The organism is Streptomyces sp. NPDC003393, assembly GCF_053589015.1.
The window spans coordinates 56,914-113,857 of the sequence record NZ_JBSFRB010000024.1; the positions used below are offsets into that span (position 1 = coordinate 56,914).

Genomic DNA, 56,944 nt, shown 5'->3' on the forward strand with positions numbered 1-56,944 from the left:
GGACTGGGCGTCCCAGCGCTTGGCGTTGTAGCGGTAGGGGTTGTACGCCTCCTTGGTCGGGTCGGTGGCGTCGGGCTTGTCGATGCCGGTGAACTCGGACTCGTCGTCGTTGCCGTAGGCCGTGTAGCCGTAGGTGGCCTCGGTGTCGCCGTTGTCGTCCGTCAGGGTCTCGACGTCGGTGTGACTGTTGTAGCCGTAGTAGCCGTCCTCCGTCGTGCCGTCGCTGTTGTGCGTGATCTGCGAAAGGCGCTCGCCCCACGGGCTGTACTGGTACGACTTGGTCAGCTCACCCGCGACCTTCTCGTCCAGGACCTGGCCGGACAGGCCCAGGTAGCTGTACTCGGTGGTCTCACCGTCTGCGCTCTTGGACGCGGTGCGGTCCATCGGGTCGAAGGTGTAGGTCGTCGACTTCAGCGTGCCCGTCGAGTCTTCCTTCTGGGACTCCACGACGTGGTCGAAGCCGTCGTACACCTTGCGGGAAACGATCTTTCCGTCCGCCGTCACCGATTCCTGGCGGCCGAACGGGTCGTAGTTGTAGTTCGCCGTCGACGTGCCGGTCGTGGCGGTCAGCAGACGGTTGCGGTCGTAGTTGTAGGTGGTCGTGGTGCCCTTGACCGTCTGGCTGATGACATTGGCGTTGTTGTCGTGGACGTACGTCTCGGTGTCCGCGCCGTTGCCGGTCTTCACCGACCGTTTCAGCCGGTCGGCCGGGTCGTACGTGTAGTCCGTGGTGGACGACAGGTACGCCGTGTGGTCATCGGCGTTCATCTTCTTCGCCACGTCCTGCGCCTTGTTGCCGTTGGGGTCGTAGGCGTAGGTGTGCGAGGAGACGAGGGTGCCGTTGGGCTTCTTTTCGGTGGTCGACCTGACCACCGCGTCCAGGTAGTAGGTGTAGTCGACGGTGTTGCCGTTGGCTTTCGTCTCCTTGAGCTTCTGGCCGCGGTCGGTGTACGTGTACGACGTGACCTTGGGCGAGGCGTCCGTGGCGGACTTGCCGACCGAGACCGTCTTGACCAGGTTGCGCAGGTCGTACGTGTACTTGGCGAACTGGTCCGGGTGCGTGACCGAGTCGAGTTGACCGTCCGGGTCGTAGGTGTACGAGGTGGCCTTCTTCTCAGCCCCGGACAGCTGCTCGCTCACCTTCTGGACCTGGTTGAGGCCGTTGTAGGTGATCAGGTAGGAGTCGATCTTCGCCGTCGACGACGCGTCGCCGATCTGCGTCAGATTGCCGTTGAGGTCGTACAAGTAGGAGAAGTTCTTCTTCTCGCTGTCCGCCGGGTCGCCGCTGGTGTCCCGGACGAGCTTGACGCCGTCGGCGACGACCGTACCCCCGCTGTTCTGGAACAGCCGCAGCTCGGCGTCGTTGCCCTGCTTGAAGGAGTAGGAGCCGAGCGACACCCAGGTGCCCTGGTTCGCGGTGGCGTTCTGGTCGATCGTCTTGTCGACCGTGCCGCCGTCGTACGTCAGCGTGTACTTGGCGGTCGCGGCGGCGCCCGTCACCTTCGGGAACTTCACGTACGCGGTGTACGTGCCGTCCTCCGGGATGTTGAGCGTCCAGGCGAAGGCGTCCGTACCCGTGCCCGCGGCGCGTGTCTCATGGTTGTAGCCCTGTTGGCCGGAGATGTCCCCCTTCGCCCAGGTGCCGTCCTCGGAGGTGTTCTGGGTGTCGGAGTTGTCCACCAGGACCACCGACCTGCCCACCGGGACGCCGTCGTCCGACCGCGACTTCAGCGAGCCGTCAGGGTAGTACGACCAGGACATCGTGCGGTCGGAGGAGCCGCCCGCCGAATTGATGGTCCGTGTCGTCTGCTTGCCCAGCTCGTCGTAGTCGTAGGTCGTGACGATGTCCCACGGGTCCGTGGACGACTTCACCCAGCCGTTGTCGTAGTAGCTGTAGGTGGTGTCGTTGCGGACCGTCTCACCGTCCGACGGCGGCAGCGAGGTCCTCGCCACCCGGCCCACCTTGTCGTAGGTGGTCTGGGTGTAGACGTCGGGGTCGTTGTAGCGGGAGTCCGCCGGATCGTAGGGCTGGTACCGCTTGACCGGGCGGTTCAGCTCGTCGTACTCCGTGCGCTGGGTGAAGGCGTCGGTGGAACCGGCCGCGGTGGCCCGCGGGGTGAGCACCTTGGTGACGTTGCCGACCTGGTCGTACTCGTACTTGGTGGTGCGGTACGAGATGGTCGTGGTGCCGTCGTGCGGGACCTTGACCTCGGTCTGCTTGCCTCGCTCGTCGTAGGTGATGAGCGTGGTGTTGTTCTCGGCGTCCGTGGCCGAGACGACCAGCCCGTCCTTGTCGTATCCCTTCTTGTTGGTCATGCCGGCCGCGTCCGTGACCACCGCGACGCGGTGATCCAGGTCGTAGGCGGTCTTCGTGGCGTAGTCAGTCGTGTCGGTGGTGGCGTTCTTCTTCGGGTCGATGACCTTGGTGACGTTGCCGACGTTGTCGTACTCGTACGAGAGCTTGTCTCCGGTCGCGTTGACCACGGAGGTGAGCTGGTAGATCTCGTCGTAGTAGTTCGTCGTGACGTAGTCGGTGCTGTCCGAGGCCGTGGCCGTGCCCTTGGGCGCGGTCGTCGTCCTCAGGTTGCCGACCTTGTCGTAGGTGTACGTCGTGGTGCGCGGGTCGGTCTGGTTGTTCGCCGGGGCCGTCGCCGAAGAGACCTGGTCCGCGTTGTCGTACACCGCCGTGGAGACCGCACCGTTGGGTGCCGTCGCCTTGGTGACGTTGTCGTTGGCGTCGTACACCGGCGCCGGTGTGGTGATCGCGACGCCTGCTGCCTTGGGCACGGTGTTGACCAGCGGACGCCCGAAGGTGTCGTAGGTCTGGGTGACGACCTTCTGGTCGGGGTCGGTGACCTGGGTGACCTGACCGCGCTCGTCGTAGACGAACGTCGTCGAGAAGGTCTTCGCGTCGGTGATCGTCGTCGGGTAGCCGGTGGGCCCGAAGCCGCTGTAGGTGGTGGCGTGGCTGTTGGCGTCGGTGGCCTTGGTCAGCCGGCCGTAGGAGTCGTAGTCGTAGGAGGTGGTGTAGTCGCCGGCGGTTGCGGTGGCGACGCCTTTGGGGTCGGTGACCGTCTTGAGGTTGCCGAAGCTGTCGTACCCGAACTGCCAGGCCCGGCCCTCCGGGGAGGTCTTGCGGAACAGGTCGGCCGAGTAGCCGTCAGCCCGCGTCTGGTACTCGTACTTCGCCGCGTTCGCCGGCCACTCGGACGAATCCGTCACACAGGTGGTCGTCTGGTCCGGGACGCCCGACTTGTTGTTCTCCGCGTCACGCTGCCAGAGCGGGTACCCCGTCTTCTGGTCGTAGCAGTACGCGGTCCTGGCGCCGTTGTCCTCCTCGACGTAGGTGACGTTGTTGTCCGCGTCCCAGCTCATCCTCGTGTGCTGGGACTTGGCGTTCGTCGTCTGCACCGGGCGGCCGAAGTCGTCCGTGACGTATTTGGCGGCGTGCGACTCGGCGTCTGTCACCGTGGCGTCGGTGAACTTCGTGTTCGCGGTGTCCGGCGTGTACACGAAGCCCGTGTCGTACCCGAGACGGTCCGTGATCGTCTTCGTCCACCAGTGGTACTTCGGGTCGTCACCGGTCTGCGGGGCGTAGTACGCCAGCTGGGTGCCGTGGCCGCGCGGGTCGGTGGCCGTGACCAGCTTGACGTTCTTGGTGCCCTGGGTGGCGTCGTAGGTGAACTTGAAGACCTTCGGCTGGGGCGAGCCGTCGCCGTCGGTGAACCGACCGAGCAGTCCCTTCGTCGTGTAGAAGAAGGAGATCTTGCGGCCCGAGATGTCCGTGATCGACTTGACGTGGTCGTAGATCTTGGAGTTGGTCAGGTTGCTGCCGGTGACCTTGGCGCCGGTGTCGTCGATGTACTCGTACGACGCGTCGCCCTTCTTGTAGTAGTCGACGGTCAGCGACTGCCGTCCGGCCGGGTCGGTGATGTACGTGAGGAACTTTGTCGGCTTGTTGTTGGACTTGCGCTCCTCGTACGTGTACGTCTGCGTGTTGCCGTTCTTGTCGACGATGGACGTCAGGTAGCCGTCGCAGCCGAAGAGGAAACGGGTTCCGTCCGGGCGCAGCAGCGTCCAGGCGTCCGGGACCGGGTCCTTGTCCGGCGTGCAGTCCAGGCCGGCCTTCATGGTGATGCGGTAATGGACGCCGGCGGGGGCCTTCCAGGCGCCGTCCGCCTGCTGGGTGAAGACGTGGGTGGTGCCGTCACCGTCCGGCAGGCGTATCTCGGTGGGGTGCGGGTTGGGGTGGAAGTCCAGCGGCGCGCCCAGCCGGACGGGTCCGGCCAGCTGCGTCGACCAGCCCGCGCCCGAGACCGTGTCCGAGGTGTCGAGCGAGTTGTACGCGAAGCGGGCGAACGTCGTCAGGCCCCGGCCGGGGTTGGAGAACGCGTTGTACGACCAGACGCTGTTGCCGGAGGCCAGGTTGTTCATCACCGTCGAGCCCGCACCGGTGTTCTTGCCGGTGTAGGAGTAGAACTTCTCCAGGCCGAGGGTGTTGGAAGTGGGGTCCTCCACGGCCACGTTCTGCTTCAGCGGCTGGATCGACGTCGTGGCCGCCGAGAGCCAGGTGCCGTCGGAGACCTTGCGGACGTCCCAGCCGAGCACGTAGTCGGTGCGCTTGTTGCCGGAGTCGGAGTTGATCGGCGTCTTCACCGTGGCCTTGACCGTCGACGACTGGCCCGGTGACAGGGCCGGGATCGCCGTCGAGGCCTGGTTGCCGCCGGTGGTCACGTCCGTGCCGTCCGGGAGCTGCCAGGTGTACGACAATTCCCGCTCACCGGCCGCCCACGCGCTGGAGGTGGTATTCGTGACCGTGAAGTCCACCGTGTAGGTGGAGTTCGGTGTCATCCGCGACGGCGTCTGCGGCGCGTAGTACGTGTCCGCGGTCGTCGAGTCGACGTAGATCACCCGCAGCAGCGGGCCGAGCTGCGGGTCGGCCGTCTCCGAGGCCAGGAAGAGCGTGCGCTCCTGCGAGCCCGTGGAGGACTCGTCCTTCAGCTTGATCAGGGCGCCCTTGTTGCTGGTCGGCGTCTTGATCCAGCCCTGGGTCAGGGACGTGGCGTCCCACCAGTGCCGGCCGACCTCGGAGACCTGGGCGACCGTGTCGGAGACGGTGCCCGAGAAGTCACCGCCCGCGGTCGTCCACGCGGTGGTGGAGGTGGCGTTGTTCCAGGTGGCCTGTGTCTCGTTGAAGTCCTTGGTCAGGCCGTGGAGCTCGTAGATCGCGCCGTCGGTGCCGGTGGTGGTCTCGGCGCCCCACATGAAGAGCCGGGACTCCAGCACGGTGGCCGTCGTCGGGATCGCGCTGGTGGTGAACTTCAGCGCGGCCCGGGTCTTGCCGTAGGTAGTGGAGTTGTTGCCGACCTCCAGCCACTTCTGGCCGACGCCGAACGAGGCGATGGTGTCCTCGTTGGTCCCCGGCTGGCCGGAGGCCAGGGTGGTGTCCGCTACGCCGGTGGTGCCCTGGATCAGCCGCATGGTGCGGCCGGCCTTCGGCACGCCGACGATCCGGGTCGGGGAGCCCAGCAGCCGGCCGTTCTTCGTCTTCACCGCGAGCTGGTAGTAGTACGACCGGCCGATCTCCTGGGCGGCGGAGTCCGGAGTCGGCGTCGCGGTGGTGTCCGTGTACGCGGTCAGCGACTTGTCGATCGGCGCGACCAGGGTCGCCGCGGACGGCGCGAACGCCTGCTGCGTGGAGCGGTGGAGCTGGTACTCGGCGATGTCGTAGCCGGGGTCGCCGGTGGTGTTGGTGTACGCCTTCCAGCTCAGCTCCGGACCAGTGGAGTGGATCACCGTCGGCGAGTTCAGCGCGGTGCCGACTTTGCCGTACGTGACCGTCAGCCGCGGGATGGTCGCCGTCTCGCCGCCGTAGTCGCCGTCACCGGACTCGTACCGCGGACCGCCCAGCGGGGCCGTGGACGACTCGTCCGTCGCCTTCAGCACGAAGCCGTAGTTCGTCGCGGACCCGTCGATCCACCTCTGGACGGTGTCGGTCACCGGGAACTTGTGCCACTGGTTGTACTCACCGGTGTTCTTCACGATGGTCGCCGGGTTCACCCAGCGCACCGCGTCCGCCAGGACCGCCGTCGACGTGGAGGCCGGGCCGTCGCCCAGGACTACCTTGCCCGCCGTGCCGGCCGCGAAGTCGATCTGCGAGCCGCCCTTCAGGGACGACCACACGCCATTGGTACCGGACTGCTGGTTCACCGTGTAGGTGGCCGTGCCGTCCTTGGAGGTGACCGTGTACGGCGCGTTCGTGGCCCGGTCGGTGGCGGCCACGTAGTGGACGTCCACCCGGTACGAAGCCGTCTCGGGAATCCTCGGCTGCCAGGTGTAGGTGTCCCCGGCCACCGCGTCCTTGTTGTAGTGGTAGTCCTGCCCGATGGCGTACTGGGTCAGCGTGGAGCCGGACGCCGGCCAGCTTCCGGTGGCCGCCGTGGTGCCCGCGTCCCCGTCGTCCGTCTGCACGCTGGTGCCGGACAGCTCGCCCACCAGTGAACTGGTGTTGGACCAGGTCGCCGTCGACTCGTCCCACGCGCCGGTCGCCCGGTAGGCGCCGATGGTGACGTCGTTGGCGTTGGTGGTGTGCGCCTGGTCGAAATACATCTCCAGGCGAGCGGAGTCGATCTTCGTGCCCGACGGAATCTCGCCGAGCGGGAACTTGATCAGCGACCGGGCGGTGCCCGTGTCCGTCCTGCCCGCCGCGAGCTTCCAGCCGGTGTTGAAGTTCACCGACGCCTGGTCCGACAGGACCATCGTGTCCTGCGAGTCGGACGGGGAGGGCGCGATCGTGATCGTCGGGTCGATGACGACCGGGTACTGCCGCTCCTTGGCCGCCAGCCACTTCGTATCCGGTGTGACCGTCAGCTTCCAGCGATCCCCGTCGCGGGTCAGCCTCTGCGTGACCTTGGTGCTGTAGGTCTTGCCGAAGACGGAGGTGTCCGCCTTCTTGGCGTCCGTCATGTACGGCGCCGGGATCACCATCACGGGCGTGTTCGGCAGTTCGCCGTACAGCGCGATCGAGCCGTCCTCGCGGGCCTTCGGGGTCAGCCCGTCGGTGTCCAGGGTGAACGTGAACCGCACTGGTCCGACGGGGCGTTCGGTGAGGGTGATGTTCTCCTTCACCCGGCCCGGGCCGACGCCGTACTCCAGATCGGCACCGTCGACCGCGTCCGCGTACGTGACCTTGGAACCCTTGGCCGTGGGCTCGAGCTTCCGGCCCGCGCCCTCAAGACCCAGGGTGACCGAACGGCCGTCCGGTGCCTGGAAGCGGACCAGCTTGCCGGGGTCGTCGCTGAACCAGCTGCGGCCCTCATTGGTGGTGTTGGCGAAGTCGAAGCCCCGCGCGTCCGACGTGTGGACCGTGGTGTCGATCTTCTTCCAGAACTTCGACTTCGCGTCCCGGTAGGAGGTCGGCACCGCCGACAGCTCCGCCTCGACCCGGCCGTCCGACAGCTGCCAGAACCGCGCACTCGACGTGCGCCTGCCCGTCAGCTCCCTGACCCGCTTGGCCTTCGGCGCGTTCGTGCCCTTGGGCAGCTTCTGCCGGTCGGCCATGTCCAGTTCGTCGTGGGACGGCGGTTTTTCGAGCGTGGGCTTGTCATCGCTCGTGAACCATCCCTTGACGGCGTCGACAATTCCCTTGCCGTCACCGTCATCGTGTGCGGGCGCGGCATATGCGATCTGGGGTAGCGCGCTGCTTGTCAGCGCGGCCACGACCAGGCACGCGATAAGCCTGCCCCGTGTGGGTCTCACTGCCGCCCATTCCTTTTGTCAGACGTCATAGTGGGTGCCGAAACTGTCCGGCATGCCCTATGAGCAGGCCAGACGTAGCGGCGCGGCGGTTCTAGTCACCTGGCTGACGGCATGTCAAGTGACTTCGCAAGCCCGACAGTTCCCCCATCACGCAATATCGCCGCCCGGTTTGTCCCCTCGCTTGCGAACGCCACTCGCCATCGCGTATAAGGAGCCGGTTCCGGAGCGGAAAGGAAATGCGCATGGGCGATGAAAAATCCTCGGTGGAGAATGCAGAGAAATCACCGGACGCGGCGGAGGAAGCATCGGAATCTCCGGACGCGCCGGAAAGCACTGAGTCCGCGCCCGGTGCCGCCGCCCGCCGCCGGTCCGGTCGCACCGGCCTGCTCGCGGCCGCCGCCGTGCTGGCCGCGTGCGGTGGCCTGGTGCTGTACGGGGTCCTCGGCGGCGGTGACGGCCAGAAGGAGTCCGTACGCCCTCGGACCCCGACCGCCTCCGTCACCTACGAGGTGACCGGCAGCGGCACCGCCGACCTCACCTTCCAGGCCGACAGCGAGTCCGGGAAGGCGACCGTGGTCCGGGGAGCCCGTCTGCCCTGGCACACCACCGTCGACGTGCCGGTCGGCCACGACCCGCTCATCAGCATCGTTCTCGGAAAGGACGGCGGCACCGCGCGCTGCGCTCTCGCCGTCCGCGGCAGCCACGTCCAGAGCGCGACTGCCACGGGTTCCTTCGGCCGCGCCACCTGCTCCGGCGCGCTGCCCACGGTGGAAGCCGAAACGCGGGGCTGAGCCCGGCCCGCCTCCCCCTGTTCGCCCCCTACTTCACGGAGAATTCACTCGTGCTGCCTGAAATGTCCCCGATGACCGGCTCCGAGCCCTCCGGCCTCCGGGCTCGCAGGCTGCTCGCCACGGCCGCTGCCGGTGGTGCGCTGCTCCTCGCGAGCGGCTGCGGAAGCGACGCTGCGGACGCGCCGTCCGCCGATCAGGTGGCGGCGGACGTGACCGACTCCGCGGCCACGGCGACGGGCTCGGCGAGCACGTCCGCTTCGGCGTCCTCGTCGGCCTCGGCCTCCGCGTCCGCATCGGCCTCCGCGGCGTCGTCGGCATCCGCGTCCGCGTCCGCCGAGCCCAGCGCCGGCGCGTCGTCGAAGCAGACCGCGTCCGTGGCCCGGTCCGGGTCCGGAAGCGGTTCCGGGTCCGGAAGCGGCGATGTGCAGGGCTCCGCCGCCGACAGCGCACCCGACTTCCCTGTCCCTGTCCAGGTGGGCGACGCCACGCAGATCATCACCGTCGACGCGCGTGGTTCCTACGCTACCGTCACGGCCTGGTCCAAGGGCTCCTCCGGCTGGAAGGCGCAGTTCGGCACGAGTGCCGGGCGGGTCGGCTCGAACGGCGTGACGGCCGGATCGACGCGCCGCCAGGGGACGTACACGACGCCCTCCGGGACATACACCATCACGGAAGGGTTCGGCGTCTCGTCGAGCGGCACGAGCATGCCGTACCACGTGGTCGACTCCGACGACTGGTGGGTGGAGGACCCCGAGTCGAAGTACTACAACTCCATGCACGGCGAGGCCGGGGCCGACTTCCCGCTCACCGAGTCCGGCGACCGGGGCAGCGAGCACCTGATCAACTACCCCACCCAGTACGCCAAGGCCCTTGTCATCAACTTCAACCGGTGGCCCGCCACGCCCGGTCGCGGTGCCGGGATCTTCCTGCACGTCAACGGGTCCGGCGCGACCGCCGGGTGCGTGTCGGTGCCGCGGGCCGCCATGGACCAGATCATGGGCTGGATCCGGCCCGGCGCCCATCCGCGCATCGCCATCGGCTGACGGGTGCGTACGGCCGGGGCCGACTACTCCGGCCGCGCGGCCAATTCCAGGAACGCCGTCCAGGCGGCGGGCGCGACGGTGAGGTGGGGACCCTCCGGGGTCTTGGAGTCCCGGAGGTGGATGGCGGTGGGCCGCCCGGCCGTGGCTTTCTGCTGCGGCTGCTGCCGTACGACGGCGGCGGCCTGAGGGTGGAGGTCCACGACAGCGGGACGGTGTGCCGGCCGTCCCGCGGCCGGACGCCGGAGAGCCGGGCGAGGGCGGACGCGGGCTGCTGCTGGTGGCGGAGACGGCGGACAAGTGGGGGGTGGACGGGCGCAGCCCCGGCAAGGTGGTGTGGTGCGAGTTCGCGGGGCCGTGAGCCGGGCCACGAGTCCACCGTGACCGTGGGCACACCGGCGTGCCGCGCGGCCGGGGCGTAACTACGCTGGTCGCATGGTCAATCTGACGCGCATCTACACCAGGACCGGCGACCAGGGCACCACCGCCCTCGGTGACATGAGCCGGGTCGCCAAGACGGATCTGCGCATCGCCGCGTACGCCGACGCCAACGAGGCGAACGCGGTGATCGGCACGGCGATCGCGCTGGGCGGGCTCGACCAGGAGATCGTCAAGGTCCTCACCCGCGTCCAGAACGACCTGTTCGACGTCGGTGCGGACCTGTCGACCCCGGTCGTGGAGGACCCGAAGTTCCCGCCCCTGCGGGTCGAGCAGTTCTACGTCGACCGGCTGGAGGCGGACTGCGACCGGTTCAACGCCGAGCTGGAGAAGCTGCGCTCCTTCATCCTCCCCGGCGGCACGCCCGGCGCGGCACTGCTGCACCAGGCCTGCACGGTCGTACGGCGGGCCGAGCGCTCGACGTGGGCGGCGCTGGAGGCGCACGGCGAGATCATGAACCCGCTCACCGCGACCTACCTCAACCGCCTGTCCGACCTGCTGTTCATCCTGGCCCGGACGGCGAACAAGGAGACCGGGGACGTGCTGTGGGTGCCGGGCGGGGAGCGCTAGGCGCGTTTCGGAAAGCGCGTCGCCCGCCCGGCCGTCCGCCTCAGCGGTCGTCGTCGCTCGCCGCGTCCCGGTCGGCGGCGGCCCCCGCGGGCTCGGCGGCGTCCACCTTCTTCTTCATGTCCGCGTAGCCGGAGGGCGGGCGGGCCCGAGGGCGCGGCGGACGAGGCGGATCCGGACGGCCTCGCCTTCGGGGCCGTACCGACGTGGCCGGCGCACCCTGTGGTGAGCCCTACCAGCAGGGCCGCCGCCACGACGGCCGTCCGCCGGGCGAGTCCGTGACGGTGACGCTCCCCCGCTGCAGCGCCGCCTGCCGGGCGACGAGGGTGAGCCCGAGTCTGGAGCCGGTGCTGTCCGGGCCCAGCTGGAACCGCTCGAAGATCCGTTCCCGCGCCTCGGGCGGTACCCCGGGCCCTGGTCGTCCACGGTGATCACCACCTGGCGCCCGGTGCCGCGCACCCCGACCTTCACCCGGAGCCGTCCGTGCGCGTCCCGGCCATGGGCCAGGGCGTTGCCGAGCACCCTCCTCATCGCCCGGTCAGCGTACGACCGTCCGTCGAGCGGGCGGCCCGGGCCGGGGGGTCTTCCTCCGAGGTCCGGCCGGACATGCGGAGACGACGGCTGAGGCGACGGTGGCGGCGCACGTCAGCGACCTGCCCGGCGAGCCGGAACTGCGCCACCGGGAGCAAGCGGCCGTGCCGGCCCAGGAGTTGGCGACCCGAAGCCCACTCTTCACTCAGTGGTCCAGACCTATTGACCTATGGTCCAGACCTTTCTACTCTCACAGCACCGCGGGGCGTGATGGCTCAGTCATGCCCCTGACAACAACCGGATAATCCCCCGACAAGGGAGGCGCAGCATGCGCTTCAAACACAGAGCCGCGGCGGGGTTCGCGACCCTGTTGCTCCCCCTGGCCGGACTGGTCGGGCTCTCGGGCCACGCCCAGGCCGCCGCCGACGCGACCTCGGCCACCGCCACCTACACCAAGACCCAGGACTGGGGCACCGGCTTCGAGGGCAAGTGGACCATCAAGAACACCGGTACCGCCTCGATCAGCTCCTGGACCCTGGAGTGGGACTTCCCCTCCGACACCCGTGTCACCTCCGCCTGGGACGCCTCGGTCACCAACTCCGGCAACCACTGGACCGCCAAGAACACCTGGAACGGAACCATCGCACCCGGCGCCACCGTGTCCTTCGGCTTCAACGGCGCCGGCCCCGGCGCCCCCAGCAACTGCTCCGTCAACGGCGGCAGTTGCGACGGTGGCCCGACCGTGCCCGGTGACAACCCGCCCTCCGCGCCGGGCACTCCGACCGCCTCCTCGGTCACCGACACCTCGGTGAAGCTCAGCTGGGGCGCCGCCACCGACGACAAGGGCGTCAAGAACTACGACGTCCTGCGTGACGGCAGGACGGTGGCCACCGTGACGACGACCTCGTACACGGACAGCGGTCTGACCGCCGGCACCGACTACTCCTACACCGTCCAGGCCCGTGACACCGCCGGCCAGACCGGCCCGGTCAGCGGCTCGGTCGCCGTGCACACCACCGGCGGCGGCACCACCCCGCCCCCGACCGGCGGCAAGGTCAAGCTCGGCTACTTCACCGAGTGGGGCATCTACGGCCGCAACTACAACGTGAAGAACCTGGTGACGTCCGGCTCCGCGTCGAAGATCACGCACATCAACTACGCCTTCGGCAACGTGACCAACGGCCAGTGCGCGATCGGCGACTCCTACGCCGACTACGACAAGGCGTTCACCGCCGACCAGTCCGTCAGCGGCGTCGCCGACACCTGGGACCAGCCGCTGCGCGGCAACTTCAACCAGTTGCGCGAGCTGAAGGCCAAGTACCCGAACATCAAGGTGATCTGGTCCTTCGGCGGCTGGACCTGGTCCGGCGGCTTCGCCCAGGCGGCCAAGAACCCGGCGGCCTTCGCCCAGTCGTGCTACAACCTGGTGCACGACCCGCGCTGGTCGGACGTCTTCGACGGCATCGACATCGACTGGGAGTACCCGAACGCCTGTGGTCTGACCTGTGACTCCAGCGGCCCGGCCGCCTTCAAGAACCTGATGGCCGCGCTGCGCGCGAAGTTCGGCAACGAGCTGGTCACCGCCGCGGTCACCGCGGACGGCTCCGCCGGCGGCAAGATCGAGGCGACCGACTACGCCGGCGCCTCGAGTTACGTCGACTGGTACAACGTGATGACGTACGACTTCTTCGGCGCCTGGGACGCGCAGGGCCCCACCGCCCCGCACTCCCCGCTCACCTCCTACAGCGGCATCCCGAAGGCCGGCTTCACCACGGCAGACGCGATGGCCAAGTTCAAGGCCCAGGGCGTGCCCGCGAACAAGCTGCTCATCGGCATCGGCTTCTACGGGCGCGGCTGGACCGGCGTCACCCAGGACGCCCCGGGCGGCACCGCCACGGGCCCGGCCGCCGGCACCTACGAGCAGGGCATCGAGGACTACAAGGTGCTCAAGTCGTCCTGCCCGGCCACCGGCACCGTCGCCGGCACCGCCTACGCCCACTGCGGCAGCAACTGGTGGTCCTACGACACCCCGGCCACCATCGCCGGCAAGATGTCGTGGGCCAAGTCCCAGGGGCTGGGCGGCGCCTTCTTCTGGGAGTTCAGTGGTGACACCAGCAACGGTGAACTGGTGAGCGCCATCAACAGCGGCCTGTCGTAAGGACACCGCGCCCCGAAACACCGAAGCTCCCCCGGACCTGGTCCGGGGGAGCTTCGTCATGACCGCGGATGACCTACGCGACGTTCACCCTCTGTCCCGGAGGGGCCGCCTCCAGCCAGGCCAGGAAGCCGGTCAGGGCGTCCTCGCTCATGGCCAGTTCCAGCCGCGTGCCCCGGTGCAGGCAGACGAGGATCACCGCGTCGGACAGCAGGGCGAGTTCCTCCTCGCCCTCGGGCAGCCGGCGGCCGGCCACCTCGATCGACGCGCGTTCCAGCGTGCGGCGCGGACGGGGTGCGTAGGAGAAGACCCGGAACCACTCCACGCGGTCACCGTTGTAGCGGGCGACGCCGTAGCTCCAGCCCTTGCCGCTGGTGTCGGGCTTCTCCGCCACGTCCCAGCGCAGACTGCAGTCGAACGTGCCGCCGGAACGCTGGATGAGCCTGCGCCGCAGCCCGAAGACGAACAGTCCCACCACCACGAGCGCGACCACGACCCCGCACACGCTCAGAGCGAGGACCATCGATACCGACCTCCTCGTCTCCTAGGTAATGGAACGTAAAAACCACCCACATCCACCTCAGCCGCGGCCGGTACCGGATTGCTCCGGTACCGGCCGCGGCTGAGTGGTGTCATCAATGGCGCTCGGTTCAGCGCGCCGCCGCAGCCGCCCGCAGACGGACGTCGGCTCGCCGTTGGGCGTCCTCGTCCTCGTCCGCCTTCGCGCGCTCCAGCTCCTGCTCCGTGCGCTGGACGTCGATCTCCTCGGCGAGCTCGGCGATCTCGGCCAGCAGCGACAGCTTGTTGTCCGCGAACGAGATGAAACCGCCGTGCACCGCGGCGACGACTGTTCCACCTTCACTCGTACGGATGGTCACCGGGCCCGACTCCAGCACACCGAGCAGCGGCTGGTGACCGGGCATGACGCCGATGTCGCCGGACGTGGTGCGCGCGACGACCAGGGTGGCCTCGCCGGACCAGACCTGGCGGTCGGCGGCGACCAGCTCGACGTGCAGCTCAGCAGCCAAGGGTGGCTCCTCGGGTCACCACCCGGCGGTAGTGCCGGGTGTTGGGGTCAATTCTAAGGGGCGTGAGGAAGGGGGCGGGACGCGCCCGCCCCCTTCCGGGTGTGAGCCGTGAGACTCACCTGGTGTGAGCCGCGAGGCTCACCGGGAACTCCGGGCTCAGGAGACGCCCAGCTCCTTCGCGTTCTTCTTCAGGTCCTCGAGACCACCGCACATGAAGAACGCCTGCTCGGGGAAGTGGTCGTACTCGCCGTCGCAGATCGCGTTGAACGCGGCGATCGACTCGTCCAGCGGCACGTCCGAACCGTCCACGCCGGTGAACTGCTTGGCGACGTGGGTGTTCTGGGACAGGAAGCGCTCCACGCGACGGGCCCGGTGGACGACGAGCTTGTCCTCCTCGCCGAGCTCGTCGATACCGAGGATCGCGATGATGTCCTGCAGGTCCTTGTACTTCTGCAGGATGTTCTTCACGCGCATGGCCGCGTTGTAGTGGTCCGCGGAGATGTACCGCGGGTCCAGGATCCGGGACGTCGAGTCCAGCGGGTCCACGGCCGGGTAGATGCCCTTCTCGGAGATCGGACGGGACAGAACCGTCGTCGCGTCGAGGTGGGCGAAGGTGGTCGCCGGGGCCGGGTCGGTCAGGTCGTCGGCGGGGACGTAGATCGCCTGCATCGAGGTGATCGAGTGACCGCGGGTCGAGGTGATGCGCTCCTGGAGGAGGCCCATCTCGTCGGCCAGGTTCGGCTGGTAACCCACCGCGGACGGCATACGGCCGAGCAGCGTGGAGACCTCGGAACCGGCCTGCGTGAAGCGGAAGATGTTGTCGATGAAGAACAGCACGTCCTGCTTCTGCACATCGCGGAAGTACTCCGCCATGGTCAGACCGGCCAGGGCCACGCGCAGACGGGTGCCCGGGGGCTCGTCCATCTGGCCGAAGACCAGCGCGGTCTTGTCGATGACGCCGGAGTCCGACATCTCCTCGATGAGGTCGTTGCCCTCACGGGTGCGCTCGCCGACACCGGCGAACACCGAGACACCGTCGTGGTTGTTGGCGACGCGGTAGATCATCTCCTGGATGAGCACCGTCTTGCCGACGCCGGCACCGCCGAACAGACCGATCTTGCCGCCCTTGACGTACGGGGTCAGCAGGTCGATGACCTTGACGCCGGTCTCGAACATCTCGGTCTTCGACTCGAGCTCGTCGAAGTTGGGCGCCTTGCGGTGGATCGGCCAGCGCTCGCCGTCGTAGGTCTCGTCGACGTTCAGCACCTCACCGAGGGTGTTGAACACCTTGCCCTTGGTGAAGTCGCCGACCGGGACGGAGATGGCCGCGCCGGTGTCCGTCACCGGGGCCTGGCGGACCAGACCGTCGGTGGGCTGCATGGAGATGGTGCGGACCAGGCCGTCACCCAGGTGCTGGGCGACCTCCAGGGTCAGCGTCTTCTTCTCGCCCTCGTTCGCCGGGTCGGAGACCTCGACGTGCAGGGCGTTGTAGATGTCCGGAATCGCGTCGACGGGGAACTCCACGTCGACGACCGGGCCGATGACCCGGGCGACGCGGCCCGTAGCCGTCGCGGTCTCAACAGTGGTGGTCATTTATCGGTCACTCCCCGCGGTCGCGTCGGCCAGGGCGCTCGCGCCACCGACGATCTCGCTGATTTCCTGGGTGATTTCGGCCTGGCGGGCCGCGTTGGCAAGACGGGAGAGCGTGTCGATCAGCTCACCCGCGTTGTCGGTGGCCGACTTCATCGCGCGCCGCGTGGCGGCGTGCTTCGAAGCGGCCGACTGGAGCAGCGCGTTGTAGATGCGGCTCTCCACGTAGCGCGGCAGCAGGGCGTCGAGGACGTCCTCCGCGGAGGGCTCGAAGTCGTACAGCGGAAGGATCTCGTCCTTCTGCCGCGTCTGCTCCGCCACCTCCTCGAGGCGCAGCGGCAGCAGCCGGGCGTCGACCGCCGTCTGCGTCATCATCGAGACGAACTCGGTGTAGACGATGTGGAGTTCGTCCACGCCGCCGTTCGCCGTCTCCTGCTCGATGGCCTCGATCAGAGGCGCCGCCACCTTCTTGGCGTCCGCGTACGTGGGCTCGTCGGTGAAGCCCGTCCACGACTCCGCGATCTTGCGCTCACGGAAGTTGTAGTGGGCGATACCACGCCGGCCGACGATGTAGGCGTCGACCCGCTTGCCCTCGCGCTCCAGGCGCTCGGTCAACTGCTCCGCGGCCTTGATGGCGTTGGCGTTGAAGGCGCCGGCCAGACCGCGGTCGCTCGTGAGGAGCAGGACCGCGGCACGGGTCGGGTTCTCCGCCTCCGTGGTCAGCGGGTGCTTGGTGTTCGAACCGGTGCCGACCGCCGTGACCGCGCGGGTCAGTTCCTGCGCGTACGGCGTGGAGGCCGCCACCTTGCGCTGCGCCTTGACGACGCGCGAGGCGGCGATCATCTCCATCGCCTTGGTGATCTTCTTGGTCGCGGTGACGGATCGGATGCGACGCTTGTAGACCCGGAGCTGGGCTCCCATGAGTCAGGTCCTTCCTTACGTCACTTGGCGGCAGCGGCCGGGGTGTCCTCGCCGAGCAGCTTGCCGTCGCTCGTCTCGAACTGCTTCTTGAACGCCGCGACCGCGTCCGCGATGGCCTGGATCGTGTCGTCGGACATCTTGGCGCCCTCCTTGATGGAGGTCATGAGGCCCTGCTCCTTGCGGTGCAGGTACTCCAGCAGCTCCTTCTCGAAGCGGCGGACGTCGGCGACCGGAACGTCGTCCATGCGGCCGGTGGTGCCGGCCCAGATCGAGACGACCTGGTCCTCGGTGGCCATCGGCTCGTACTGGTTCTGCTTCAGCAGCTCGACCATGCGCTGACCGCGCTCCAGCTGGGCCTTGGAGGCCGCGTCCAGGTCGGAACCGAAGGCGGCGAACGCCTCCAGCTCACGGAACTGGGCGAGGTCCACACGCAGGCGGCCGGAGACCTGGCGCATCGCCTTGTGCTGGGCGGAACCACCGACTCGGGAGACGGAGATACCGACGTTCAGCGCGGGACGCTGACCGGCGTTGAACAGGTCCGACTCCAGGAAGCACTGGCCGTCGGTGATGGAGATGACGTTGGTCGGGATGAACGCCGAGACGTCGTTGGCCTTGGTCTCGACGATCGGCAGACCGGTCATCGAACCGGCACCCATGTCGTCGGAGAGCTTGGCGCAGCGCTCCAGCAGCCGGGAGTGCAGGTAGAAGACGTCACCCGGGTAGGCCTCGCGGCCCGGCGGGCGGCGCAGCAGCAGGGAGACGGCACGGTAGGCGTCGGCCTGCTTCGACAGGTCGTCGAAGATGATCAGGACGTGCTTGCCCTGGTACATCCAGTGCTGGCCGATCGCGGAACCGGTGTACGGCGCCAGGTACTTGAAGCCGGCCGGGTCGGACGCCGGGGCGGCGACGATGGTCGTGTACTCCAGGGCGCCGTTCTCCTCCAGCGCGCGGCGCACCGACGCGATGGTGGAGCCCTTCTGGCCGATGGCGACGTAGATGCAGCGGACCTGCTTGCTCGGGTCGCCGGTGCGCCAGTTGTCGCGCTGGTTGATGATCGTGTCGACGGCCAGGGCGGTCTTGCCGGTCTGACGGTCGCCGATGATCAGCTGGCGCTGGCCGCGGCCGATCGGGGTCATGGCGTCGACGGCCTTGTAGCCGGTCTCCATCGGCTCGTGCACCGACTTGCGCTGCATGACCGTGGGGGCCTGCAGCTCGAGGGCGCGGCGGCCCTCGGTCTCGATCTCGCCGAGGCCGTCGATCGGGTTGCCGAGCGGGTCCACCACGCGGCCGAGGTAGCCCTCGCCGACGGCGACGGACAGGACCTCACCGGTACGGGTGACCGGCTGGCCCTCCTCGATGCCGCTGAACTCACCGAGGACGATGGCACCGATCTCGCGCTCCTCGAGGTTGAGGGCGAGGCCGAGGGTGCCGTCCTCGAACTTCAGCAGCTCGTTGGCCATGGCCGAGGGCAGGCCCTCGACCTTCGCGATGCCGTCGCCGGCAAGGGTGACCGTTCCGACCTCCTCGCGCGAGGCCGCGTCCGGCTTGTACGACTGGACGAAGTTCTCCAGCGCGTCCCGGATCTCCTCCGGCCGGATCGTGAGCTCCGCCATCTGGGTTCCCTGCTCTCCTTGTTGGGCCCGAAGTTTCACTTGGGGGGTGTTCCACGAGTTCGGGACTCCCCCCAATAAGAGGTGAATCCTCTGCACGGCCCAACCAGGGCCGTCGTGTACGTCTTGCGTGTTGAGTTGCTGCTAGCTCGCCAGGCGGCGGGCGGCGTCGTCGAGCCGGTCCGCGAGGGAGCCGTTGATCGTCTCGTCGCCGACCTGCACCCGGATCCCGCCGATCAGCTCGGGGTCCACGTCGATGTTGAGGTGCATCTGACGGCCGTAGAGCTTGGCGAGGGCGGCGCCGAGGCGCTGCTTCTGCCGGTCGCTCAGCGGGACCGCCGTGGTGACGACGGCGACCAGGCGGTTGCGACGGTCGGCGGCGAGCTTGGACAGGGACTCCAGTCCCGTCTCCAGGCTACGTCCCCGCGGCGCGGTCACGAGGCGCGTCACCAGACGCTCGGTGGCCGGCTTCGCCCGGCCGCCGAGCAGCCGGTGCAGCAGCTCGACCTTGGCCGAGGTGCCCGCGGCCCGGTCGGTCAGCGCCGAGCGCAGCTCGGTGCTGGAGGAGATGATCCGGCCGAAGCGGAACAGCTCGTCCTCGACGTCGTCGAGCGTGCCGGTCCGCTGGGCGGCGGTGAGGTCGGCGAGGTTCGCCAGCTCCTCCAGCGCGTCCACCAGGTCGCGCGACTGCGACCAGCGCGAGCGCACGATGCCGGCCACCAGGTCCGCGGCCTCGCCGCCGACCTGGCCGCCGAGCAGCCGCTGGACCAGCGTGGCCTTGGCGTCGCCGGGCTGCGCCGGGTCGGTGAGGACCCGGCGCAGGCCGGCCTCGCGGTCGAGCAGCGCGGTGACGGCCGCCAGCTCGTCGGCGAGCTTCGCGGCGTCGACGGACGTGGAGTCCGTCAGCGCGTCCAGGCGCTCACGTGCGGCGGTCAGAGCTTCGCGGCTCGCTCCGGTCATCGCGCGGCCTCGGCCTTCTCCTCGAGCTCGTCGAGGAAGCGGTCGATCACGCGGCTCTGCCGGGCGTGGTCCTCGAGGGACTCACCGACGAGCTTGCCGGCCAGCTCGGTGGCGAGCTTGCCGACGTCCTGGCGGAGCACGGACGCGGCGGCCTTGCGGTCGGCGTCGATCTGGGCGTGGCCGGCGGCGACGATCTCCTCGCGCTGACGCTGGCCCTCGGCCCGCATCTCGGCGATGAGCGTGGCGCCCTGCTCCTGCGCCTCCTGGCGCAGGCGCGCGGCCTCGTGCCGGGCTTCGGCGAGCTGGGCCTTGTACTGCTCGAGGACGCTCTGGGCCTCGACCTTCATGGCCTCGGCCTCTTCGATACCGCCTTCGATCGCCGCGCGGCGCTCCTCCAGAACCTTGTTGATGTTCGGCAGGAGCTTCTTCCCGAGGAAGAAGAAGACGATGGCGAAGGTGACGAGGCCGACGACCAGCTCGGGGCCGGGCGGGATCAGAGGATTCTGCTGCTCCTCCGCCGCCAGCTGCACCAGCTGCTGTGTCAGCTGCATGTCATCAGTGCCTTTCCCTGAATGGGTGGGGTCGTCCGCCGCGGTTTACTTGTAGGTGTAAACGAACGGCATGACGATGCCGATGAGGGCGAGCGCCTCACAGAAGGCGAAGCCCAGGATCTGGTTGGCACGGATCAGACCGGCGGCCTCGGGCTGGCGGGCGAGCGCCTGGGTGCCGTTGCCGAAGATGATGCCGATGCCGATGCCGGGACCGATGGCGGCGAGGCCGTAGCCGACGGAGGCGATGGAGCCGGTGACGGCGGCAAGGGTCTCAGTGGCAGCCATGCTGATTCTTCCTTCTCTTTCAAGGACCGGTGGGGGTTGGCCACCGGACGTCTGTGACGGGGCGGTGCGGGACGGTGGCTCAGTGGTGCTCGGCGAGAGCGCCCTGAACGTAGGAGCAGGCCAGGAGGACGAAGACGTACGCCTGGACGGCCTGGACGAAGAGCTCGAACAGGATCATGACCATCGCCATGACGAACGAGACGGCGCCGGCCGCGATCAGCCAGCTGTTCATCAGGTACCAGCTGGCGACGGTGAACATCACGAGCAGCAGGTGGCCGGCGAACATGTTGGCGAACAGTCGCACCGCGTGCGTGAACGGGCGGACCAGGACGTTCGAGAAGAACTCGATGACCACCACGAGCGGCAGCACCGCGCCGAGCGACTTGTCGTAGCCGGTGAGGTTCTTGAAGCCGCCGGCGAAACCGTGCTTCTTGAACGTCAGGACCATCCAGGTCACGTAGACGATCGCGGCCATGGCGGCCGGGTAGGCGATGATCGACGTCACCGGGAACTGGGCGACCGGGATGATCGACCAGAGGTTCATGATCCAGACGAAGAAGAAGATCGAGACCATGAGCGGGACGTACTTCTCGCCCTCGCGCTTGCCGAGCGTCTCGTAGACGATGCCGCGGCGGACGAAGTCGTAGCCCGCCTCGCCGACCATCTGCAGCTTGCCGGGAACCACCTTGGCCTTGCTGAAGGCGGCCCAGAAGAAGCCGACCACGACCAGCGAGGTGACGATGGCGAGCAGCATCGGCTTGTCGAAGTCGTAGCCGCCGACCGTGAACATCGGCTTGAAGATGAAGGAGTGGAGGCCCGGCGACGGGAAGCCGCAGCCGTTTTCGGCGAAGACGCGGCAACTCCAGTCAAAGGCGAGCGTGGTCTGGTCAGCACTCACCGCGGGCTCCTTCGGCGTGGCGCATGGATACGGCAACCTCGTTGTGTCGGCGCGGCGGGCAGCCGCGGGTCGGCACCGGACTGGTGTTACGGATGTGGGGGCGGCCGGCGGGCATCGAGCCTCGCGATCGAGCAGGCGTCAGCTCAGATGCCCGCGCCCGCGATGCCGCAGTTGGCACCGGACGATAGCAGGCGATCACACACGTCTTTATCGCGGCCCTACCCCTCACGACGAGGACCCTGACTTCTCGGACTTGTCGCGCTTGTCGGAGTCCGGTTCGACGTAGAAGATCTTGGACTTCATGTGCGCACGCGCCTGCGCCGCCATCCATACGACGGTCGCGGCGACGAGCGAGAACGCGAAGGCCCTGGCACTGAAGAGCGTCGTGCCCTTGAAGACGGCCAAGAAGATCATGAGCAGCAGGAGTTGGGCGACGTAGAGCATGAGGCCCATGGCCTGGAAGAGCTGCGGCAGCGACTTCGCCGTCCACTGCAGCACGTAGAGGCCGATCCCCATGTACAGGATGGCCAGGGCTACGCCGACGACGGCCCCGACCGCGCCCTTCCCGCCCGCGACCGCGCCACTGACCGCCACCGCGACCACACCGGCAGCTGCGGTGGGTACTGCGGTGTGCAGTAGGTTCCGGACGTCATTGGACGGCATGGCGGCAACTCCGCTTTTCACAGGGGGCAGGGGTGTCGTCATGGACGAGCGTAGTCCCCGGTTCGGACGAGGATCCTCCACACCAAGGGCCCCTCGCACTCGGGTCCTTCGGCTGTATCCGGGGTTCTCGTGAACGGTATCACAAACTATTTGATGAGGTCTTTACCTGCTGGGTGTGCTGGCTGTCACACATGAGAGTTAAAGCGCCCGTCTGTGCAAAAAGCGGGTCAAGTTGTCTGGTATTGCGGGCTTTTGCACTCCCACGAGATGGCAACGCTTTAGTCAGATTCTTACCTTGGGCGTCAGCGTGACGTTCCCGCTCCGCGTCCGTCGAGTACGCGCGAACGGGCGCTCACAGCGGTCGCTCCGTTGACCCCCGCCACTCCGGCAACGACCGGCGCGGAGTGCCCGCGAGCCGCCTGGGCCCCGTGTGCCTCGGCAGCCTCGCAGGCCTCGGCGGACTCCTGCGCCTCCCGGACCGGCGCCCCGACCGTCGCCGGCGTCCCGGCGTCCGGGGCCATGCCCGCGCGACGGCGGTCCCGCCGGTAGCGCGGCGGCACGAACGCCTCCGCCCAGTGCGGGGCGCGCGGCGTGAACCGCGGCAGCAGGAGCAGCACCAGCCCGATGAAGCTGAGGACGACGACGCCCAGCACGATCCACATCGACGCCGAGTTCACCGAGTAGGCCAGCGCCCCGAAGCCGATCAGGGCCGCCCAGAAATACATGATCAGCACGGCCCGGCTGTGCGAGTGGCCGATCTGGAGCAGCCGGTGGTGCAGATGCCCCCGGTCCGCCGCGAACGGCGACTGGCCGCGCCAGGTGCGCCGCACCACCGCGAAGACGAAGTCGGAGGCCGGGATGGCGATGATCGTCAGCGGCAGCAGCAGCGGGATGTAGACCGGCACCATCTGGTGCACCGCGTTGCGCTCGGAACCGGCGAACAGGTTCATCACGTCCGGATCCACCTGCCCGGTCACCGAGATGGCGCCCGCCGCCAGCACCAGGCCGATCAGCATCGACCCGGAGTCCCCCATGAAGATCCGCGCGGGATGCATGTTGTGCGGCAGGAAACCCAGGCACATGCCCATCAGCACGGCCGCGAAGAGCGTCGCGGGGGCGGCGGCCTCGATGCCGTACGAGTACCAGATCCGGTAGGCGTACATGAAGAACGCGGCGGCGGCGATGCACACCATGCCGGCGGCCAGCCCGTCCAGGCCGTCGACGAAGTTGACCGCGTTGATCGTGATGACCACCAGGGCCACCGTCAGCAGGGTGCCCTGCCACTGGGTGAGCGCCACCGTGCCGACACCGGGCACCGGCAGCCACAGGATCGTCAGACCCTGCATGACCATCACACCGGCGGCGATCATCTGGCCGCCCAGCTTGATCAGGGCGTCGATCTCGAACTTGTCGTCCAGGACACCGATCAGCCAGATCAGCGCGGCCCCGGAGAGCAGCGCGCGCGGCTCGTTCGACTTCTCGAAGACCTCGTTGAGGTTGGTGAGGTGGTCGGCGACCAGCAGACCCGCGCACATGCCGAAGAACATCGCGATCCCGCCGAGCCGGGGGGTGGGTTCCCGGTGCACGTCGCGGGCCCGGATCTCCGGCATCGCCCCCGCCACGATCGCGAACTTCCGCACCGGCCCGGTCAGCAGGTACGTCACGGCGGCCGTGATGCAGAGCGTCAGCAGGTATTCACGCACGGGCTTCCCCACAGGTCTCGCTGGCCATCTCAGCCCCACACCCTAGCGACGCGGGCATATGTATGGGGACTGCCGGGTAGCGACGATGGTTGCACGTGTGGCTGTGCACGGCTCCGGCGGGCCGTGCACGTCCGTGCGCCTACCCCGTCCCGGGCGTCTCAGGCCCCGTCCCGCCCGTCCCCGGCCCTGGCCGCGCACGGGCGGACGTCTCAGACGGGATATGGCGGGAACCGTACGGTGAGTTCGCGCACGTCCTCACGGGCGCGCGCCGCGTCGAGCTCCCCGCGCAGCACCTTGCCGAAGAGCACGGCGATCCGCTGCATCTCCTCCTCTCCCATGCCCTGCGTGGTCACCGCGGCGGTGCCCAGGCGCAGCCCGCGCGCATCGGCGTGGGGCAGCGGGCAGCAGTCCAGCACCATCCCGGCGGCGGCCAGCCGCCCGCGCGCGGCGCGCCCGTCGATGCCGAGGGGCGCCGGGTCGGCGGTGATCAGGTGGGTGTCGGTACCGCCGGTGGTGATGCTCAGCCCCTCCACGGCCAGGTGCGCCGCCAGCACATGCGCGTTGGCGACCACCTGGTGGGCGTAGGCGGCGAAGGCGGGGGTGCCCGCCTCGGCGAACGCCACGGCCTTCGCGGCGATGGTGTGCATCTGGGCGCCGCCCTGGGTGAAGGGGAACACCGCCCGGTCGACGCGCTCGGCCAGCTCGCTCCCGCACAGGATCATCCCGCCGCGCGGCCCGCGCAGCACCTTGTGGGTGGTGGCGCACACCACGTCGGCGTAGGGGACGGGACTGGGCGCCGCTTTCCCGGCGACCAGCCCTATCGGGTGTGCGGCGTCGGCGATCAGATAGGCGCCCACCTCGTCGGCGACCGACCGGAAGAAGGCGTAGTCGATGTGGCGCGGGTAGGCGATCGACCCGCACACGATCGCCTTGGGCCGGTGCGTACGGGCCAGGGTGCGCACCTGGTCGTGGTCGATGAGGCCGGTCTCGGCGTCGACGCCGTAGCCGACGAAGTCGAACCAGCGCCCCGAGAAGTTGGCGGGCGAGCCGTGGGTGAGGTGACCGCCGTAGGGCAGCCCGAGCGCGAGCACGGTGTCCCCGGGGCGCAGCAGCGCCGCGTAGGCGGCGAGCACCGCGGACGACCCGGAGTGCGACTGCACGTTGGCGTGGTCGGCGCCGAACAGCGTCCTGGCCCGCTCCACGGCGAGCCGTTCGGCCATGTCGACGATCTCGCAGCCGCCGTGGTGCCGGGCGGCCGGGTACCCCTCGGCGTACTTGTTCGCCAGCGGCGAGCCGAGCGCGGCCAGCACCGCGGGCGAGTTGAAGTTCTCCGCGGCGATCAGTTGCAGGGTGGTCGTCTGCCGCTCCAGCTCCGCCAGCAGGATGTCGGCCACTGCGGGGTCCTGCCGCCGCAGGAGATCGGCCTCGAGGGCAGGGATGACCGACATGGTGGTCTCCGGACGGTCGACGGTGACGTACGTCCAATGTAGGTCCGCCCAGGACCCCGCGCGCGGCCGTTACCCCTCACGGCCCCCCGGTCACCCCGGAGACCCTCCCTACGGCCCACAGGGGCACCCTCGGACGGCTCCACGGACCCGGCTCGCCCCGCGGCAGGCCGGGGCCGGGCGCGTACCCGGCGCCCGCCCGGCCTCAGGTCCGCGCGGGTACCCCCGTCAAGGCCGTGACGACCGGGTCCAGGGCCTCGTGTATCTCGTCGCCGATGGAGCGGAAGAACGGCAGGGGGGCGCCGTAGGGGTCGTAGACCTCGTCGGCCTCGACGCTGGGGGCCAGAAGCCACCCGCGTAGAGCGGCGGCGGCGCGGACCAGGGCCCGTGCGCGTTCCACCACGCCGTCCTCCAGGGGAGGCAGCGTGGCCAGATCTATCGACTTCACCAGGCGGGTGAACTCTTTCAGCGTGAAGGTGCGCAGGCCGGCCGAGTGCCCCATGGAGATGACCTGGGCACGGTGGTCGCGGGTCGCGGTCAGCACCAGGTCGGCCCGGATCACGTGTTCGTCCAGCAGTTCGCGGCCCACGAAGCCGGAGGCGTCCGCGCCGAAGTCCGCGAGGACCGTCTCGGCGTTGGCCTCCATGGGCGCGCCCTCGTGCCCCCAGGTCCCCGCGCTCTCCACGATGAGGCCGCCGCCGGCCGGGTCGCCGAGCCGGACCGCCAGGAAATGGCGGGTCAGCCGCTCGGTGATGGGCGAGCGGCACACGTTGCCGGTGCTGACGTGGAGGATGCGGAAGGTGTCGCCGGGCGGGCCGGACTGCGCCGGGATCCCCGTCTCGTGCTCCTCGCCTATACCACGCCCCGCTTCAGGGGCCGTCAATTCGCCACCTCGAGGTCGGGTACGACCTTCCGCAGCTCCTCCGGCGACAGCGCGCCCTCACGGAGCAGCACGGGCACCTCGCGGGTGACGTCGACGATGGAGGACGGAACGTTGCCGGGGGTGGGGCCGCCGTCGAGGTAGACGGAGACGGAGTCGCCGAGCATCTCCTGCGCGGCGTCGCAGTTCTCCGGCGCGGGGTGGCCGGTGAGGTTGGCCGAGGACACGGCCATCGGGCCGACCTCGGTGAGCAGTTCGATCGCGACGGGGTGCAGGGGCATCCGGACGGCCACCGTGCCGCGGGTGTCGCCCAGATCCCACTGGAGCGACGGCTGGTGCTTCGCGATCAGCGTCAGCGCGCCCGGCCAGAACGCGTCGACCAGCTCCCAGGCCATCTCGGAGAAGCTCGTGACCAGCCCGTGCAGCGTGTTCGGGGAGCCGATGAGGACGGGCGTGGGCATGGTGCGGCCTCGGCCCTTGGCGGCGAGCAGGTCGGCCACGGCCTCGGAGGAGAACGCGTCGGCACCGATGCCGTACACGGTGTCGGTCGGCAGCACCACGAGTTCGCCCCGGCGGACGGCGGACGCGGCTTCGCGCAGACCCGTCACGCGGTCGGTCGCGTCGTTGGTGTCGTATCGCCGTGCCATTGTCAGCGGGCCTCCTCGTACACGTACTGCTGGCTTGAAGTCCTGGTGGGCGCGGTCACGGCAGCGCCTTGCGGGCAGTGGCGAACCGCGGCCGGTTGTTGAGGTCGGGTCGGTCGGCCGCGTCCGCCCAGCCCCGCTCCTCGGTGAAGATCCACGGCACCTGGCCGCCCTGGGTGTCGGCGTGCTCGATCACCACGACCCCGCCGGGCCGCAGCAGCCGGTGCGCGGTGCGCTCGATGCCGCGGATCAGCTCCAGGCCGTCCTCACCCGAGAACAGCGCCATCTCCGGGTCGTAGTCGCGTGCCTCCGGCGCCACGTACTCCCATTCGGTGAGCGGGATGTACGGCGGGTTGGAGATGACGAGGTCGACCTGGCCGTCGAGGTCCGGGAAGGCGGTCAGGGCGTCGCCCTGGCGCAGGTCGACCCGGGACCCCTCCATGTTCTTGCGGGTCCACGTCAGCGCCTCCTCGCTCAGCTCCACGGCGTGCACGCGCGAGCGGGGCACCTCCTGGGCCAGGGCGAGGGCGATCGCGCCCGAGCCGGTGCACAGGTCGACGATGCACGGCTCCACCACGTCCATGGCGCGCACGGCGTCTATGGCCCAGCCCACCACCGACTCGGTCTCGGGGCGCGGCACGAACACGCCCGGCCCGACCTGGAGCTCCAGGTAGCGGAAGTAGGCCCGCCCGGTGATGTGCTGGAGCGGCTCGCGCTGCTCGCGCCGGGCGACGACCTCCCAGTACCGGGCGTCGAAGTCGGCGTCCGGCACGGAGTGCAACTGGCTCCGCTTGACGCCGTGCACGAACGCGGCGAGTTCCTCGGCGTCGTTGCGCGGCGAGGGCACGCCGGCGTCGGCCAGCCGCTGGGTGGCCTGCGCCACCTCAGCGAGCAGCACGCTGCGGGGGCCTGGGGGTCGCCCCCCAAATTCTTGCTGCACGCTGGTCCTCCGTGCTCGGTACTCGTCCGTACGTTCCCTGCGTTCGGTCCGTACGTGCCTTGCGGGCCTCGCCGGTGCTCAGGCCGCCGCGAGCTTGGCGGCCGAGTCCGCGTCGACGCAGGCCTGGATCACCGCGTCGAGCTCGCCGTCCAGGACCTGGTCCAGGTTGTACGCCTTGAAGCCGACCCGGTGGTCCGAGATGCGGTTCTCCGGGAAGTTGTAGGTACGGATCTTCTCGGAGCGGTCGACGGTGCGGACCTGGCTGCGGCGGGCGTCGGCGGCCTCCTTCTCCGCCTCCTCCTGCGCCATGGCGAGGAGCCTGGAGCGCAGGATACGCATCGCCTGCTCCTTGTTCTGCAGCTGGCTCTTCTCGTTCTGGCAGGAGGCCACGACCCCGGTGGGCAGGTGCGTGATGCGCACCGCGGAGTCGGTGGTGTTCACGGACTGCCCACCCGGCCCGGAGGACCGGTAGACGTCGATGCGCAGGTCGTTGGGGTTGATCTCGACGTCGACCTCCTCGGCCTCCGGCGTGACCAGCACACCGGCCGCGGAGGTGTGGATACGGCCCTGGGACTCGGTGGCCGGCACGCGCTGCACGCGGTGCACGCCGCCCTCGTACTTCAGCCGCGCCCACACGCCCTGGCCGGGCTCGGACTGCCCGCGGGCCTTCACCGCGACCTGGACGTCCTTGTAGCCGCCCAGCTCGGACTCGGTGGCGTCGATGATCTCGGTCTTCCAGCCGACGCGCTCGGCGTAGCGCAGGTACATCCGCAGCAGGTCGCCGGCGAACAGCGCGGACTCGTCGCCGCCGGCACCGGCCTTGATCTCCAGGATGACGTCCTTGTCGTCGCTGGGGTCGCGCGGGATGAGCAGGAAGCGCAGCTTCTCGGTCAGTTCCTCGCGGTGCTGGTCCAGCTCCTTGACCTCGGCGGCGAAGTCGGGGTCGTCGGCGGCCAGTTCGCGCGCGGTCTCGATGTCGTCGCCCGTCTGCTTCCAGGAGCGGTACGTGGCGACGATCGGGGTGAGCTCGGCGTACCGCTTGTTCAGCCTGCGCGCGTTGGCCTGGTCGGCGTGGACCGACGGGTCGGCGAGCTTCTTCTCCAGGTCGGCGTGCTCGGCGACGAGCTCCTCGACGGCCTCGAACATCTTTCGGCTCCTGATACTGCGGGGGGTGGGGAAGGGCGGGCGACCAAAAACGCCGGTCCCGGCATACCCCGGCAAAGGGGTACGGCCGTGGACCGGCGAAAAGGGGCTCGCTACTTCTTGGAGCCGGCGGCAGCCTTGCCGAAGCGGGCCTCGAAGCGGGCCACACGGCCACCGGTGTCGAGGATCTTCTGCTTGCCCGTGTAGAACGGGTGGCACTCGGAGCAGACCTCGGCCCGGATGGTGCCGGACTCGATGGTGCTGCGGGTGGTGAACGACGCGCCGCAGGTGCAGCTGACCTGCGTCTCGACGTACGCGGGGTGGATGTCGCGCTTCAAGGTGTCTCCTAGGTTTCGGGAGGGCGCCGGGTCGCCGCCGCGGGATGCGGGGACGTGAACCGGAGCCGACGTACCAGTCTGCCAGGACTGGCGCCTTCTTCCCAAACCGGGGGGCGGGCTCGTTTGTTCCCGGCGGGGACGCCCGGCGGGGTGCCCCGTGGCCCCTCGGTTTTCAGCCCGTCACGACGCCCTTCGCCTTGCCGGTCGCCGTGCCCTCCGTGGCCGCCGCGGGGATCGGCCGGTCGTTCTTCAGGGCGTCCCAGACCAGCTGGGCCTTGGACTTCTCGATGACCACGCGGTTGGGGTTCGCGGGGTCGTACTGGACCGGCATGGTGACCATGTTCATGCCAGAGGCGCTGATGCCCTTCAGGCCGTCGGCGAAGGAGATCAGGGAGTTCACCGAGCCGAGGTCGGAGTCGGTGGTGACGGCACTGGTCGCGGTGTCGGCGAGGTCGTAGAGCTTCTTGGGGCTGGTGAACAGGCCGACGTGCTTGACCTGGTCGACCAGGGCCTTGACGAAGGCCTGCTGGAGCTGGATGCGGCCCAGGTCGGAGCCGTCGCCCACCCCGTGCCGGGTGCGCACCAGGCCGAGGGCCTGCTGCCCGCTGAGCGTGTGCGTGCCCGCGTCGAGGTGCAGGTGGCTGTCGGGGTCGTGGATGGTCCGCGTCGTGGTGACCTGGACGCCGCCGAGCTCGTCGACGAGCTTCTGGAAGCCTCGGAAGTCGACCTCCAGGTAGTGGTCCATCCGCATCCCGGTGAGCGATTCCACGGTCTTGACGGCGCAGGTGGCGCCGCCGGTGGAGTACGCCTCGTTGAACATCACGCCGTGTGCGGCCGGGTGCGTGCCGCCCTTGGCGTCGGTGCACTCGGGGCGGTCCACGAGGGTGTCCCGCGGCACGGAGACCACGGCGGCCTTCTTGTGGCCCGCGTACACGTGCACGATCATCGCCGTGTCGGAGCGGGCGCTGCCGTCGTCGGTGCCGCCGCCCAGCTTCCTGTTGCCGCCGCTACGCGTGTCGGAGCCCAGGACCAGGATGTTCTCGGAGCCGTTGTCGGCCTTGCCGGGGCGATCGGTGCCGAGGGCCTGGTTGATGTCGACCGTCTTGAGGTTGTCGTTGAGCTTGAAGTAGAGGTAGCCGGCACCGGTGCCGCCGAGCACGACGATCCCCGCGGCGGCCCAGACCGTGGCCGTCAGCGCCCGGCGCCGCGTGGTGGGCGGCCTGCGGCGGCGGCCCTTGGCGGCCCGGCGGCGGGGGGTGGTGCTGTTCTTCCCGGGTATTCCCGGGCCCGGCGTGCTCTCGGCGGACATGCGCTCCTCGGTTCTCGTATCCGGTCGGTTACCCCCTGTTTTCAGGGTCAGGCCCCGATCTGTCCCGGTCGTGCCGTCCTCGGTGAGAAGGACCGTACGCACCATCGTCGCTCGTACGGTCAGACGGGGGAACTCGGGCAAGGGTTGCACAGCACCCTGTGCGGATCGTGCCCGGCTCCCGTGGCGGACCTCTCGCCTGCCGTCCCCGGTGTGCCAGCGGCCGTGCGCACACCGAAGGGCCGCCCCCGTGACGGGAGCGGCCCTCAGGACGGACGCGGCGGTGCCGGCGGACGGCATCAGCCGAAGAGGTTGAAGACTCCCCAGCCGCCGCCGACCTTCACCCGGCTCTTGAACGTCGACGTGCCGGACAGACCCGTGCCCTTGTAGATCCACATCACACCGGACCCGTCCCGCGCCAGCAGGTCGGGCTTGCCGTCGCCGGTGTAGTCGCCGGCGGTGGCGAAGGCGTTGTAGACGCTCCAGCCGCCCCCGACCCTGACCCGGGTGCCCAGGGCCGGCGAGGCCTTCCCGGTGCCCGGGTACAGCCACAGCACGCCGGAGCCGTCCCGCGCCAGCAGGTCGGGCTTGCCGTCGTTGTTGTAGTCGCCCTTGCCGGTGATGGTGTACGAGGACCAGCCGCCGCCGATCCTCACCCGGGTGCCGAACACCCCGTTGCCCTTGCCCGGGTAGAGCCACAGGACGCCGTACTTGTCCTTGGCGACCAGGTCGGGCAGGGCGTCGCCGGAGAGGTCACCGGGAACCCGGATGTCCTTCATGACGTTCCAGCCCCCGCCGACGCGGATCGACTCGTAACTGTCGGTCCCGTTGAACGCGAAGTCGTACAGGGTGCCGTCCGGGGTGCGGTACAGGTAGTCCTGGTAGAAGTCGCGGTTCAGGTCGGCCTGGCGCACCAGGCTCAGCCCGCTCCAGTTCCCGAGCGAGACGCGGTTGCCCAGGTAGGGCCACTTGTCCCCGAGTGAGTAGTACTCGTAGGCCGTGCCGTCGGACGCGCGGCGGGCGAACAGGTCCGCCAGACCGTCGAAGTCCAGGTCGGTGTCGTCGATGCGCGCGTTGACCGGGCCGGCGTAGGAGCGGGTCTTGGCGAAGACGCTGTAGGCGCCCGTCTCGACGCAGTCCTCGACGCCCCACGACACGACACCGGCGATCCTGCCGTTGACCACGAGCGGGCCGCCCGAGTCGCCGTTGCACGGGGAGACGGTACCGGCGTCCTGGCCGGTGGCCGGGTTGCCGGCGCAGACCATCTGGCCGGGCACGAAGTCGGATCCGTAGTACCCGGTGCAGGCGGAGTCCGACCGCACCGGCACGGTCGCCTTCTTCAGCGTCAGCGACAGGTCGTTGCTGGTGGAGCTGGTGCGTCCCCAGCCGTACACCGTCGCCGGGGTGCCGTTGGCGTACGAGGCCGTGTCCGAGCTCGACGTCAGCTGGAGCGTCTTGTACGGCAGCGCCTCGGTCAGGGTCAGCACCGCGAGGTCACCGCCCGCGGTGGTGGCCGGCTTGTAGGTGGGGTTCACCCACTGGCGCCACACGCCGGCGACCCGGCCGCCGTGCAGGTCGCTGCCGTCCGGCAGCTGGCTGGTGCCGGCCAGGACGGCGCCGTTCTCCGCCCAGTCCAGGCCGTACACGCAGTGCGCGGCGGTCAGGACCTTCGTCGGCGCCACCAGGGTGCCGCCGCAGAAGTAGCCCTCGTCGTCGGAGGTGTCCGCGGTGCCCTTGTCGTCGTAGTAGTGCAGCTGCACCATCCACGGCGCCTCGCTGAGGGACGCGGCCGTACCGCCGATGATCTTCGGGTCGACGGTGCCGGACGACGCCGTCGGACTCGCGCCGTCCGTCGGCTCCGTGGTGGGAGCGGCGGCCGTGTCGTCCTTCAGCGCGGTCTCGGAGCCGTGGATCCGTGCCAGCAGTTCGGCCTGAGAGGCGCTGGGCCTCTCGGTGACCTTCTGGGACGGGACGGGAGTCCCGCCGGATGCCTGGGCGGGAGCGGCCGCGAGGACCGCGCCTCCCAGGGCGAGCGCGGCAGCGGCCGCGGGGAGACCCAGATGGGGTCTTCGGGAAAGAGATGCCACTCAGTTCTCCTGTCGGCATGATCTGCTCGCGTGGAGGAGAACCCAGCGACGCGGAGCGGTCGAAGGCAGCACCGACCAGCCCCGCATGGGCGTATCCGAAAATACGTTCCCCCCCACTTCGGTGCGCCGATCCTACAAGCACGAAGTCCCGCCCCATCACACAGGTATGGGGCGGGACTTCTTCGGGCAGCGTCGCGGACGACGGGCCTCGGACCGGTGGCTCAGTCGCCGTTGCCGGGGGCCGGGGTCGTCTTCTGGATCTGCATCAGGAACTCGACGTTCGACTTGGTCTGCTTCATCTTGTCGAGCAGCAGCTCGATCGCCTGCTGCTGGTCGAGCGCGTGCAGCACCCGGCGCAGCTTCCAGACGATGGACAGCTCCTCGTTGCCGAGCAGGATCTCTTCCTTGCGGGTACCGGACGCGTCCACGTCCACCGCCGGGAAGATGCGCTTGTCGGCGAGCTTCCGGTCGAGCTTGAGCTCCATGTTGCCGGTGCCCTTGAACTCCTCGAAGATCACCTCGTCCATGCGGGACCCGGTGTCCACCAGCGCGGTGGCGAGGATGGTCAGCGAACCGCCGTCCTCGATGTTGCGGGCCGCACCGAAGAAGCGCTTCGGCGGGTACAGGGCGGTGGAGTCGACACCACCGGACAGGATGCGGCCGGAGGCCGGGGCGGCCAGGTTGTAGGCGCGGCCCAGTCGGGTGATCGAGTCCAGCAGGACGACCACGTCGTGACCCAGCTCCACCAGGCGCTTGGCACGCTCGATGGCGAGCTCGGCGACGGTGGTGTGGTCCTCGGCCGGCCGGTCGAAGGTCGAGGAGATGACCTCGCCCTTGACCGACCGCTGCATGTCGGTGACCTCTTCCGGACGCTCGTCGACGAGGACGACCATCAGGTGGCACTCGGGGTTGTTGTGGGTGATCGCGTTGGCGATCGCCTGCATGATCATGGTCTTGCCGGTCTTCGGCGGGGCCACGATCAGACCGCGCTGACCCTTGCCGATCGGCGACACCAGGTCGATGATCCGGGTGGTCAGCACGCCCGGGTCGGTCTCCAGACGGAGCCGGTCCTGCGGGTAGAGCGGGGTCAGCTTGTTGAACTCCGGGCGGCCGCGGCCGTGTTCGGGCGCCATGCCGTTGACGGAGTCCAGGCGGACCAGCGCGTTGAACTTCTCGCGGCGCTCGCCCTCCTTGGGCTGGCGCACGGCACCGGTGATGTGGTCGCCCTTGCGCAGGCCGTTCTTGCGGACCTGGGCGAGGGAGACGTACACGTCGTTCGGGCCGGGCAGGTAGCCGGAGGTCCGGATGAACGCGTAGTTGTCGAGGATGTCCAGGATGCCCGCGACCGGGATCAGGACGTCGTCCTCGGCGATCTGCGGCTCGGAGACCTCGTCGCGGCCACGGCGGCCACGGCGGTCGCGGTAGCGGCCGCGACGGCCCCGGCGGCCGCCCTCGAAGTCGTCGTCGTCCTGCTGGCGGTCCTGGCGTCCGCCGCCCTGCTGCTGGCCCTGCTGCTGACCACGCTGGCCGCCCTGCTGGTCGTCACCCTTGCGGCGGTCGCGGTCACGGCCGCGCTCGCGGCGGTCCCGGCGGCGGCCCTCGCCCTCGCCGGCGTCGCCCTTGACCTCGCCCTGCTGAGCCTGCTGCTGCGACTGCGCCGGCGTCTCGGCCTTCGGCTCGCTCTTGGCCTCGGCGGCGACGGTCTCGGCGCCGCCCGACGGGCTGCCCGCCTCGGCGGTGGCACGGCGCCGGCGGCGCTCCGCGGGGGCGTCCTCTCCCCCGCGCTCGCCCTCGCTCCCGCGGGCGGTGCCACCGGCCGGCTGGCCGGGGATCTCGATCTGCTGCTGGGCCACGGCCTTCTCGGCGGGGGCCTCGGCCGCCTTCTTCGCGGCGGGGGCCTCCTCACCCGTTCGGGTCCGGGAGGTGGCGCGGCGCTTCGGCTTGGTCTCTGCGGCGGCGTCGGCCTTCGCCGGGGCGGCGCCCCCAGCCGCCTGAGCCTCCTTGATGACCTCGATCAGTTGGCTCTTGCGCATCCGCGCGGTACCCCTGATGCCGAGGCCGGAGGCGACCTGCTGCAGCTCGGCCAGCACCATGCCCTCGAGGCCGGTACCGCGGCGCCGCCGGGAGCCGGCACCGGTGGCAGGCGCGGAGGCGTCCGTGGCGGGCGCGGCAGCGGTCTCCTCGACACGTGCGCCCATCAGATCGGTGGTGTCGCTCACGAAGGGTCCTTCCCTGGAGCGGACGTCGGCCTGTCTGGCTCGGCGACCGGTTGTGCTGTCCGGCTACGGTCCTTGCTGTGTGAACCGTGCCGGGGCGGTGGTCCGCCAAAGCGGCGGAAGAGATATCTGGTGATTGGCGCTTCCACGAACCGTGGCACCGAGTGTCACGGTGTCACGTGGTGGTAGCACCGGTTCCGGAGCGTGCCCTGTGAACCGCTCAGCGTCCGCGTACGACGTACTGCCCAGATACGGCGTTCGGAACACGGAGTGTCTTGGGGAGCTCCCGGAAGAATGTCGGTCCCGGACGGGGACACTGAGCACCTCGCCATGGTGGGGTCGGGTGCAGACTTGAGGTTAACACTACCGGATCCAACAAACATTCCCCCTCTCCCAATCCGGCAATCGCGTGTCAGCCCGACAGCGGCAGCACGCTCGCTCCCTGCGTGTCCAGGCTCAACCGGTTCGCCGCCCATTCGGCGCCGGCCAGTTGCTCCACCTTGCCGGCGGTGTCCGCGTCGGCCAGGGCCATCACGGTGGGCCCGGCACCGGAGATGACCGCGGGGATGCCGTCGGCGCGCAGCCGCTCCACCAGCGCGGCGCTCTCCGGCATGGCCGGGGCGCGGTACTCCTGGTGGAGGCGGTCCTCGGTGGCGGGGAGCAGCAGCTCGGGGCGCCGGGTGAGGGCCTCGACGAGCAGCGCGGCACGGCCCGCGTTGACGGCCGCGTCGACGTGCGGCACGGTGCGCGGCAGCAGACCCCGCGCGGTTTCGGTCAGCACCGGCTTCCCGGGCACGAAAACCACCGGAACGATGGAATCGGTGGGCTCCATCCTGATCGCCCGGGCGCCGCCGGCCTCCATCCAGGACAGGGTGAAACCGCCGAGCAGACAGGCCGCCACGTTGTCCGGGTGGCCCTCGATCTCGGTGGCCAGCTCCAGCAGCGCGGTGTCGTCGAGCCTGGCCTCGCCGCCTATGGTCACGGCGCGGGCGGCGACGATGCCGGCGCAGATGGCGGCGGAGGAGGAGCCGAGGCCCCGGCCGTGCGGAATGCGGTTCGCACAGACGATCTCCAGGCCGCGCGGCTGCCCGCCGAGGACGTCGAAGGCGGTGCGCACGGAGCGTACGAGCAGGTGTTTCTCGTCACGCGGCAGCGTCTCGCTGCCCTCGCCCGCGATGTCGATGTGCAGCCCGGAGTCGGCCACCCTGACGACGACGTCGTCGTAGAGCCCCAGCGCGAGGCCGAGGGCGTCGAAGCCCGGGCCGAGGTTGGCGCTGGTGGCGGGGACGCGCACCCGGACGGCGGCGGCGCGGAACGCTGGACCGGCCATCGCTCGTTGACTCTCCTTGAGCTGCGTGATGGTCGAGGGGCATTCGACCGACATTCGACACGTACGTGAGGACCCTCGGGCCGTGGACACGGCGCGACACCGCGCCATGCGAGGGCATATGCGGCGGGCGGGTTACCTACAAGCCTATCGAAGGAAGGTTCAGTGGCGACATAGGGCGCACAGGAGGCGCACGATGCGTGTCGTAAGCCCCTTGTGCACCCTCACCGGGGGTCCTTGGGTGAGGACGCCCGGGGATGCCCCCGGGGTTGCGCGGGATCGGCGGGACCTGGGGGCGGTGCGCGCGGGCAGGTGAGCGGGGGCGTGATCGGCTGATCAGGTGGAACCGGCGGCCGACGCGAGGTGTCCGGGGCGTCCGTCCGGCCGATGCCCGGTGCCGCAGGCGGCCTCGAGGGGCAAGGCAGGGGCCAGGGAGGGGCCGGTGGAGGGCCGAACGGGCCCGGACCCGCCGCCGGCCGAGCGCCGGATCCCGTCGCACCCCGCGCCGTCCCTCCTGTCCCTCCAGTCTCTCCCCTCCCCCGCTCCGTCCTGCGCCGTTCCGTCCGGCGCCGGGTCAGGCGAGGCCGAGCCGCTCCGCGGCCGTGGCCGCGTCGACCGGGACGGTGACCGGTTGCGGGGCGCCCGCGACGGCCCAGTCGGGGTCCTTGAGGCCGTTGCCGGTGACGGTGCACACGATCCGCTGCCCCGGGTCCACCTTGCCCTGCTCGGCGGCCTTCAGCAGACCGGCGACGGACGCGGCGGACGCAGGCTCGACGAAGACACCCTCCTGCGCCGCCAACAGGCGGTAGGCGCGCAGGATCTCACGGTCCGTCACCTCGTCGATGGCACCGCCGGACTCGTCGCGTGCGGCCAACGCGTACTGCCAGGAGGCGGGGTTGCCGATCCGGATGGCGGTGGCGATGGTCGAGGGGTCCTTGACGATCTCGCCGCGCACGATCGGAGCGCTGCCGGAGGCCTGGAAGCCCCACATGCGGGGGGTCTTCGTGGAGACGCCGTCGGCGGCGTACTCCTTGTAACCCTTCCAGTAGGCGGTGATGTTGCCCGCGTTGCCGACCGGCAGGACGTGGATGTCGGGCGCGTCGCCGAGCATGTCGACGATCTCGAAGGCAGCCGTCTTCTGGCCCTCGATACGCACCGGATTGACCGAATTGACCAGCGCCACGGGGTAGTTGTCGCTGAGCGCGCGGGCGAGGGTCAGACAGTCGTCGAAGTTGCCGTCGACCTGGAGGATCTTGGCGCCGTGCACGAGCGCCTGACCCATCTTGCCGAGGGCGATCTTGCCCTGCGGCACCAGCACGGCGGAGACCATCCCGGCCCGAACGGCGTAGGCGGCCGCGCTGGCGGAGGTGTTGCCGGTGGAGGCGCAGATGACCGCCTTGGCACCCTCCTCCTTCGCCTTGCTGATGGCCATGGTCATGCCGCGGTCCTTGAAGGACCCGGTCGGGTTCGCGCCCTCGACCTTGAGGTGGACCTCGCAGCCGGTGCGCTCGGAGAGTACCTGCGCGGGCACGAGGGGCGTACCCCCCTCACGGAGCGTCACGACCGGCGTACCGTCGGACACCGGCAGCCGGTCCCGGTACTCCTCGATGATTCCGCGCCACTGGTGGGTCATTGCTGGTTACTCTCCTTCAACCCGCATGATGCTGGCGACACCGCGGACGGTGTCGAGCTTGCGCAGCGCCTCGACGGTCCCGGTGAGGGCCGCGTCGGAAGCACGGTGGGTGACGACGACGAGAGAGGCCTCGCCGTCCTTGCCCTGCTGGCGAACAGTGTCGATCGACACGCCGTGCTCGGCGAACACGGTGGCGACCTGGGCGAGGACGCCCGGTTTGTCGGCGACGTCCAGGCTGATGTGGTAGCGCGTGACGACGTCGCCCATGGGCGACACGGGCAGCGCGGCGTACGCGGACTCGCCGGGCCCGGTGGCTCCGTTGAGCCGGTTGCGGCAGACGGCGACCAGGTCGCCGAGGACGGCGGAGGCGGTGGGCGAGCCGCCGGCGCCGGGACCGTAGAACATCAGCTGCCCGGCGGCGTCCGACTCGACGAACACGGCGTTGTACGCGCCGCGCACCGAGGCCAGCGGATGGCTGAGCGGGATCATCGCGGGGTGCACGCGCGCGGTGACGGAGGCGCCGTCGGCCGCCCGCTCGCAGATGGCGAGCAGCTTGATGGTGCAGCCCATCTCCTTGGCCGAGGCGAAGTCGGCGGCGGTGACCTCGGTCATGCCCTCGCGGTAGACGTCGTCGAGCCGTACGCGCGTGTGGAAGGCGATCCCGGCGAGGATGGCGGCCTTGGCGGCGGCGTCGAACCCCTCGACGTCGGCGGTCGGGTCGGCCTCGGCGTACCCGAGGGCGGTGGCCTCGTCGAGGGCCTCCTGATATCCCGCGCCCGTGGAGTCCATCTTGTCGAGGATGAAGTTGGTCGTGCCGTTGACGATGCCGAGCACCCGGTTGACCTTGTCGCCGGCGAGGGACTCGCGCAGCGGCCGGATCAGCGGGATGGCCCCGGCGACGGCGGCCTCGTAGTACAGGTCCTTGCCGTGCTCGTCGGCGGCGGCGTGCAGGGCGGCGCCGTCCTGGGCGAGGAGCGCCTTGTTGGCGGAGACGACGGAGGCGCCGTGCTCGAAGGCGGTGGTGATGAGGGTCCGCGCGGGCTCGATCCCGCCGATGACCTCGACGACGACGTCGAGGTCGCCGCGTTTGACGAGGGCGGTGGCGTCGGTGGTGATGAGGCTGGGGTCGACGCCCTCGCGGACCTTGGCGGGCCGGCGCACGGCCACCCCGGCGAGTTCGACCGGGGCGCCGATGCGGGCGGCGAGGTCGTCGGCGTGCGTCGTCATGATGCGCGCCACCTCTGAGCCGACAACCCCACAGCCCAGCAGCGCCACCTTCAGCGGACGCGTACGCATCATCCGACCTCGTTTCCTCATACCGTCTACGGTTGGACCAGTCTCACTCACCGGACCGGAGCTTCTGTCAATTGTCCGGATCCTGAGACGTTTATTTCATTTTGACCGGGCCGGAAGACCGGAGAACTTCCGGCGCCCGGGTGTTTTCCGTGCCATTCGGGATCACTTTCGGCGTCCACTCGGGGTTTGCTTTCGGCGTCACCGGGATCGCCTTTCGGGTCACACGCAATCGCTTCCCCTGTGCCCCGGGATCACTTTCCGCGTCAGCCGAAGTCGCTTCGCACGTCACCCGGGTCACCTGGGATCGGGGTGTCACCCGACGTCGAGCCGCAGGAGATCCTCCTCCGTCTCCCGGCGGACGATCACCCGGGCCTCACCGTCGGCGACGGCGACGACCGGCGGGCGCAGCACGTGGTTGTAGTTGCTGGCCATGGACCGGCAGTAGGCACCGGTGGCGGCCACGGCGACGAGATCGCCGGGGGCGAGGTCGGCCGGCAGGAAGGCGTCCTTGACCACGATGTCCCCGCTCTCGCAGTGCTTGCCGACGACACGGACGAGCATCGGCTCGGCGTCGGAGGTGCGGGAGGCGAGCGCGACGGTGTACTCGGCGTCGTAGAGGGCGGTGCGGATGTTGTCGGACATGCCGCCGTCCACGGAGACGTACGTACGCAGCCCCTCGAGCGGCTTGACGGTGCCGACCTCGTAGAGCGTGAAGGCCGTCGGGCCGACGATGGCGCGCCCGGGCTCGACGGAGATGCGCGGCGTGCGCAGCTTGGCGGCCTCGCACTCGCGGGTGACGATCTCGGTCAGCGCCTTGGCGATCTCGTGCGGCTCGCGCGGGTCGTCGTCACTGGTGTACGCGATCCCGAGTCCGCCGCCGAGGTCGATCTCGGGCAGTTCGACGCCGTGCTCGTCACGGACCTCCTTGAGCAGGCCGACGACACGGTGAGCGGCGACCTCGAAGCCCGACATGTCGAAGATCTGGGACCCGATGTGGCTGTGGATGCCGATCAGTTCGAGCCCGTCGAGCTTCAGCGCCCGCCGCACGGCCTCCGCGGCCTGCCCGCCGGCCAGCGGGATGCCGAACTTCTGGTCCTCGTGGGCGGTGGCGATGAACTCGTGAGTGTGGGCCTCGACACCGACGGTGATCCGGATCTGGACCTTCTGCCGCTTCCGGAGCGACTGCGCGATGTGCGCGACCCGGACGATCTCCTGGAAGGAGTCGAGCACGACCCGCCCGACCCCGGCCTCGACGGCACGGGTGATCTCGGCGGCGGACTTGTTGTTGCCGTGGAAGGCGATACGCTCCGCCGGCATCCCGGCGGACAGCGCGGTGGCCAGCTCGGTCCCGGAGCAGACGTCGAGATTGAGCCCTTCCTCGTCCAGCCACCGCACGACGGCACGGGACAGGAACGCCTTCCCCGCGTAGAAGACGTCGGCGTCGTGCCCGAAGGCGCCGCGCCAGGCCCGCGCACGGGCACGGAAGTCCGCCTCGTCGAGCACGTAGGCGGGGGTGCCGAACTCCTCGGCGAGCCGGGTGACGGGGATCCCGCCGACGGTCACGACACCGTCGGTGTCCCGCCCGACGGTCTGCGCCCAGACCTTGGGATCGAGGCTGTTGAGGTCGGCGGGCGGCGCCGAGTAGTGCCCCTCGGGCAGGACATCGGCGTGACGGGGCCCGGCGGGGTGTGCGGAACGGCTCATGTCGGTTACGTCTCTCTGGGCTCTCTCAGAGGTGGTCAGGTGCGTCGATGCCGAGCAGGGACAGGCCACCGGCCAGCACCGTCCCGGCGGCTTCGGCGAGAGCGAGCCGGGCACGGTGGGCGGCCGAGGGTTTCTCCTCGCCGAGCGGCAGTACGGCGGACAGGAGGGGCAGCACGGCATCGGCGACGGTGACGAGGTGCCGAGCGAGACGATCGGGCGCGCGGTGCGCGGCGGCCTGCGCGAGGACGCGGGGATGATCGCCGAGGGCGGTGAGCAGCGGACGGAGGTCCGTGGTGCGGGTGGGATCCGTCGTATCCACGGCGTTGTCGTCCGCGAGGGCCGACAGCGGCCCGGGTTCGGCATGGAACCCGAGACCGGCGGCGTTGCGGCGCAGGGCCCGGGTGCGGGCGTGCGCGTACCGGACGCGGAAGAGAGGGTTGCTCTCACGCTGGACGAGGTGCTCGCCACTGATCCGTACCCGATCGTGGCCGGCGGGGTGGAGCAGCGCCCACCGCCCGGCATCACGCCCGAGGGCGAGGATCTCGGCACAGCGGTCGACGGGAACGGGAACGGACCGGACATCGAGCTCGAAGCCGTCGCCCTCCAGCAGCGGACCCCGGAGATCGTGGCGGTCGAGGAAATCCTGGACGGACACCCCGAGCACGTCGGCCCACTCCCGAGGGGGCGGCCCGTCACAGCTGATACGTACGCGGTGGCCCTGGGCCCGAAGCAGCCGGGCGACGACCTCGGTGACGACGACGGCACGAACATCGAAGGGGCAACGCAGACGGTACGGCGGAACGCCCCGCCCGCCCCCCTGCTCGACATGGCCGTACTCAGACCCGCGCCGCAGAATCTCGGCGACGAGACGAGCGGAGCCGCCCGCGGAGTCACGAAGGCGGATGTTGAGAAACCCGGGCCCGGTGACGGACACGTCGTCGATGCCGTCGGATGCGACGAGGTGCCGGCGCAGCACCTGGGCGACGTGCTGGGCAGGCTGCCCGGCGGGCCGGGCGAGCTGGAGAGCGACGTTGGTGGCGTAGTCCCCGCATCCCCCGGGCCCCGGCGGCCCGACGACCACCCGCTCCGGAACGCTCACGCGCAGTTCCCCCACGTCCACAGCACGGCGCACCGCGTGCAGCACGGTACGAGAGAGCTCGACGGGGGTCACGGGACAAGCGTAGGGGAGAAGGGGGGTGGGTAGGCGAACCGGTTTCGCAGGGATATCGGCATGTGGACGCCGGTGAACCGAACCGGTACGGGACACGGGAGATCCCACCCGTACAGATCACCGACCGTCGTGACCATACGGAACAAGGGCGATCGCGCCCGTACAGATCACCGATCACCGACCGTCGTGACGGTGCGGATCACCGACGGCGGCCGATCTCACCCATTGCCTCTGCCGTACCCGGCCCACTCGCCCCCGGAAGACCCACCGGGCCCACAACGACCACTTGCCCCATTGCCACCGCATGGCCCGATGGACCCGACACCGGCCTTCCGCCCCTCGACCAACCCCTGCACCAGCCGGACGAGTTCCGACGGCTCGAAGGGCTTGGCGAGGAAGGCGTCGACGCCGACACTGAGCCCGGCCTCGACCTCGTGCCGCGTACAGGCACTGACGATGGCGAGCGGAAGGTGACGTGTACGGGGATCGGCACGCAGCCGAGCCGCGGTCGTGAGCCCGTCGAGCCGAGGCATGACGACATCGAGGGTGACGACATCGGGCCGCACCTGGTGCACCACATCCAGACACTCGGCACCGTCGGCCGCGGTCACTACCTCGAGACCCTCGAGCTCAAGGTTGACCCTGATCAGCTGCCGGATGACCTTGTTGTCGTCCACAACAAGCACCCGGCCGGAAGCCCCTGGCACACCTCGAGCGTAGGTCCAGACCGGCCACCGCGTCCGGGTTTTCCCCACTTCCACCCCCTCCGAGGGACACAACCCCAATGGAGTGGACACCCTCCCCACCCGACCCCCCGGAAAACGTTCATGACCACCCCACCAGAGCTGGTAATGTTCTACCCGTCGCCGGGCGCACACACCGCGCCCGACCCGCCCCCGTAGCTCAGGGGATAGAGCAACGGCCTCCGGAGCCGTGTGCGCAGGTTCGAATCCTGCCGGGGGCACCTCGAAGAAGGTGCCAAAAGACCCCGCCACCAGCGAAAACGCTGAGTGCGGGGTCTTCTTGTATGTGCAGGCGTACGCAGCGTTGAGCGGCCCTAGGACGGGGTCTGTGGACTATTCGTGGACAGGATCTTGGAGCGTTGGCCCAGGTCAGCCCCGGCAAACGGGAGACCCCGGACGGCCCCGAGGGTTGAGCGCCGCGGCGGCCCATTCGGGATCAACCGCTGAAGAAGGAAGCCGCTCGCCGGCCAGCTCGGCAGTCCGACGGCGCCGCTGCGGAGTGCTCAGGCCGCGCTCAACTGCCTCAGAACCGCCTGTGCCACTCCCCTGGCACTACCGGGGTTCTGGCCCGTGATCAGCCGCCCGTCCTCGACCACATACGACTCAAACGGCTTGTCGGCCGTGCTGTAGTCGGCGCCCAGCTCCTTCAGCCGCTCCTGCAGGTTGTAGGGGACGGCGTCTGCTCGGTTCGCCAACTCCTCTTCGGGCCATGAGAAGCCCGTGACCTTCTTCCCCTTCACCAAAGGGTCGCCGTTGCTCAGAGTCACGTTCAGCAGGCCAGTCCCTCCATGGCAGACCGTCGACACGACGCGCCCCGATTCGTAGAACCGAGCCATCAAGTCTTCCAGTTCAGGGGTCTGCGGAAAATCGAACATCACTCCGTGACCACCCGTGAGGTAGATCGCGTCGTAGTCGTCGAGATTTACGTTGGAGATCTTCCTTGTGTCTTCCAGGAGATCCATGAACTTTCGATCCCTGTATCGCTTGTCGGTGTCGAGTTCTGCCAGAACCTCATGGGAAAGACTCTCCGGATCCAGCGGGATCGCCCCGCCCTGAGGGCTGGCGATGTCCATGGTGTAGCCACCTTCCGCAGCCACATCCCAGAAGTGAGTCAGCTCGCCCAGCCACAGTCCCGTGCGCATGCCGACCTTTTCGTACTCGCCGGTGTTGGTGACGATGACCAGGATCTTCTTCGTCGCAGCCATGATCTCTTCTCTCGCTCCAGACGTGCGTCCGCGTGCCGAACGACGCCCTGACTCGTAAAAAGCGAGGTCTCCGACCTTCGTTCCGCGGTCAGAGCGAGGCCGCTCACCGCGCCCTTCCCCTCGTTCACCGGGTGGACGTCTGAGAGATCCCGAAACAACCGTAGACCAGCGTGTTCACCACCTCGGTCGGCAGATCGCAACCCTCCGGGCCCGGAAGGACAAAAGCCTGGTTACGAAGCGCCTTCCTGAGCTGGTCATCGGACGACCGCCTGGGCGATCACCTCCGCCAGGAGCTGCCTTGGACGCGCTCACAGCCCGGCGTGCCAGTCCCGCTCCGGATCGCCTGTGTCGAATACGCTGCCAAGACGTCGACCTAGAGGCCTCGACAACGCGGATGCGCGGGGATGCTGCCCGGTAGCGGCTCTTCACGTAGGCCGGGACGGCGCAGCTGCCGGATGCGGAAGGGGTGTGGCATGAGATCCCCGAGCGTGCACCTACGGGAGATCACCGACGACGACCGGGATGCCGTCCGTGCCCTTCGCGTCCGACGTGACCAGAAGCAGTTCGTCGCCTCCGTGTCCCACTCCCTCAAGGAGGCGGCGAAGAAACCGGAGGCCAATCCCTGGTACCGCGCCGTGTACCGCGGCGATGAGCCAGTCGGCTTCGTGATGCTGTCGTGGAAACCGCCAGCCGGTCCTTACAAAGGGCGCCACTTCCTCTGGCGCCTCCTCGTCGACAAGCGGTACCAGGGGCGAGGGATCGGCCGAGAGGCGCTCACGCAGGTCGCCACCCTGGTGCGCGCGGACGGCGCCACAGAGCTGCTGACCAGCTACGAGCCCGGCGACGGCGAACCGTGGCCCTTCTACCAGAAGTTCGGATTCGAGCCCACCGGGGAGATCGACGACGGCGAGATCGTTCTGCGACTCACCTTCCCCACTCAGTGAACTGTTACGGAAGCACGGACGGTTTTGGTAGGTACCTGAAAGTCGATGCCCGCCGGCTGCATGCCCGCCCCGAGTCACTGTTACCCCGCATCCAGCCATTCCTCCGGAAGCTCTGGCGGCTCCGGGTCCGCCAGCCGCTCCGCTCGCCGCGCATTCTCGTCGCGCAGTGCCGTCAGCCACGGCCAGAGATCGGGCAGCGGTTGTTCCGAGCACGCCAGCCGGTGTTCGACACGGCACCGCTGGAACGGATCCGGCGGACACACGCCGTAGACGGTCACCCGGCCATCGGACAACTCGATCCACCGATGCTCGGCCGGCACCGTGTGGGCGAGCGGGGCCATGTCCGGCTCCAGCAGCACCCAATCCTGCTCAAGCGTCAATGCCCGGTCCCCCAACAGCCCGCAGTACGGGCACCGGGACCGCCCACCACCAAGCGGACGCGACCATTCCTCAGAAGCCCCCATACTGTGAGGGTCGACAGCCCAGCCGCGAATGCGTAGACCGCGAATCAGACGGGACTCCTGGGAAAATCACCTATCGCTGAAACAGAACACGACGCGGCAGGTGCACCCGGCAACAACCGACTGCCGGAATGCGGCCGAGACACGACGAAGCCCCCGGCCCGTGTGGGCTGGGGGCTGGCGCCGTTTGAACGCGATCACTCGTACTCGCGCAACAGCTCTTCGATCTTGCGGTTGGCGATCTCCTGCCGCCCATCGATGCACTTGGCGTAGCGGCTCAGTAGGACCTCAACACTGTTCCCGGCCCGTTCGGCGACCTCAGTCGGGTCGACTCCGGAGTTGAGCCAGGTCGACAACGCCGAGTGTCGAAGGTCGTACGGCCGAGAAGCGAGCGGAGAGGCAACCGCGGCCGGCGGGAGCGCCAACGCCCGAGCCTCCTGCCACACACGGTAGTACGTCGAGGAGCCGACCACTCCCCCACGCTCATTGGTGAACAATCGCCCGTCCTCGGCAGTCCCGAACATGTCGAGGTGCTGCCGAAGGATGGCGACGAGCTGAGGCGGGATCGGCACGATCCGGACCTCTTCGGCCGGCCGATTCTTGAGACCTCGGTCATCGTGGGTCTCGCCGGAATCCGTCCACTGCTTGCCCACACTGGGGCGCGTCCGATTCAACAGGGCTGTCCCCCAGCCGGTCTCTGGCAGTTTCAGGTCTGCCTTCGTGAGGCCGACAGCCTCAGCCGGGCGGAAGGCTCCGTAGTACATGCAGGCGAACAGGCCGACAAGTCGACGACCACGCGCACGACGGTACCCGCCGACGTACGAGACAGCAGCAAGCAGCGAACGCGCCTGCTCGGGGTTGGCCACTACTCGGGGATCAACCTCCCCGGCCACCTTCGGTTTCTTCCAGCGGATACCCGTGATCGGATTCTCTTTGAACTCTCCGAGATCTACCGCGTAGTGCATTGCATTGACGAGCGTCCGTCGCTTGCGCCGTACGGTCTCCGCTGCTGCCGCCGTTCCGTCAAGCTTCAGCTTGAGGGAGTCCAGCACAGCCCTACCGATCGCAGGGTCACCGAGGTCAGAGAGAGGGCGCGACGCCTTGGCGACCCAGTGCAACGTGTTGGCAACCTCGGTCGGTAACTCGCGACCCTCCGGGCCCGGAAGGACGAAAGCCCAGTTACGAAGCGCTTTCCTGAGCTCGTCATCGGACGGACGCCCCGGGCGATCGTCGAGGAGAGCTACCGTCACGGCGGTCAACGACTCGTTGATCCCGCTGCGCGTGTTCGGTGCCGCGTGTGGCCACTTCATCGCCAGGTAGTCCAGCGCGAAGGCATACCAGGTCTTCGAAGGTGACTTTTCGACCAGTGAGTCAGGCAGCCCTGTCACCGTGTCGAACTCTTCGCCCTCACGGGTGGCAAGGAGAAGCTTGGAACGGAAGTGGTCCGCGAGGCCCTTGGTCCGGAACTGCTCGGAGAACACGCTGCCGGCGACAGTCCATCGGACGTCATAAGACGGCTTCTTGGTGTTCCGCTTCCGAACACCCCAGACCTTCACATCAAGAGACCTCATGTCGCCGCCGATTCTCGGGCGTTCAGCCATGCATTGAAGTCACTGCGCCAGACACGCAGCTCACCATTGGGCAACTTGAACGCCTGGGGCGCCTCCCCCAACTCTCGCCAGCGATAGAAGGTCCGGCGTGAGATGCCCTTGAGTTCGGCGCAGACCTCTCGAACGGTCATCAGCTCGTCTTTCACGTCAGTTCTCCTTCCTGTGCGAGTTCGTCTCGTAGGGCTTCGCGGGCGGTTTCGCGGTTGAGTTGTAGGTCGCGGGCGATGGTGGCGGCGAGGGCGGACTCGCCGGGGGTGTGGCCGTGTCCGGCGAACTGCCAGTCCGCGAGGACCAGGACGGAATCCGGCTCGAAGTCATCGAGGCCGAGTGCGTCACGCTCTTGGGCGGCGCGGTAGTCGGCGCGGGCCTGGCGGAGCTCGCCGAGGGTGGTGGAGTAGCGGCGGGATTTCGAGGAGAAGTGGCCGCGGAAGCCGAGCATGTGAGCCCAGGCCCAGAGGCGTCGGTCGGGGTACAGCTCATCGAGGTCGCGGCACGCTCGGATCAGGCGGCGGGCGTGGTCGGGGACGCCGTGGCGGTCGAGTTCGGCAAGTTCGCCGATGCGGCGGTCGAGGGTGCCGGTGTTCTCGGCGGCCTTGGTGGCGTACTTGGCGACGTAGGAGGCCACCGCCTGTTCAGTGATGTCCGAGCCGTCGCCGAAGGCCTTGACGGGGCGGATGTCGAGCTGTCGGCCCCACTTGAAGGTGCGTGCGGGTTGGTCCCCGGCGGCGGGCACGCTCACGCTGCTGTAGTGGTGCGCGGCAGCCGCACGGATCGAGTCTTCAAGGAGGGCGACCGTCGCCCAAGGCGCCGGCGGGGAGTCGGGGCCGTCGGGTCCGTCGAGGCGGATCACGGCGTGGAAGTGGACGGCGCCGCGCTTCTGGAACTCGGCCACCTTGCCGTAAGAGACCCGACAGACCTCCTTCAGTTCGCGCTGAGTCAGTCCGGCACGGGCGGCGATCTCGCGGCGAAGCCGGTTGATGAAGCGATGCCAGAGCTCCCCGGCGTGATTGTTGAAGAGCACCGTGCCTGCATAGTCGTACGTGACCGGGTCCAGGGCCGTGCCGAGGGCGGGGTCGTCCTCGGGGTGGCGGGTGCCGCAGTGGCAGGAGCCGCGGTCGGGCCGGTTGTGGACCGGGCCGAAGGAGGGGGCGGTGAAGGTGGCGAAGACGCGGGGGTGATCGCGGACCGTGGCCGGGATGTCGCGCCGGTCATCTCCGGCGAGGCCCGCGCGGATCAGGTGGTAGGTGTCGCCCGCGTAGGTCCAGGCGCAGGCCGGGCAGCGGGAGGCGCGGCGGTTGCCACAGGCGACGCGGAGGCGTCCGCCCGGCTCGTTCTCGGTGGAGTAGTGGTGCAGGGTCTCGCCGGTGGTCTTGTCCTTGTGGAGGACCCATCCGGTCAGGTGGATGGGGTCGGCGCAGCCGCCGGTGCGGCGGATCTGGTCTTGCCAGCGGTCGAAGCCCGGAGACCCGGCCACCCTGAGAAGGTCCCCCAGGGTGATCGGGTCCAGGCCCGCGAAGGTCGCGGTGTCAGTCACGCGCGGCCCCCGACGAGCTGGGCGGCGCGGGCGGGCATAGTTCCGGTGCCGTGGCATGCCGGGCAGTCGAGGGCGATCGTGTGCAGGTGGCCACGGCCGTCGCGGCCGCCGGAGGATACGGCAGCAGTGGCGAAGCCGTCGCAGTTCGGGCAGATCCGTGCCGTGGTGCTGGGAACCGGGGTGGAGCCGGTCATGATGGGTGTTCCTTCCGGTTGAGAGATCGGACAGGGACGGCGCCCGGGCGGCGGATGCTTGGCGGTGTCAGGCCGCCCGGGGGCCGGTCAGCGCCGCTTCGCCTCGGAGGCGAGCAGGGAACGCAGGACGACGGCGACCACGGCGACCGAGACGCCCGTGATGGCGACGGCCAGGAGCATGGAGACCAGGACGGCACCGACGACCAGGACCACGGCAGTGCCGCCGCCGACGAGAGCCAGTGCGGTGCCAGGGGTGAGCTGGATGGTCGGCCGGTACGGTGCCGGGACGGGCGGCGGGGTGTGCGCAGCCGGGGTGACCGTGGTCGGCGCGATGACGGCGGGCGGGGTGATGTGGCCGGTCGGGGTCGGCATGGTCGGGATCTTCGGGCGGAGCATGGCTGTTCTCCCTTCCGAGCTGGGTTACTTGATGAGGCTGTTGATCGCTGGGGCCAGGACGCTGTCGGCGAGGAGGAAGCCGCCGAGCAGGAGGACGGCGATGAGCCAGGCGGGCGGGCGGATGAGCTTGACGCCGAGGTAGCCGACGACGAGCAGCGCGAGCCAGAGCGGGACCTGCATGGCGGTGGACTCCTAGCGGACCTTGCAGCGGTGGGTGCGGGCGGCGAGCTGGGCGGCGGTCTGGCTGGTGTAGTCGGCGGACCAGCCGCAGTCGTCGTTGGTGCACACGGCGGCGTGCTTGGTCTGGCCGTGGCGGTCGCGGTGGGTGCCGATCTGCACCGGGCCGATCCGCATCACGGAGTGGAAGAAGTCACGAGCGGGCATGGCCTTGCCTCCTTGTCAGGCGAGTTGGGCGGCGATGGCGTCGGCGAGGTGGGGCGGGACGCCGAGGCGGGCGCGCAGGGTGTCGGTGTCGATGCGGTTGCCGGTACGGGCCTGATGGTCGGCGGCGACCTTGCGGGCGTGGGCGACCAGCGCGGCCGGGACCGGCACAGGCGGAGCAGGCGCGGGTTCCGGGTCGGCGGCGGGTAGTTCGGGGGTGGGCTCCGGCTCCGGCTCCAGGGCGGGCGCAGGTTCGGGAGCCTGTTCGGGGGCCGGGGTCGGGGGTGCCGGCGGAACCGGCACCCGTTCGGCGTCCGGGGTGGGTGAGTGGGCGAGGAGGGTGCCGCCGAGGAAGGCCAGCGCGGGCCATCCGGCGACGCCGAGTCGGAGCAGGCCGGGCGGGTCGGCCAGGTCGAGGAATCCGGCGGTGGCGATGTTCGCGCCGAGCGAGGCGACCAGAGCCACCAGGAACCAGCACCAGGCCAGCCGGGACGGGCCATCCGCGCGGAGACGCCTCCAGGCGGCGACCAGGAGCAGGTCGACGCTGACCGGGTAGGCCCACGCCTTCCAGCCGGTCTGTCCGGCAGCGGCGGCCAGGTCGTGCAGGTGGGCGAAGGACAGGGCTCCGGCGATGACGGCCTGGACGAGGACGGCATCCGGGCGGATCGAGCGGGGCATGGTGTCGCCTCCTTCCCTCAGGTCAGGCAGCGGCCGGGGCCGACTCGACGGCCGGGGCAGGGACCGGCTTCGGGCTGTCGAGGGCTGGTCGGAAGGGCGCCAGGGCGGGCAGGTCCGGGGCCAGGTCGGCATGCCGGTTGCAGATGTTCACTGCCTGCCGGAGCGAGGTGTGCGGGGCGCGGATACGAGCCCAACCGCCGGTGGAATCGCCCGTGATGGCAACGCCGGGAGCGTCGGTCGGGATCTGGATGGCGGCGAGGACGGCGTCCGGGGCGATGTCGCCGAAGGCCATCTTGGCCGAGGATTCGTCGTTGACACGGTGGGCGGTGCGGCCGGTCAGCTGGGCGCGGAGCATGGTGATGCCGTCGCCGAGTTCGGACCCGAAACGCTGTCCGCAGACCTCCAGGTAGATGCCGGCGGCGCGGCCGAGCTGGGCCAGGCGAACCAGGGCCTTGACGATCCGGTCCCGGCGCGGGTCGTTCTTCTTCGTGCTCAGGGCGAGTTCGGCGACCTCGTCGACCAGGACCACGATGGGCACCGGCCGCAGGTCCTCGGGCAGGTCCCAGATGTCGGCGGCTATGTCCGCATCCGGCACGTCAGCAGTGATCCGCTGCTTGGCGCGGATGAGCTGATACACCTCCTCCATGTGGACCACCAGGGCGTCGAGCAGCTCGGCGGCGGTGTCGGGGTTGTCGGCCAGCGCGGAGAACCGGCGGGCCAGCGGAAACAGTTCCACTCCCTGCTTGCAGTCGATCCCGACCAGGGCGACGCGTTGCAGCGCGAGCGCGGCCACGAGGTTGCGCTGATACACGGACTTGCCGGACTCGGTGGCGCCGATGGTCAAGGCGTGCGGCACGGCACGGTAGTCGCGGTAGTGCACGGCACCGTCCTCGCGCAGGGCGACCGGAACCCTCATCGAGCAGGTGTCGACCCGGGCGGGCATCTGCACCCGCTTGAGCACGTCGTAGCCGGTCATGCGCACTTCCACGACTCCAGAGCGCAGCTCACGGGAGGTGACGCCGTACATCGCGAACGAGTGCCGCAGCCGGTCACATGAAGCCGCCACGTCGAAGGCGTCCTGCCCGGCGCGGAGTCCGAGCCGCAGGACCAGTCCGGTCCGGGTCGGTCGCAGCCGCAGGATCCGCGGAGCGCGGGCACCCGGCACGGGCCGGTTGGTGGTCCGGGCGAGGGCTAGCCGCCAGCGGGAGGGCGGGACTGTCAGGCCGCAGGCGTCCATGACGGAGCTGTAGCGGATCAGGACCCGCAGGGCGGCGAGGGTTACGCCGAAGGTCAGCCAGTACCAGGCGGGGCGCCGCCATCGCAGGAGGCCCGCAGCGGCAACGACCAGCACCAGGGCGACGGTCAGCCACGTCATGGCTCAGGCCGCCTTGGACGTCGCGGCGGCGTCGACCAGCGAGGTGACGGCGACCGCGCGGAAGGCGATCCCGTGCCGCTTCTGGCCATTGAACTCGTTCTCCCACGGCCGGGCGATCAGGCCGGTCAGGGCGACCGGGGTGCCCATGGCCAGCTCACCGGAGATGCCGGTCTCCGGGACGGTGATGTTCAGGATCTCGACCTCGCCGTGGAGGGCGAACATCACGTTGACGGTCATCAGCTTTGCGCCGGTCTCGGCGTCCGTAGCGATCTCACCGGTCCGACGGTCACGGACCTTGGGCTCCGGGGCCTGGGCAACCATCACGGTGGCGGAGTTGGTGTCGACAGGGATCTGACGCATGGTCTGTTCTCCTGATCTCGGGAGAGTTGTTGGGCCGACCGTTCGTCGGTGAGATCAGGAGACCGCGGAAGGTGGTGGACGTATCACGGTCCGTATGGACGTTCAGGGACGTCTGAGGTACCGTCAAAACGTCCCCGAGACGTCCTAAAGAAGGGCACGTCATGGCGAACGAGCGTCTGCGCGCGGCAATTTCGGCGAAGGGCGAGACGATCCAGTCGGTAGCGGAACACGTCGGAGTCGACCCCAAGAGCGTGGAACGCTGGATCACGACCAACCGCACACCGCACCGGGGACACCGCTGGAAGGCCGCGAGCTTCCTCGGCGTCGATGAGGTCTACCTCTGGCCCACTGTGGAGAAGCAGGCCGAGACGGCGAGCACGTCTGAGCTGATCACGTATTACCCGCACCGGGGGGCCGTACCGGCGGCGCTGTGGTCATCGCTGATCGAGAAGGCGAAGGACCAGGTAGACGTCCTCGTCTACGCCGGTCTGTTCCTCTTCGACAGCCACCCCGACCTTCCGGACCAGTTGGCGGAGAAGGCCAAGGCCGGGGCGAAAATCCGCGTCCTGCTCGGCGACCCCGACTCGGAGATGGTGCGCCAGCGGGGCGAAGAGGAGGGCATCGGGAGCGACCTGGCCGCACGCGCCCGGATCACGCGCCGCTACCTCGAACCTGCCATGACGACGCCCGGCGTTGAGGTCCGGCTGCACGACACGATCCTCTACAACTCGATCTATCGGTTCGACGACGACGTGTTGGTGAACCCTCACGTGCTAGGAGCGCCCGCAGGGCAGAACCCGGTGCTGCACTTCCGGTACATCCCCGGAGCTCGGACGTTCCGGCACTACATGCGGAGCTTCGACTACGCGTGGGAACACGGTCGACCCGCATAGGGCAGCTCGGGGCCGGGGCTGCGGGCGCCGGCAGAACCGGCACCGGTCCCCAGCCGGTCGAGTCGGCGGCTGGACATGCGAGTCTGGAGGCATGGCCCGAGTCGACTACTTCAACGATCCGAACGCCCCGAAGGCGAACAGCATCGTCCCGTCCGTTACCGCGGTCGCCCTGAACGACGCCGGGGAAGTGCTGCTGATCCACAAGACCGACAACAACCTCTGGGCACTGCCCGGCGGCGGGATCGATGTCGGCGAGTCGGCCCCCGACGCTGCCGTACGCGAGACGAAGGAAGAAACCGGGTTCGACGTCGAGGTGACCGGCCTAGTCGGCATCTACACCAATCCCGGGCACGTCATGGCGTACGACGACGGCGAGGTACGCCAACAGTTCTCGATCTGCTTTCACGCTCGCATCATCGGCGGCGAGCTGCGCACCAGCAGCGAGAGCAAGGAAGTGGCCTTTGTGCACCCCGGTCGGCTGGACGCCCTGAACATCCACCCGTCGATGCGGATGCGGATCGATCATGGCTTGGCCAAACGCACTGAGCCCTACATCGGCTGATCGCTGAGGCGGGCGCGTGTCCGTTCGACGGCAGCGCCGAGGTACGGGCGTGCCTTGGTGATCGCGGTGTGAACCACGCTGCCCGGCTCGTATCGCTCCAAGATTTCGTCCATGCGCGCGTCGAAGTCGAAGGACTGCCCGGCGGGGCCGGTCGTCATGTCCGCGTAGATCAGCGCGTCCAGGACCGGGGAGTCTTCCCGCTCGTATTCGGCCAGCTCGGCGGTCAGCCCGCGTTGTTCGGCCTCATAGATGGCGCCGGAGTGGTGAGCGACCAGTCGAACGAGACGAGCCGGTGCCCCAAGCCTTTCCAGGTGGCGTGCCCCGTCGACGGGGTGGAACCCTGTCTCCCGCAGCTCGGGCGCGTAACCGATGTCGTGCAGCCAGGCAGCGGCAACGAGTAGATCACGGTCCTCCTCGGACACTGCCGCAGATGCTTCACGTGCGCGTTCCGCCACGGCCTGAGTGTGCAGCCAGCGGTTCCCGAGCGGAGGCAAGAGCGACTCGGCCAGTTCGGCCGCGCCTTGAGGCGTGTCCAGATCAGAGGGCATAGACCGCACCGTAGCCCAGACGGGCAGGTAGCCGACAGCCCCGAGCCGGACGATCCGGATCATGCTGCGGACAGATTTTCCCTACGTCATCAAGGCTCGCTTCGCTCGCTCGTCCGGTGGCCGACGGACGCTCATCGATCATCGCCAACCCGACCGCCGCACACTCCGCCCCAGCACATCAAACGGCGTCGCAGGCCCACACACCACCGCCACCACGATCCGGCCTCAGGAAGGGAAAGATGCAACAGTAGTAGGGCCCCAATGCCTCGACGGGGCCACCGCGCACCCCTTTCCACCCGGTTGCCTACTCCAGGTAGGTCGGATCAAGACCCGAGGGCCGCGCCAAGCGCGGCGGCGCCGGTCGGTCGCCGCCGCGCTGCCTCAATGTCTTCGCCACCGGCCGCACGTCGCCGCCCGCCCGTCGCCGCACGCAGCGGCCTCATTCCAACACGGGCACGGGGACGAACGGTGATCCCCAACAGGGCAGGTCAAAGACGCTCTGTGTTACCGCAAGAGGCCGGATCGTGGTGGCGGTGGCATGCGGACCGACGCTGCCAGACGCGCGGACATTCATACGGCCCGCTGATCCCGCACCAGGCCGCCGGACGGACAGCGGGTGCGGCTATGAGAGGGGGAGAACCCCTCTGTGGCTGGGGCGGTCGGCTCCACGGCTTTAGGCAGCCACTTTGGCGCGAGCCTCGAAGATCATGGCCCCAACGTCGTGCTTTACCGGGCAGGTCCACAGACTGCCCGACGCGCCGGAAGCTTACGGGGCCATGATCACTCGCGCCAAAGCAGCTCCAGCCCAAAGCCCCTCCGCCGACCTAGTGGCGCCCAGGGGCATCGACGACACCGCGTGCGTGGGGTACGGCGGACGGCATCCGCGCGTACAGGTGTAGCAGTAACCAACAAGTTCAACAGTTGCGCTCGACGTCAGTACCTTGCCCGTCGCCAGATCTGGAACCACCTTCCCGGGCCTAGCAGCTCCGAGGACTTCGAGGGCACTCGAGTACAAGCACTGATACAAGTGAACTAAGACATGGACGTCGCGCCAGCCGTCATGCTTCGATGTCAGATACATGTGAGAGTCAGGAGAGCAGTTGAAGCAGTCAACCCGAACGCTGAAAAAGAAGGCTATAGCTTCCCTCACAAGTATGGCCGCATCCTTCAACTCAGTGGATAGCGACGGCCGCGCTACGGCCGTTTTGCTACACCTTCAACACTCTTTCGAAATGCTCATAAAGGCAGCTCTGGTGCACAATAACGTGCCGGTTTTCGATAAAAGCCTAGGAAGATCAATCGGATTCGAAAAGTGCCTACAACTCGCACGGCAAGAACCAGTCATCAAACTGACAGATGCGGAGGCAGGAACACTCCGCGCGATTGACGCTCTGCGAGATGACGAACAACACTGGTTCAACATAGTGAGTGAGCAGATGCTCTTCATACACGCTCGGGCCGGTGTGACCCTATTCGACGATCTACTGACGAGGGTCTTCAGCGAGCACCTAGCCGATCATCTTCCTCTGCGAGTACTACCAATCTCTACTGCACCGCCCGCCGGCCTCGACGTGCTCATCGACAAGGAGTTCACCCAGATCTCTGAGTTGCTACGCCCGGGACGTAGGGCGCGCAACGAGGCCCGGGCGAGGATTCGGACCCTACTGGCGATCGAAGGCCACATCTCCGAAGATAGCCTCGTGAGTGAGAAGGATGTGGATCGAGTCGAGAAGGGAATCTCACAGGGCAAGGATAGAGCGTCTGTATTCCCTAATCTTGAGGCAGTCGGCACCGCGTTCTCCGGTGAGGGACCAACCTTGACAGTCAGGTTTGACAAAAAGAGCGGGCCACCCGTCAGGTTCGCTAGCAACGAATCTGATGCCGCTGCAATTCGCGAAGTGGACCTACAGAAAAAATACCATTGGACAGCGACTCAGTTGGCCCGAAGGCTCGAAATTTCTCCGCCGAAATCGCTCGCCTTGCGTCAGCATTTGGGAATAGACTCCGACCCCACATGTTATTACGTCTTTGAAATGGGTTCACAGAAGCATCCACGTTTCTCCGACAATGCCTTGAGGCGAATGCGTGAGTCACTCAAAGACGTGGATATGGAACGGGTGTGGGAAGCTCACAAACCAGTAGGCAAGGCCTCCCCTCCTCGCGTTTGCTCGGTCGAAGGTTGTGCAGTAATTGAGCCAGATTGACTCGCGAGTCAGCAGACCAAGGCCCGCCTCCGGGCATGCCCACAACACATCCCTAGGCGAGTTCCCTACTCTGACACCAGCCGAGGCGAAAAGCGCAACTCGCCTTCTAGATGCCAACCTGCAGGTCCATTGGAGAAGTAACCAGAGGCCGTAACCGATTCATCTTGCTCTCTCGATCGAATAGCTAGGTCGTATTCCTCCTCGCTCACAACGACTCTAATATCAGCGATCTCTGATTGGAACTCTCCTCTAACGACGACGAAGTAAGGGCTACCGAAACTGCGGATTTGCCTATCATCCGTACCGAAGGCGATAACCTTCCCAGTCAGTTCGGCCAAATCATGGGCTGCTGCAATCATCGGCCGGCTTCCATACGAAGCCATACCCGTAGCCAATGAGGCCTCTTCATGCTCTATCAATTGATCCGCATGAGTCAGCTCACTGAGCATATGAATCATTTCAGGATTAAAAGAGATCGACTTTCTGGGAATGTCTGGCGGCAAACCCCTGCGTGCGGCCCAACGGAATGAAAGATCAAAAGTAAACGCTTGAGGAAGACTATTGAAGGCCCGCATAGCGTGAACGAGCGCCACCTCAAAGTGTCCTGCTGACCCCGATTGCTCGCCCCGCGCACCCTCCAGCATTGCTGGAAGCTGCGAAATCCGCTGCAGCCCCTTTGCTAGATTCTCGAATACGCGGCGTCCAAATTGTGAACTGCTATCGCCAGCTCCGTGCGCGACCGAGAGAATCGGGATAACGTAGCTTCCGCGTTCTGTATGTCCAAGTCGAACGCTTTCACTGAGGTATCGATTCACAGTAGCACCCCGCGCGCCGCCACCTCTCAGGGAACGCCACGGATTCGCAGTGTATAGGGCTGAGATCCGCACGAGATTGAAACCGACTTGCATCGCGCTACCAGCAAGAGCAAGGCCAATCGAATTTTGGTTCGCTCCGTCCTCAGTGAGGTGAATAAGGAAAGCGTCCCAAAGTTTCTCTCTCAGGCGTTCCCCCAACTGCTCAGCACTGCACTCGTAATAGTCGGCCAACTCAGTCAGGAACTCGACAAATCGGCGCTGAAAATTGCGCATAGAGATGTCAAGTGGAAGCAGATAGGGGGAGGTTTCCCGCTCCGGATCATTTCGGTGACCCGGTTCCAACCAGTACTCAAGAAAAGCTTCGTGGCGTTCTAGAAGATCCCACCCTTGGGCCTCTAGGTACCCAGAAACCTGCAAGGGAT

At 68.5% G+C, this 56,944-nt stretch carries 52 protein-coding genes, 1 tRNA gene and 1 pseudogene (2 of these 54 running past the window's edge); 10 read left to right on the top strand and 44 right to left on the bottom strand.

Going from position 1 to position 56,944, the window contains the following annotated elements; genetic code table 11:
- A protein-coding gene (locus ACWDUZ_RS22815; protein ID WP_451633671.1) for a golvesin C-terminal-like domain-containing protein crosses the window boundary here: on the bottom strand, positions 1-6,759 show its 5' portion. 981 nt of this gene lie to the left of the window's left edge; 6,759 of the gene's 7,740 nt are visible here — the first part of the coding sequence; the start codon lies at positions 6,757-6,759; the stop codon falls past the left edge of the window.
- A 1,241-nt stretch (positions 6,760-8,000) separates the two neighbouring features.
- Between ACWDUZ_RS22815 and ACWDUZ_RS22820 the strand changes: the two genes are divergently transcribed.
- The gene (locus ACWDUZ_RS22820) at positions 8,001-8,549 is read left to right on the top strand and encodes a hypothetical protein (protein WP_451633627.1); all 549 of its coding nucleotides are present in this window, start codon (positions 8,001-8,003) and stop codon (positions 8,547-8,549) included.
- A 193-nt stretch (positions 8,550-8,742) separates the two neighbouring features.
- Here ACWDUZ_RS22820 and ACWDUZ_RS22825 read toward each other — a convergent pair whose 3' ends face one another.
- A complete protein-coding gene (locus tag ACWDUZ_RS22825; protein ID WP_451633628.1) occupies positions 8,743-9,036 on the bottom strand; it encodes a hypothetical protein in 294 nt (97 codons plus the stop codon).
- Between ACWDUZ_RS22825 and ACWDUZ_RS22830 the strand changes: the two genes are divergently transcribed.
- A complete protein-coding gene (locus ACWDUZ_RS22830; RefSeq protein ID WP_451633629.1) occupies positions 9,023-9,592 on the top strand; it encodes a L,D-transpeptidase family protein in 570 nt (189 codons plus the stop codon). The genes ACWDUZ_RS22825 and ACWDUZ_RS22830 overlap by 14 nt on opposite strands.
- A gap of 23 nt (positions 9,593-9,615) precedes the next feature.
- Here the strand turns inward: ACWDUZ_RS22830 and ACWDUZ_RS22835 are convergent, their stop codons facing one another.
- On the bottom strand, positions 9,616-9,792 hold the full coding sequence (locus ACWDUZ_RS22835; protein WP_451633630.1) for a DUF397 domain-containing protein: 177 nt from the start codon (positions 9,790-9,792) through the stop codon (positions 9,616-9,618).
- On the opposite strand from ACWDUZ_RS22835, the pseudogene ACWDUZ_RS22840 reads away from it, so the two are divergent.
- Together ACWDUZ_RS22840 and ACWDUZ_RS22845 are read left to right on the top strand one after the other, a co-directional pair.
- Positions 9,718-9,950, top strand: a pseudogene (locus tag ACWDUZ_RS22840) (ATP-binding protein); the annotation flags it as partial. The gene ACWDUZ_RS22835 and the pseudogene ACWDUZ_RS22840 overlap by 75 nt on opposite strands.
- A gap of 74 nt (positions 9,951-10,024) precedes the next feature.
- On the top strand, positions 10,025-10,597 hold the full coding sequence (locus ACWDUZ_RS22845; RefSeq protein WP_451633631.1) for a cob(I)yrinic acid a,c-diamide adenosyltransferase: 573 nt from the start codon (positions 10,025-10,027) through the stop codon (positions 10,595-10,597).
- A gap of 229 nt (positions 10,598-10,826) precedes the next feature.
- Here ACWDUZ_RS22845 and ACWDUZ_RS22850 read toward each other — a convergent pair whose 3' ends face one another.
- A complete protein-coding gene (locus ACWDUZ_RS22850; protein ID WP_451633672.1) occupies positions 10,827-10,976 on the bottom strand; it encodes a hypothetical protein in 150 nt (49 codons plus the stop codon).
- A gap of 477 nt (positions 10,977-11,453) precedes the next feature.
- On the opposite strand from ACWDUZ_RS22850, the gene ACWDUZ_RS22855 reads away from it, so the two are divergent.
- Positions 11,454-13,283, top strand: a complete 1,830-nt coding sequence (locus ACWDUZ_RS22855; RefSeq protein ID WP_451633632.1) for a glycosyl hydrolase family 18 protein — start codon at positions 11,454-11,456, stop codon at positions 13,281-13,283.
- A gap of 73 nt (positions 13,284-13,356) precedes the next feature.
- Here the strand turns inward: ACWDUZ_RS22855 and ACWDUZ_RS22860 are convergent, their stop codons facing one another.
- The 26 genes from ACWDUZ_RS22860 to ACWDUZ_RS22985 all read right to left on the bottom strand — a co-directional run bounded on the left by ACWDUZ_RS22860 (position 13,357) and on the right by ACWDUZ_RS22985 (position 42,380).
- Entirely contained in the window at positions 13,357-13,803 is a 447-nt protein-coding gene (locus tag ACWDUZ_RS22860) for a DUF2550 domain-containing protein (protein ID WP_030170206.1), read from the bottom strand.
- A 127-nt stretch (positions 13,804-13,930) separates the two neighbouring features.
- Positions 13,931-14,308: a F0F1 ATP synthase subunit epsilon gene (locus tag ACWDUZ_RS22865; protein ID WP_451633633.1), complete on the bottom strand. Its 378-nt coding sequence runs from the start codon at positions 14,306-14,308 to the stop codon at positions 13,931-13,933.
- A gap of 156 nt (positions 14,309-14,464) precedes the next feature.
- Positions 14,465-15,901 (bottom strand): F0F1 ATP synthase subunit beta, encoded by a 1,437-nt coding sequence (gene atpD / locus ACWDUZ_RS22870; protein ID WP_451633634.1) that lies wholly within the window; start codon positions 15,899-15,901, stop codon positions 14,465-14,467.
- Complete coding sequence (locus ACWDUZ_RS22875; RefSeq protein ID WP_451633635.1) at positions 15,902-16,819, bottom strand: F0F1 ATP synthase subunit gamma; 918 nt, start codon at positions 16,817-16,819, stop codon at positions 15,902-15,904.
- Positions 16,820-16,839: 20 nt separating this feature from the next.
- Positions 16,840-18,432, bottom strand: coding sequence for a F0F1 ATP synthase subunit alpha (atpA, locus tag ACWDUZ_RS22880; protein ID WP_451633636.1), 1,593 nt, complete (start codon positions 18,430-18,432; stop codon positions 16,840-16,842).
- 141 nt (positions 18,433-18,573) lie between these two features.
- The gene (locus ACWDUZ_RS22885) at positions 18,574-19,389 is read right to left on the bottom strand and encodes a F0F1 ATP synthase subunit delta (RefSeq protein WP_451633637.1); all 816 of its coding nucleotides are present in this window, start codon (positions 19,387-19,389) and stop codon (positions 18,574-18,576) included.
- The gene (locus ACWDUZ_RS22890) at positions 19,386-19,934 is read right to left on the bottom strand and encodes a F0F1 ATP synthase subunit B (protein ID WP_451633673.1); all 549 of its coding nucleotides are present in this window, start codon (positions 19,932-19,934) and stop codon (positions 19,386-19,388) included. Before ACWDUZ_RS22890 ends, ACWDUZ_RS22885 begins: the two co-directional genes overlap by 4 nt.
- A gap of 51 nt (positions 19,935-19,985) precedes the next feature.
- Positions 19,986-20,225: an ATP synthase F0 subunit C gene (atpE, locus tag ACWDUZ_RS22895; RefSeq protein ID WP_018571456.1), complete on the bottom strand. Its 240-nt coding sequence runs from the start codon at positions 20,223-20,225 to the stop codon at positions 19,986-19,988.
- Positions 20,226-20,304: 79 nt separating this feature from the next.
- Positions 20,305-21,123: a F0F1 ATP synthase subunit A gene (atpB, locus tag ACWDUZ_RS22900; RefSeq protein ID WP_316745312.1), complete on the bottom strand. Its 819-nt coding sequence runs from the start codon at positions 21,121-21,123 to the stop codon at positions 20,305-20,307.
- Positions 21,124-21,348: 225 nt separating this feature from the next.
- Entirely contained in the window at positions 21,349-21,786 is a 438-nt protein-coding gene (locus ACWDUZ_RS22905) for a hypothetical protein (protein WP_451633638.1), read from the bottom strand.
- A 302-nt stretch (positions 21,787-22,088) separates the two neighbouring features.
- Positions 22,089-23,489, bottom strand: coding sequence for an MraY family glycosyltransferase (locus ACWDUZ_RS22910; protein WP_451633639.1), 1,401 nt, complete (start codon positions 23,487-23,489; stop codon positions 22,089-22,091).
- Between the two features lie 209 nt (positions 23,490-23,698).
- Positions 23,699-24,937 carry a serine hydroxymethyltransferase gene (locus ACWDUZ_RS22915; protein WP_451633640.1) on the bottom strand — a complete coding sequence of 413 codons (1,239 nt, stop codon included), beginning with the start codon at positions 24,935-24,937 and terminating at the stop codon, positions 23,699-23,701.
- Positions 24,938-25,139: 202 nt separating this feature from the next.
- A complete protein-coding gene (locus ACWDUZ_RS22920; protein WP_451633641.1) occupies positions 25,140-25,817 on the bottom strand; it encodes an arsenate reductase/protein-tyrosine-phosphatase family protein in 678 nt (225 codons plus the stop codon).
- Complete coding sequence (locus ACWDUZ_RS22925) at positions 25,814-26,461, bottom strand: L-threonylcarbamoyladenylate synthase (RefSeq protein ID WP_451633642.1); 648 nt, start codon at positions 26,459-26,461, stop codon at positions 25,814-25,816. The genes ACWDUZ_RS22920 and ACWDUZ_RS22925 overlap by 4 nt, the downstream gene beginning before the upstream one ends.
- A 55-nt stretch (positions 26,462-26,516) precedes the next feature.
- Positions 26,517-27,356, bottom strand: coding sequence for a peptide chain release factor N(5)-glutamine methyltransferase (gene prmC / locus ACWDUZ_RS22930; RefSeq protein ID WP_451633643.1), 840 nt, complete (start codon positions 27,354-27,356; stop codon positions 26,517-26,519).
- Between the two features lie 120 nt (positions 27,357-27,476).
- Entirely contained in the window at positions 27,477-28,544 is a 1,068-nt protein-coding gene (gene prfA, locus ACWDUZ_RS22935) for a peptide chain release factor 1 (protein ID WP_451633644.1), read from the bottom strand.
- 110 nt (positions 28,545-28,654) lie between these two features.
- On the bottom strand, positions 28,655-28,879 hold the full coding sequence (gene rpmE / locus ACWDUZ_RS22940; RefSeq protein ID WP_014675000.1) for a 50S ribosomal protein L31: 225 nt from the start codon (positions 28,877-28,879) through the stop codon (positions 28,655-28,657).
- Positions 28,880-29,051: 172 nt separating this feature from the next.
- Complete coding sequence (locus ACWDUZ_RS22945; protein ID WP_451633645.1) at positions 29,052-30,188, bottom strand: LCP family protein; 1,137 nt, start codon at positions 30,186-30,188, stop codon at positions 29,052-29,054.
- A 296-nt stretch (positions 30,189-30,484) separates the two neighbouring features.
- Complete coding sequence (locus ACWDUZ_RS22950; protein ID WP_451633646.1) at positions 30,485-32,272, bottom strand: trypsin-like serine protease; 1,788 nt, start codon at positions 32,270-32,272, stop codon at positions 30,485-30,487.
- Between the two features lie 221 nt (positions 32,273-32,493).
- Positions 32,494-34,491 (bottom strand): transcription termination factor Rho, encoded by a 1,998-nt coding sequence (gene rho / locus ACWDUZ_RS22955; RefSeq protein WP_451633647.1) that lies wholly within the window; start codon positions 34,489-34,491, stop codon positions 32,494-32,496.
- 409 nt (positions 34,492-34,900) lie between these two features.
- Positions 34,901-35,818, bottom strand: coding sequence for a homoserine kinase (thrB, locus tag ACWDUZ_RS22960; RefSeq protein ID WP_451633648.1), 918 nt, complete (start codon positions 35,816-35,818; stop codon positions 34,901-34,903).
- A gap of 571 nt (positions 35,819-36,389) precedes the next feature.
- Complete coding sequence (thrC, locus tag ACWDUZ_RS22965) at positions 36,390-37,448, bottom strand: threonine synthase (RefSeq protein ID WP_451633649.1); 1,059 nt, start codon at positions 37,446-37,448, stop codon at positions 36,390-36,392.
- 6 nt (positions 37,449-37,454) lie between these two features.
- Positions 37,455-38,747: a homoserine dehydrogenase gene (locus ACWDUZ_RS22970; RefSeq protein WP_451633650.1), complete on the bottom strand. Its 1,293-nt coding sequence runs from the start codon at positions 38,745-38,747 to the stop codon at positions 37,455-37,457.
- A gap of 309 nt (positions 38,748-39,056) precedes the next feature.
- Positions 39,057-40,448, bottom strand: a complete 1,392-nt coding sequence (gene lysA / locus ACWDUZ_RS22975) for a diaminopimelate decarboxylase (RefSeq protein WP_451633651.1) — start codon at positions 40,446-40,448, stop codon at positions 39,057-39,059.
- 25 nt (positions 40,449-40,473) lie between these two features.
- Complete coding sequence (gene nrtL / locus ACWDUZ_RS22980) at positions 40,474-41,619, bottom strand: ArgS-related anticodon-binding protein NrtL (RefSeq protein WP_451633652.1); 1,146 nt, start codon at positions 41,617-41,619, stop codon at positions 40,474-40,476.
- 218 nt (positions 41,620-41,837) lie between these two features.
- Complete coding sequence (locus tag ACWDUZ_RS22985; RefSeq protein ID WP_451633653.1) at positions 41,838-42,380, bottom strand: response regulator; 543 nt, start codon at positions 42,378-42,380, stop codon at positions 41,838-41,840.
- A 131-nt stretch (positions 42,381-42,511) separates the two neighbouring features.
- Between ACWDUZ_RS22985 and ACWDUZ_RS22990 the strand changes: the two genes are divergently transcribed.
- Positions 42,512-42,583, top strand: a tRNA-Arg gene (locus ACWDUZ_RS22990).
- A gap of 282 nt (positions 42,584-42,865) precedes the next feature.
- Here the strand turns inward: ACWDUZ_RS22990 and ACWDUZ_RS22995 are convergent.
- The gene (locus ACWDUZ_RS22995; protein WP_451633654.1) at positions 42,866-43,567 is read right to left on the bottom strand and encodes a type 1 glutamine amidotransferase domain-containing protein; all 702 of its coding nucleotides are present in this window, start codon (positions 43,565-43,567) and stop codon (positions 42,866-42,868) included.
- Between the two features lie 473 nt (positions 43,568-44,040).
- On the opposite strand from ACWDUZ_RS22995, the gene ACWDUZ_RS23000 reads away from it, so the two are divergent.
- Complete coding sequence (locus ACWDUZ_RS23000; protein ID WP_451633655.1) at positions 44,041-44,511, top strand: GNAT family N-acetyltransferase; 471 nt, start codon at positions 44,041-44,043, stop codon at positions 44,509-44,511.
- Between the two features lie 80 nt (positions 44,512-44,591).
- Here the strand turns inward: ACWDUZ_RS23000 and ACWDUZ_RS23005 are convergent, their stop codons facing one another.
- From ACWDUZ_RS23005 to ACWDUZ_RS23055, 11 genes are all read right to left on the bottom strand, one after another.
- On the bottom strand, positions 44,592-44,975 hold the full coding sequence (locus ACWDUZ_RS23005) for a DUF6083 domain-containing protein (RefSeq protein WP_451633656.1): 384 nt from the start codon (positions 44,973-44,975) through the stop codon (positions 44,592-44,594).
- 194 nt (positions 44,976-45,169) lie between these two features.
- Positions 45,170-46,543: a tyrosine-type recombinase/integrase gene (locus ACWDUZ_RS23010; protein WP_451633674.1), complete on the bottom strand. Its 1,374-nt coding sequence runs from the start codon at positions 46,541-46,543 to the stop codon at positions 45,170-45,172.
- Entirely contained in the window at positions 46,540-46,713 is a 174-nt protein-coding gene (locus ACWDUZ_RS23015; protein ID WP_451633675.1) for a helix-turn-helix transcriptional regulator, read from the bottom strand. The genes ACWDUZ_RS23010 and ACWDUZ_RS23015 overlap by 4 nt, the downstream gene beginning before the upstream one ends.
- 11 nt (positions 46,714-46,724) lie before the next feature.
- Positions 46,725-48,116, bottom strand: coding sequence for a replication initiator protein RepSA (gene repSA, locus ACWDUZ_RS23020; protein WP_451633657.1), 1,392 nt, complete (start codon positions 48,114-48,116; stop codon positions 46,725-46,727).
- Positions 48,113-48,310: a hypothetical protein gene (locus ACWDUZ_RS23025; RefSeq protein ID WP_451633658.1), complete on the bottom strand. Its 198-nt coding sequence runs from the start codon at positions 48,308-48,310 to the stop codon at positions 48,113-48,115. Before ACWDUZ_RS23025 ends, repSA begins: the two co-directional genes overlap by 4 nt.
- Positions 48,311-48,397: 87 nt before the next feature.
- Positions 48,398-48,706: a SpdD-like protein gene (locus ACWDUZ_RS23030; RefSeq protein WP_451633659.1), complete on the bottom strand. Its 309-nt coding sequence runs from the start codon at positions 48,704-48,706 to the stop codon at positions 48,398-48,400.
- Positions 48,707-48,730: 24 nt separating this feature from the next.
- On the bottom strand, positions 48,731-48,886 hold the full coding sequence (locus ACWDUZ_RS23035; protein WP_189908094.1) for a hypothetical protein: 156 nt from the start codon (positions 48,884-48,886) through the stop codon (positions 48,731-48,733).
- Positions 48,887-48,898: 12 nt separating this feature from the next.
- Positions 48,899-49,090: a mobile element transfer protein gene (locus tag ACWDUZ_RS23040; RefSeq protein ID WP_451633660.1), complete on the bottom strand. Its 192-nt coding sequence runs from the start codon at positions 49,088-49,090 to the stop codon at positions 48,899-48,901.
- A gap of 15 nt (positions 49,091-49,105) precedes the next feature.
- Positions 49,106-49,765 carry a DUF2637 domain-containing protein gene (locus ACWDUZ_RS23045; protein ID WP_451633661.1) on the bottom strand — a complete coding sequence of 220 codons (660 nt, stop codon included), beginning with the start codon at positions 49,763-49,765 and terminating at the stop codon, positions 49,106-49,108.
- A 22-nt stretch (positions 49,766-49,787) separates the two neighbouring features.
- Positions 49,788-51,140 (bottom strand): FtsK/SpoIIIE domain-containing protein, encoded by a 1,353-nt coding sequence (locus tag ACWDUZ_RS23050; protein ID WP_451633662.1) that lies wholly within the window; start codon positions 51,138-51,140, stop codon positions 49,788-49,790.
- A 3-nt stretch (positions 51,141-51,143) separates the two neighbouring features.
- Positions 51,144-51,500, bottom strand: a complete 357-nt coding sequence (locus tag ACWDUZ_RS23055; RefSeq protein WP_451633663.1) for an SCO3933 family regulatory protein — start codon at positions 51,498-51,500, stop codon at positions 51,144-51,146.
- A 161-nt stretch (positions 51,501-51,661) separates the two neighbouring features.
- Between ACWDUZ_RS23055 and ACWDUZ_RS23060 the strand changes: the two genes are divergently transcribed.
- Positions 51,662-52,393 (top strand): XRE family transcriptional regulator, encoded by a 732-nt coding sequence (locus ACWDUZ_RS23060; protein WP_451633664.1) that lies wholly within the window; start codon positions 51,662-51,664, stop codon positions 52,391-52,393.
- A gap of 91 nt (positions 52,394-52,484) precedes the next feature.
- On the top strand, positions 52,485-52,955 hold the full coding sequence (locus ACWDUZ_RS23065; RefSeq protein ID WP_451633665.1) for an NUDIX hydrolase: 471 nt from the start codon (positions 52,485-52,487) through the stop codon (positions 52,953-52,955).
- Here ACWDUZ_RS23065 and ACWDUZ_RS23070 read toward each other — a convergent pair.
- Positions 52,943-53,503, bottom strand: a complete 561-nt coding sequence (locus ACWDUZ_RS23070) for an HD domain-containing protein (RefSeq protein ID WP_451633676.1) — start codon at positions 53,501-53,503, stop codon at positions 52,943-52,945. The genes ACWDUZ_RS23065 and ACWDUZ_RS23070 overlap by 13 nt on opposite strands.
- 1,100 nt (positions 53,504-54,603) lie before the next feature.
- Between ACWDUZ_RS23070 and ACWDUZ_RS23075 the strand changes: the two genes are divergently transcribed.
- On the top strand, positions 54,604-55,707 hold the full coding sequence (locus ACWDUZ_RS23075) for a hypothetical protein (protein WP_451633666.1): 1,104 nt from the start codon (positions 54,604-54,606) through the stop codon (positions 55,705-55,707).
- A 65-nt stretch (positions 55,708-55,772) separates the two neighbouring features.
- Here ACWDUZ_RS23075 and ACWDUZ_RS23080 read toward each other — a convergent pair whose 3' ends face one another.
- On the bottom strand, positions 55,773-56,944 hold the 3' portion of the coding sequence (locus ACWDUZ_RS23080; protein WP_451633667.1) for a hypothetical protein. It continues 49 nt past the right edge of the window; the window shows 1,172 of its 1,221 coding nt (coding positions 50-1,221); its start codon lies beyond the right edge, outside the window; the stop codon is at positions 55,773-55,775.

Coding starts and splice junctions, on each gene's coding strand:
- ACWDUZ_RS22820 (WP_451633627.1), top strand. CDS start 8,001: ATGGGCGATGAAAAATCCTCGGTGGAGAATGCAGAGAAATCACCGGAC.
- ACWDUZ_RS22845 (WP_451633631.1), top strand. CDS start 10,025: ATGGTCAATCTGACGCGCATCTACACCAGGACCGGCGACCAGGGCACC.
- ACWDUZ_RS22855 (WP_451633632.1), top strand. CDS start 11,454: ATGCGCTTCAAACACAGAGCCGCGGCGGGGTTCGCGACCCTGTTGCTC.
- ACWDUZ_RS22860 (WP_030170206.1), bottom strand. CDS start 13,803: ATGGTCCTCGCTCTGAGCGTGTGCGGGGTCGTGGTCGCGCTCGTGGTG.
- atpD (WP_451633634.1), bottom strand. CDS start 15,901: ATGACCACCACTGTTGAGACCGCGACGGCTACGGGCCGCGTCGCCCGG.
- ACWDUZ_RS22875 (WP_451633635.1), bottom strand. CDS start 16,819: ATGGGAGCCCAGCTCCGGGTCTACAAGCGTCGCATCCGATCCGTCACC.
- atpA (WP_451633636.1), bottom strand. CDS start 18,432: ATGGCGGAGCTCACGATCCGGCCGGAGGAGATCCGGGACGCGCTGGAG.
- ACWDUZ_RS22885 (WP_451633637.1), bottom strand. CDS start 19,389: ATGACCGGAGCGAGCCGCGAAGCTCTGACCGCCGCACGTGAGCGCCTG.
- atpE (WP_018571456.1), bottom strand. CDS start 20,225: ATGGCTGCCACTGAGACCCTTGCCGCCGTCACCGGCTCCATCGCCTCC.
- ACWDUZ_RS22905 (WP_451633638.1), bottom strand. CDS start 21,786: ATGCCGTCCAATGACGTCCGGAACCTACTGCACACCGCAGTACCCACC.
- ACWDUZ_RS22915 (WP_451633640.1), bottom strand. CDS start 24,937: ATGTCGGTCATCCCTGCCCTCGAGGCCGATCTCCTGCGGCGGCAGGAC.
- ACWDUZ_RS22925 (WP_451633642.1), bottom strand. CDS start 26,461: ATGGCACGGCGATACGACACCAACGACGCGACCGACCGCGTGACGGGT.
- prfA (WP_451633644.1), bottom strand. CDS start 28,544: ATGTTCGAGGCCGTCGAGGAGCTCGTCGCCGAGCACGCCGACCTGGAG.
- ACWDUZ_RS22945 (WP_451633645.1), bottom strand. CDS start 30,188: ATGTCCGCCGAGAGCACGCCGGGCCCGGGAATACCCGGGAAGAACAGC.
- thrB (WP_451633648.1), bottom strand. CDS start 35,818: ATGGCCGGTCCAGCGTTCCGCGCCGCCGCCGTCCGGGTGCGCGTCCCC.
- thrC (WP_451633649.1), bottom strand. CDS start 37,448: ATGACCCACCAGTGGCGCGGAATCATCGAGGAGTACCGGGACCGGCTG.
- ACWDUZ_RS22970 (WP_451633650.1), bottom strand. CDS start 38,747: ATGATGCGTACGCGTCCGCTGAAGGTGGCGCTGCTGGGCTGTGGGGTT.
- lysA (WP_451633651.1), bottom strand. CDS start 40,448: ATGAGCCGTTCCGCACACCCCGCCGGGCCCCGTCACGCCGATGTCCTG.
- ACWDUZ_RS22995 (WP_451633654.1), bottom strand. CDS start 43,567: ATGGCTGCGACGAAGAAGATCCTGGTCATCGTCACCAACACCGGCGAG.
- ACWDUZ_RS23000 (WP_451633655.1), top strand. CDS start 44,041: ATGAGATCCCCGAGCGTGCACCTACGGGAGATCACCGACGACGACCGG.
- ACWDUZ_RS23005 (WP_451633656.1), bottom strand. CDS start 44,975: ATGGGGGCTTCTGAGGAATGGTCGCGTCCGCTTGGTGGTGGGCGGTCC.
- ACWDUZ_RS23010 (WP_451633674.1), bottom strand. CDS start 46,543: ATGAGGTCTCTTGATGTGAAGGTCTGGGGTGTTCGGAAGCGGAACACC.
- ACWDUZ_RS23015 (WP_451633675.1), bottom strand. CDS start 46,713: ATGACCGTTCGAGAGGTCTGCGCCGAACTCAAGGGCATCTCACGCCGG.
- ACWDUZ_RS23025 (WP_451633658.1), bottom strand. CDS start 48,310: ATGACCGGCTCCACCCCGGTTCCCAGCACCACGGCACGGATCTGCCCG.
- ACWDUZ_RS23030 (WP_451633659.1), bottom strand. CDS start 48,706: ATGCTCCGCCCGAAGATCCCGACCATGCCGACCCCGACCGGCCACATC.
- ACWDUZ_RS23035 (WP_189908094.1), bottom strand. CDS start 48,886: ATGCAGGTCCCGCTCTGGCTCGCGCTGCTCGTCGTCGGCTACCTCGGC.
- ACWDUZ_RS23040 (WP_451633660.1), bottom strand. CDS start 49,090: ATGCCCGCTCGTGACTTCTTCCACTCCGTGATGCGGATCGGCCCGGTG.
- ACWDUZ_RS23045 (WP_451633661.1), bottom strand. CDS start 49,765: ATGCCCCGCTCGATCCGCCCGGATGCCGTCCTCGTCCAGGCCGTCATC.
- ACWDUZ_RS23050 (WP_451633662.1), bottom strand. CDS start 51,140: ATGACGTGGCTGACCGTCGCCCTGGTGCTGGTCGTTGCCGCTGCGGGC.
- ACWDUZ_RS23055 (WP_451633663.1), bottom strand. CDS start 51,500: ATGCGTCAGATCCCTGTCGACACCAACTCCGCCACCGTGATGGTTGCC.
- ACWDUZ_RS23060 (WP_451633664.1), top strand. CDS start 51,662: ATGGCGAACGAGCGTCTGCGCGCGGCAATTTCGGCGAAGGGCGAGACG.
- ACWDUZ_RS23065 (WP_451633665.1), top strand. CDS start 52,485: ATGGCCCGAGTCGACTACTTCAACGATCCGAACGCCCCGAAGGCGAAC.
- ACWDUZ_RS23070 (WP_451633676.1), bottom strand. CDS start 53,503: ATGCCCTCTGATCTGGACACGCCTCAAGGCGCGGCCGAACTGGCCGAG.